This window comes from Pseudomonas sp. SLFW, from assembly GCF_009905615.1.
GTDB lineage: Bacteria > Pseudomonadota > Gammaproteobacteria > Pseudomonadales > Pseudomonadaceae > Aquipseudomonas > Aquipseudomonas bambusae.
In genome coordinates this window covers 634050-690763 of the sequence record NZ_JAAAKW010000001.1, presented here as the reverse complement: position 1 = coordinate 690763, position 56714 = coordinate 634050, and the positions used below count along the sequence as shown (strand labels likewise).

Genomic DNA, 56714 nt, shown 5'->3' with positions numbered 1-56714 from the left:
TCGACGTGGACGTAGCGGATGCGCGCGGGCGTTATCGCGAATCCGACGACTATGCTCATGGCAACAACGTCGTGGTCGCTGATACACCCGTTGGAAAACTGGGGCTGACGGTCTGTTACGACCTGCGCTTCCCCGAGCTGTACACCGCGTTGCGAGACGCGGGCGCCGAATTGATCACCGCGCCGTCGGCCTTTACCGCCGTGACCGGCGCGGCGCACTGGGAAATCCTGCTGCGCGCGCGTGCCATCGAAACCCAGTGCTACGTGCTGGCGGCCGCGCAGGGCGGGGTGCATCCGGGGCCAAGGGAAACATTTGGACACGCGGCGATCATAGATCCATGGGGCCGCGTGCTGGCTGAGCAGGCACAGGGTGAAGCCGTGCTGCTGGCCGAACGAGACAGTGAAGAACAAGCGTCCATACGGACGCGAATGCCGGTGACGAATCATCGGCGATTTTTTTCGCAGGACGCTTTGCGGCCTGCCAACACCCCGGAGTGAATATGAGCGACTTGTCCTCTGTCAGCGAACACCTTCTGGCCCCCGGCGGCCTGAGCATCGACAGCCTGCAATCGGTGCTGGGTGAGCTGGCCGGTCCCGGAATCGACGCCGCTGACCTGTATTTCCAGGGCCAGATTTCCGAGTCCTGGGCGCTGGAAGACGGCATCGTCAAGGAAGGCAGCTTCAACCTCGACCAAGGCGTCGGCGTGCGTGCGCAGTCCGGTGAAAAAACCGGTTTTGCCTACAGCAACGCGATCACCCCGGAGGCGCTGAGCCAGGCTGCCCGCGCCGCTCGCTCGATTTCCCGCGCCGGTCAGAATGGCCGCGTGCAAGCCTTCACCACCCAGGACGTCGCCCAGCTCTACGCGCCTGATAACCCCCTGGAAGTCCTGACCCGCGCCGAAAAGGTCGAGTTGCTCAAGCGCATCGACGTGGCCACCCGTGCGCTGGACCCGCGCATTCAGCAAGTCACCGTGAGCATGGCCGGGGTCTGGGAGCGCATTCTGGTGGCGTCGACCGATGGCGGTCTGGCCGCGGACGTGCGCCCTCTGGTGCGTTTCAACGTCAGCGTGATCGTCGAACAGAACGGTCGCCGCGAGCGCGGCGGCCATGGCGGTGGCGGGCGTACCGATTACCGCTATTTCCTTCAGGAAGACCGCGCCATGGGCTACGCCCGCGAGGCGTTGCGTCAGGCGCTGGTCAACCTGGAAGCGATTCCTGCGCCAGCGGGTACGCTGCCAGTCGTACTGGGTTCCGGCTGGTCCGGCGTGCTGCTGCACGAAGCAGTGGGCCACGGTCTGGAAGGCGACTTCAACCGTAAGGGCAGTTCGGCCTACAGCGGTCGCATGGGCGAAATGGTCGCTTCCAAACTTTGCACCATTGTCGATGACGGCACCCTCGCGGGGCGTCGCGGCTCGCTGAGCGTGGACGACGAAGGCACCCAGACCGAATGCACCACGCTGATCGAGAATGGCGTGCTCAAGGGCTACATGCAGGACAAGCTCAACGCACGGCTGATGGGCGTTGCCCGTACCGGTAACGGTCGTCGCGAGTCCTACGCGCACCTGCCGATGCCGCGCATGACCAACACCTACATGCTCGGCGGCCAGAGCGATCCGGCAGAAATCATCGCTTCGGTGAAGAAGGGCATCTACTGCGCCAACCTCGGCGGCGGTCAGGTCGATATCACCAGCGGCAAGTTCGTGTTCTCTACCAGCGAAGCCTATTTGATCGAAGACGGCAAAATCACTGCCCCAGTCAAAGGCGCGACGCTGATCGGTAACGGTCCGGAGTGCATGAGCCGGGTGTCGATGGTCGGCAACGACCTGTCGCTGGACAGTGGCGTGGGCACGTGCGGCAAGGATGGGCAATCGGTGCCCGTGGGCGTCGGTCAGCCAACGCTGAAGATCGATGCGATCACTGTGGGTGGCACAGGGTCGTAAGCGGGGAATGAAGCACTGTAGGAGTGAGCTTGCTCGCGATTGCGGAATGTCAGACGCTTAATTTGAAAATGACACACCGTAATCGCGAGCAAGCTCACTCCTACAGGAGCAGCGTGTAGCAGGTGAGCAGCGGATTTAACGCAATCCGCGCTTGGTTTCGTCCAGTTCGCGGATGTATTTGAAGATTTTGCGGGTCGCGGTCGGGGCTTTGTTTTGCTTGGCCTCGTGCTGAGCCTGACGGATCAGCGAACGCAGTTGCTGGCGGTCGGCTTCCGGGTACTCATTGACGAACTGTTCGAGCACGTCGTCAGTGCCGCCCACCAACCGGTCGCGCCAGCGTTCCAGATTGTGAAAGCGCTCGTTGTACTGGCGCGTGGAGGCGTCGAGCTGATCGAGCAGAACCAGGATTTCGTCCAGGTTCTGGTCGCGCATCAGCCGGCCAATGAACGAGATGTGGCGCTTACGCGCAATGTGCGCGGTGTGCTTGGGCGCATCGGCCAGTGCCCGACGCAATTCGTCGGTCAGCGGCAGCTTGGCCAGCACATCGGGCTTGAATGTCGTCAAGCGTTCGCCCAGGTCTACCAGAGCGTGAAGCTCTTTCTTGATCTGGGTTTTGCTTTTCTCTCCGTCGAAGGAGTCGTCGTAAGAATCAACCATGGGGGCAGTCCGCAAATAAACGCCGCCATGATAACCAGTCAGGGACCAAATGTCCGGCCTGGCTGCCGAAATCGGAATTTGATGGAGTAAGTCATGAGTGCATCAGAAAGCGTCGGCCCACAGGCCCTCCCGGCACTGCAACAGCAGGTCGAGCAGATCGTCGCCGAAGCCAAACGCCAAGGCGCGACCGCGTGCGAAGTGGCAGTGTCTGTGGATCAGGGGCTGTCGACGTCGGTTCGCCAGCGCGAAGTCGAAACCGTCGAGTTCAACCGCGATCAGGGCTTCGGCATCACCCTGTATGTCGGCCACCGCAAAGGCTCGGCCAGCACCTCGGCCAGCGGCCCGGACGCCATTCGCGAAACCGTCGCGGCGGCACTCGCCATCGCCAAACACACCTCGGAAGACGAAAGCTCGGGCCTCGCCGATGCCGCGCTGATGGCCCGGGAGCAGCCGGATTTCGACCTGTTCCACCCGTGGGCGATCACCCCGGAAGAGGCGATCGAGCGCGCGTTGATCTGCGAAGCGGCGGCGTTCGATGCCAACAGCCTGATCAAAAACGCCGATGGCACGACCTTGAACGTGCATCAGGGCTGCCGCGTCTATGGCAACAGTCACGGCTTCATTGGCGGCTACGCATCCACCCGCCATAGCCTCAGTTGCGTGATGATCGCCGAAAAAGACGGCCAGATGCAGCGCGATTATTGGTACGACGTCAATCGTCAGGGCGAGCTGCTGATGGACGCAAAACTCATTGGCCAGAAAGCCGCCGAACGCGCCGCGAGCCGTTTGGGCGCGCGTCCGGTGCCGACTTGCGAGGTGCCAGTGCTGTTTTCGGCGGAACTGGCGGGCGGTCTGTTCGGCAGCTTCTTGGGGGCGATTTCCGGCGGCAACTTGTACCGCAAATCGTCCTTCCTTGAAGGCGCTATTGGCCAGCGCCTGTTCCCGGAGTGGATGACCATCGACGAGCGTCCACACTTGATGCGCGCCATGGGCAGCTCGGCCTTCGACGGCGATGGCCTGGCGACCTACGCCAAGCCGTTCGTCGAGAACGGTGACTTGGTGTCCTACATCCTCAGCACGTATTCGGGCCGCAAACTGGGTCTGCCAAGCACCGCCAACGCGGGCGGCGTGCACAACCTGTTCGTTTCCCACGGCACTGAAGACCAGGCCGCACTGATCCGTCGCATGGGACGCGGCCTGTTGGTCACCGAACTGATGGGCAGCGGCCTGAACATGGTCACCGGCGATTATTCGCGCGGCGCGGCGGGTTTCTGGGTCGAGAATGGCGAAATCCAATTCCCGGTTCAGGAGGTGACCATTGCCGGCAACATGCGCGACATGTTCAAGCAGATCGTCGCCGTGGGTAGCGATCTTGAGATGCGCAGCAACATCCGCACGGGGTCGGTGTTGATCGAGAAGATGATGGTGGCGGGGAGCTGATTTCCCCAGCATTGAGCGATCACCAAGGCCTGCCACGCGCAGGCCTTTTTTTTTGGCCCGGCATTTTTGAAATCCCTCCATCCCTGTAGGAGTGAGCTTGCTCGCGATTCGGTGTGCCAATCGCTGCATGCGTGGCTGATACGCCGCTATCGCGAGCAAGCTCACTCCTACAGGGTTTGAAACCCGCAGTCTTTTGTAGGAGCGCGCTTACCCGCGAACGCATTCTGCTCGTGCCTCATAAAGTGGCTGACACACCACTATCGCGGGCAAGCGCGCTCCTACAGGGCGGCGTACTCGAATTTCATGACTGGCCCCCTCCAATGTCGGGGTTGTTTTGATTCTTAAACTCATTTAATAATGAATCTCATTCGTTAAATGGGTCTGAGGTCATGGCGACTGTTCTGCACGAGTCCCCTTATCTGGAAAACTGGCGTGCGCTGAGTCTGCGGATTCGCTGCGCCTTGCATCCCGACGAGCCGCGGGCCATTGAGCATTACCTCGCCGAGGGCCGCTACCTCGCGCGTTTCACGGCCACCCCACACGTACTGATCGCCGAAAGCACGTTTCGACTGTTGATCGACACCGCTCGCGACACCGTCCTGCCCTGGCATTGGCGCTGCCTGTGCCTTGATCAGGCCTGGCGTCCGTTGCGGGATTTGCAGGCCCTTGCGCATTCCTCCTCACAACGCCAACGCTGGCAGGCCTTCGCCCATCAACTGGCGACCTGCGTGTTGCAACCCTCGATTTCTCTCGCTGAACTGATGCAAGGAACTCTTGATGAGTAATACCCGTATTGAACGCGACAGCATGGGCGAACTGCAGGTCCCGTCCGAGGCGCTGTATGGCGCGCAGACCCAGCGTGCGATGAACAATTTCCCGATCAGTCAGTTGCGCATGCCGCGCCAGTTCGTTCGAGCGCTGCTGCTGGCCAAGGCTGCCGCCGCGCAGGCCAACCTTGAGCTGAAGCAAATCTCCGAAGGCCAGAGCAAGGCCATCGTCACCGCTTGCCAAGAACTGCTGGCGGGTGACTTCATGACGCATTTCCCGGTGGACGTGTTCCAGACCGGTTCCGGCACCAGCACCAACATGAACGCCAACGAGGTCATCGCGACCCTCGCCAGCCGTGTGCTGGGCGAACCGGTGAACGCCAACGACCACGTCAACTGCGGTCAGAGCAGCAACGACATCATTCCGACCACCATCCACGTTAGCGCCGCGTTGGCGATCCACGAACAGCTGCTGCCTGCATTGGCGCATCTGGTGCAGGTCACCGAACAGAAAGCGCTGCAGGTTCACCCGTTCGTCAAAACCGGCCGCACCCATCTGATGGACGCCATGCCCGTGCGCATGAGCCAGGTGCTGAACGGCTGGTCGCAGCAGATCAAGGCCAACGTCGAACACATCGAAAACCTGCTGCCGAGCCTGCAAGCGCTGGCCCAGGGCGGGACTGCCGTGGGAACCGGGATCAATGCGCACCCGGAGTTCGCCTCGCGTTTCGCCACGCAATTGAGCCAGCTGAGCAACGTCGGTTTCGTGCCGGGCAAGGACCTATTCGCGTTGATCGGCTCGCAGGACACCGCCGTCGCGGTCTCTGGCCAGTTGAAAGCCACCGCCGTGTCGCTGATGAAGATCGCCAATGACCTGCGTTGGATGAACTCAGGCCCCTTGGCAGGCCTGGGCGAGATCGAGCTGGAAGGCCTGCAACCGGGCTCCTCGATCATGCCGGGCAAGGTCAACCCGGTGATTCCGGAAGCCACCGCGATGGTCGCCGCGCAAGTGATCGGCAACGACGCCGCCATCACCGTCGCCGGCCAGTCGGGCAACTTCGAGCTCAACGTGATGCTGCCGATCATTGCCCACAACCTGCTCGAAAGCATTGAGCTGCTGGCCAATTCCAGCCGTCTGCTGGCCGACAAGGCCATCGCCACCTTCAAGGTCAACGAGGCCAAGCTCAAGGAAGCTCTGTCGCGCAACCCGATTCTGGTGACCGCGCTGAACCCGATCATCGGTTATCAGAAGGCCGCCGAAATCGCCAAGACCGCCTACAAGGAAGGCCGCCCGATCATCGACGTGGCGCTTGAGCACACCGATCTGGATCGCTCGCGGCTGGAAACCCTGCTGAACCCGGAAAAACTCACTGCAGGCGGCATCTGACCTGCGACCACCCACGTCAGCGATCGAGGAGACGCGCCATGGAGCATTGGAAAAGCACCATTCTGAAAGGCAATAGCTGCTTCAACCGTGGCGATCTGGTCGACGCCCGCGAACTCTATCTGCAAGCCCTGGCCTTGGCACAAGTGCTGCTGGAGCGCTGGAAAGACCCTGACGAGGCGGTTGCCGCGTTTGTGATTTCCCATCACAACCTGGCCGATCTGCACCTGAGCCTGAATCAGCCGGAAGAAAGCGCCGAATACCTGTGCTCGGCCCATCAACGCTTGCTGCACGTGATCCAGAACCCGCGCCTGACGCCTGCATTGCGCCAGGCCGCGTTCCGACACAGCAACAAGACCTACAGCGAACTGTTGGGCTTCATCAGCGAACACGGTGAATACCCACGCACCCACCGACTGCTCAACAGCAGCGGCGAACACTCACGCTCGGCGCTACAGCGCAACGCCGCTGCCGCTGGCACCTTGTCCTTTGGAGTCCATTGATATGCCGTATACCTTGCCTGCCTTGCCATACGCCTACGATGCCCTTGAGCCGCACATCGATGCGCAAACCATGGAAATCCACTACACCAAGCACCATCAGACCTACATCAACAACCTCAACGCCGCCGTCGAAGGCACCGAATACGCCGAATGGCCGATTGAGAAACTGGTCGCCAGCGTTGGCCAACTGCCGGAAAAGCTGCGCCCGGCGGTGATCAACCAGGGCGGCGGTCACGCCAACCATTCGCTGTTCTGGGAGGTCATGAGCCCTAAAGGCGGCGGTCTGCCAAGTGGCGCGCTGGCCAAAGCCATCGATGAGCAACTGGACGGCATCGACGCCTTCAAAGAGGCGTTCACCAAAGCCGCACTGACCCGATTCGGCAGCGGCTGGGCGTGGCTGAGCGTCACGCCGGAGAATAAGCTGGTCGTTGAAAGCAGCGGCAACCAGGACAGCCCACTGATGAATGGCAACACGCCGATCCTCGGTCTGGACGTCTGGGAGCACGCCTATTACCTGCGTTACCAGAACCGTCGCCCGGAATACATCGCTGCGTTCTACAACGTCGTGAACTGGGACGAAGTGGCCAAGCGGTACGCCCAGGCTCTGGCCTAACTCCCATAACGAGAAGTAGACGATCTATGCCTTCTGATTTACTCACCCTCAGCAGCGGCCGGTTGTTTCGTCTGGCCATCGGTTCGGTGTTGCTGCTGGTCGGCACAGGGTTGCTCATCGCCCAGGGACTAAGCTGGCTGAGCCTTGAACCCCGTATGTTGAGGGCGTTGGAAGGTGGAGCGTTGTGCGCACTGGGCACCGCGCTCGGTGCAGTGCCTGTGTTGGTGATCCGTGGGATGCCGGTGGCGGTGTCCGACGGATTGCTCGGTTTCGGCGCGGGCATCATGCTCGCGGCGACCGCTTTTTCGTTGATTGTGCCGGGCCTGAGCGCGGCGCAAGGTCTTGGGTTTTCGCCGTGGGGCGCGGGCGCCTTGGTCAGCGGCGGAATTCTGGCCGGAGCGGTCGGGCTTTTCATCGTCGACACGCTGGTCTCTCGCGGCCCGCAACTGTCGGAGGTCGCGGACAAACCGGCCATCCCGTCAAACATCTGGCTGTTCGTCATTGCGATCATCGCCCACAACATCCCGGAAGGTATGGCGGTGGGCGTGTCGGCGGGCGGCGGACTGGCCCATGCGGACAGCCTGGCAATGGGCATCGCCTTGCAGGACGTCCCGGAAGGGTTGGTCATCGCGCTGGTCCTGGCGGCAGCGGGCATGTCGCGGCTGAATGCCTTTCTGATCGGCGCGGCGTCGGGGTTGGTCGAGCCGGTGTTCGCCGTGCTCTGCGCGTGGCTGGTGGAAATCGCCGCGTTGCTCCTGCCCATCGGTCTGGCCTTGGCAGCCGGGGCGATGCTGCTGGTGGTGACCCACGAAATCATCCCCGAGTCCCGTCGCAACGGGCACGACAAGATCGCCAGCCTCGGGCTGCTGGTCGGCTTTTGCCTGATGATGGTGATGGACACGGCGTTGGCGTAGCGACAACTGAACATCGCGCGGCCCCCTGTGGGAGCGAATTCATTCGCGAATAGCTGTCAGGCGGTGGAGATGCTGGGGTCTGCAATGCCGCCTCGCGAATGAATTCGCTCCCACAGGGGAATGTGATTGCCGTGTTTCAATCTGAGTTGATTCGCGACACCGTCGCCGTATCCGCTTTACCCCCAAAAAACGCCTCGATCACCTCCTGAAACACCCCGTGCTCAGGCGCCACGCTGGCGAACAGCGACATGCTCGAACGCAACTTCAGGTCATCCGGCGAACCCATGATCTCCGTGGCGCTGCGGTGCTTCCACTGCAACACCGCGCGGCTGCAGCTTTCCAACCGGGCACCCAGGCACGGGTGATGGAGATACGCCAGCGCTTCTTCGCGTCCTGAGATGCCGTAGCGCTGGGCCATCTCGCTGTGACCCAACCCTTTCAACTGGGGAAAGATGAACCACATACAGTGACTGCGCTTGCGCCCGTTGCGCAGCTCCGACAGAGCGCGCTCGAAAAGGGGTTCCTGTGCATCGAGAAAACGTTGCAGATCGTATTCGTCGTTCATGTCGAAGCCTCTCGCATCAGATCCGCCGCCGTTGGCAGCGCATACCCTGTATGACTGCCGTGAGACGCAAGGTTCCGGGCCATTAAAACCCCACTGTCCGCAGGTGAATAAAAACCCTTATAATCCTGCGCCTATTTTTCCTGATGCGAGAACCGTCGTGAGCTTACCGCCGTGCCCCAAATGCAATTCCGAATACACCTACGAAGACGGCACCCAGCTCGTCTGCCCGGAATGCGCCCACGAGTGGTCCGCCGATGGCGCGGCTGAGGCGAGCGATGACGTGAAGATCATCAAAGACGCCGTCGGCAACACGCTGCAGGACGGCGACACCGTCACGGTGATCAAGGACCTGAAAGTCAAAGGCTCGTCGCTGGTGGTCAAGGTCGGCACCAAGGTCAAGAACATCCGTCTGGTGGACGGCGATCACGACATCGACTGCAAGATCGACGGCATCGGCGCGATGAAGCTGAAGTCGGAGTTCGTCAAGAAAGGCTGACCCTACGCGAATCCCCTGTAGGAGCGTGGCTTGTCCCGCGATCTGCCGGGGACCGGCAGCAAGCCCTGCCAATGCATTGTGTCTGCTACACCGCGCTTGCAGGTTTTACGACGGGTTCCCCGCCGGTCGCGGGACAAGCCACGCTCCTACGGATCGTTGCCGATTTAGCACGGCAAATTCATCCCGAACGTATTCTCCCCCCGCTCACTGCGTGCGAATACAGTGCCGCCATGCATCAACGCAATCGCTTTGACGATGGCCAGTCCTAACCCATGATTCGCCCCGCTGTTGCTACGTGAGGCATCGACCCGGTAAAAACGCTCGAACAGTTTCGGTAAATGCTCCCCCGAAATCTGTGCGCCAGGGTTAGTCACGCCGATGCTGACGTGATCGCCCTCATCCAGAATGTCCACGTAGATGACGTGCCCCGGTGAGGTGTGTTGCACGGCGTTGTGCAGCAGGTTGATCATCGCGCGGCGCAGATGGGCTTTTTCGATGGGCGCGCTGGCGTCACCACGGACCTGAACCTGCACCTGGGCGTCTTCGAGGATGAAGTCCAGGTAATCCAGCGTCGTCGCCACTTCTTCCGCCAGCGACGCTTCGGTCAGTTCGGTGGCCCTGCTGCCCTGATCGGCACTGGCGAGGAACAGCATGTCGTTGATGATCGAACGCAGCCGCTCCAGTTCTTCGAGGTTGGATTGCAGCACTTCGAAGTAATGCTCGGCGGATCGCCCACGGGTCAGCGCCACTTGGGTCTGGCCAATCAGGTTGGTCAGCGGTGAACGCAGTTCATGGGCCACGTCAGCATTGAAGGATTCCAGTCGCGAATACGCCTGCTCGACCCGTTCCAGCGTCGAGTTGAACGAGGCCACGAATTGGTCCAACTCTGGGGGAAGTGATGAGAGTTGCAGACGACCAGACAGCCGGGGCGGCGCGAGTTTTCGGGCTTCCAGCGATAGATTGAGCAAAGGTTTCAGGCCAATGCGTGCCACCCAATAACCCAGCGCCGAAGCCAGGACGATGCCGATAGCGGCAAGGCTGATCAAGGCGATCAGCAGCGAATGCTGAGTCTGCCAAAACGTCTCGGTGTCGATGGCGGTCAAAAAGCGCAGGGGAGGGCGCTGGTCTTTGGCAGGAAATTCGCTCACGAGGACTTTGAATGGGTAGTTGTGGCCGCCCAGGTTCAGGTCGCGCATGCCCAACGGCCCTTTGGCGAAGGCGCGAATCTCGGCGTCGGGGTTGCCGAACTCGTACGTCGGGTTGTCGCTGACGACCCAGAAACGCAGGCGTTTGTCTTCTTCGCTGAGCAGTTTGAGTTTGGCGTTGATCTTCACCCAGTGCTCAGGCGTGCCGTAGCGCTGAACCGCCGATTCCAGAACGCTGTAGCGCGCATCCACCTCGGCTTCCGGCAATAGGCCTAGGCCTTTGTCCACTTGCAAGTACAACGCCCAGCCGATGAGCAGAAACACCAACAGCGCCACCAGCGCGAACATGCCGCTCAGGCGCAGGGCGATGGAGTTACTCGCCACGACGGCTCTCCAAGACATAACCCATGCCACGAATGGTGTGCAGCAGTTTCTGTTCGAACGGCCCGTCGAGCTTGGCGCGCAGCCGTTTGATCGCGACTTCGACAACGTTGGCGTCGCTGTCGAAATTGATGTCCCAGACCATCTCGGCAATTGAGGTCTTGGAGAGGATTTGCCCCTGGCGGCGAGCCAGGACGCTCAGCAGCGAAAATTCCTTGGCGGTCAGGTCCAGCCGTGAGCCGGAACGTGTGGCCTTGCGGCTGATCAAGTCGATCCACAGGTCGGCGATGCTGATCTGCACCGGCTCATGGCCGCCACTGCGACGGGTCAGGGCCTGCAGGCGCGCTACCAGTTCCAGAAAGGAAAAGGGTTTGCCCAGATAGTCATCAGCGCCTTCGCGCAGGCCACGAATACGGTCATCGACGTTTTCCCTGGCCGTGAGCATGATCACCGGCGTCTGCTTGCGCGCCCGCAATGCCCGCAGCACGCCATAGCCGTCCAGCCCCGGCAACATGACGTCGAGAATGATGACCGCGTAATCGCTCTCCAGCGCCAGATGCAGACCCTCGATGCCCTCCCGGGCAACGTCGGTGGTATAGCCCTGTTCGGTCAGGCCCCGATGCAGGTAGTCGGCGGTTTTTTCTTCGTCTTCGATAATCAGGACACGCATGGTCCACTCTCACTTCTTGTGTGCTTACTTTTCAGTAGCGAGTAGGGCCGCAGTTTTCTTGTTTGTTACGGGTGCAGTCGGTGTCACGGTCGGATGCCTGCGATGAAAGATTCGTTCCAGTTGCAGGTAAATCACTGGCGTGGTGAACAGCGTCAGCGCCTGGCTCACCAGCAAACCGCCGACAACCGCGATGCCCAACGGCTGACGCAGTTCTGCACCCACACCATAGCCGAGCATCAGCGGCAGGGCACCGAGCAACGCTGCCAACGTGGTCATGATGATGGGCCGGAAACGCGTCACGCAGGCTTCATAGATTGCGTCTTCAGGCGACAGGCCACGATGACGTTGCCCCTCCAGCGCGAAGTCCACCAGCAGAATGCCGTTTTTCTTGACGATGCCGATCAGCAGGACGATGCCGATCAAGCCCATGATCGAGAAGTCCTGACCCATCAGCCACAGCAGCAACAGCGCGCCAATCCCCGCCGAAGGAAGGGTGGAAATGATCGTCAACGGGTGGACGAAGCTCTCGTACAGCACACCAAGAATGATGTACACCGCGACCAGCGCCGCCAGAATCAGCCACGGCTGGTTGGCCAGCGAACTCTGGAACGCCTGAGCCGCGCCCTGGAAATTGCCGATGATCGAAGACGGCATGCCGATCTCGTTTTTCGCCTGGTCGAGCAATTGCACCGCATCACCCAAGGCCACGCCCGCCGACAGGTTGAACGACAGGTTTGCGGCCGGAAACATGCCATCGTGGCTGATCGACAACGGCCCCATCTTCGGCGCACCCACCTTGGCCAGCGCCGACAGTGGCACCATCTCGTTGGTCAGCGGCGAGCGCAGGTAGAAGTAATTCAGGCTTTCAGCCTTGCCGCGCTGTGACGGGTCGAGTTCGAGAATGACTTTGTACTGGTTGATATCGGTCTGGTATTCGTTGATTTGTCGCTGACCGAACGCGTCGTACAGCGCCTGGTCGACGTCCGCCGTGGTCAGCCCGAAACGCGCGGCGGCGCTGCGGTCAATGTCCAGATGGGTGACGCTGCCGCCCAATTGCAAGTCGTTGGACAGGTCGCGGAAGGCCGGGATCGTTTTCAGTTTTTCAGTGAGCTTTTGCGTCCACTCGTTCAGCAGCGCGCCATTGTTGCTCTTGAGGACGTATTGGTACTGCGCACGGCTCGGACCTGAGCTGAGGTTGATGTCCTGGCCTGCGCGCAGGTAAAGCACGATCCCCGGAATCTTCGCCAGTTTCGGTCGGATGCGGTCGATGAACTCACTGGCGGACACGTCGCGGTCTTCACGGTCTTTCAACGCGATCCAGACCCGACCGTTGGCGATGGTCTGGTTGCTGCCGCTCACCCCGACCGAGTGCGAGAAGGCTTTGACCGCCGGGTCTGCGCCGATGATTTTCGCCAGCTGTTTATGTTTCTCCACCATGTCCGGGTAAGAAATGTCCGCTGCCGCCTCACTGGTACCGAGCACCATGCCGGTGTCCTGTACCGGAAAGAAGCCCTTGGGAATCAGCACATAGCCAGCGACGGCCAAGCCCAGGGTCAGGCCGAAGATGCTCAGCATCAGGCGCTGGTGGGCGAGGGCATAACGTACGCCACGCGCATAATGCGCCAGCAGGCGCTCGCCGAAACCGGGGTTGGCGTGGGCGTCGTGTTTCGGGGCGCGCATGAACAACGCGGCCAGTGTCGGCGCCAGCGTCAGCGAGACCATCACCGAAATCAGAATGGTCGACGTCGCTGTCAGTGCGAACTCCTTGAACAGCCGCCCGACCACACCGCCCATGAACAGCAGCGGGATGAACGCCGCAATCAGCGAAAAGCTGATCGACACCACGGTAAAGCCAATCTCGCCCGCGCCTTTGATCGCCGCCTCGCGCATGCTTTCGCCCGCTTCGAGGTGTCGGTGAATGTTTTCCACCACCACGATGGCGTCGTCCACCACAAACCCCACGGCCACCACTATCGCCACCAGCGTCAGGTTGTTGAGGCTGAAGCCAAGGACGTACATCAGGGCAAAACTGGCCACCAGCGACACGCCGAGCACAGCGGTGACGATCAACGTCGCCGAGAGTTGGCGCAGGAACAGCGCCATCACCGCGATCACCAACACGATGGCGATCAACAGGGTCATTTCCACTTCGTGCAGCGAGGCGCGGATGGTCTTGGTGCGGTCGCTGAGGACCGTTACATCCACCGACGCCGGGAGCATTTCCTGCAAGCGCGGCAACTCGCCCAACACCCGGTCTACGGTCTCGACGATGTTGGCGCCGGGCTGGCGGAAGACCACGATGTTCACGCCTTGCTGATCCCCGGACCACGCGTTGACGTAAGCGTTTTCCGAACCGTCGATGACTTTTGCCACGTCTCGCAGGTGAACTGGGGCGCCGTCCTTGTAGGAAACGATCAGTTGGTCGTAATCCTTGGCCCGAAACAGCTGGTCGTTGGACGCAAGGGTCGACACGTTGTCCTTGCCGTACAGCGCGCCTTTCGCCAGGTTCAGGCTGGTCTGTTGCAGCGCACCGCGCAGGTCGGCCAGGGTCAGGCCGATGGAAGCGAGCTTGTCGGACGACGCCTGAACGCGAATCGCGGGGCGACGCTGACCGGTGATCGCGACTTGGCCTACGCCGTTGATCTGACTCAACTGACGGGCGAGAAGGGATTCGGTGACGTCGCTCAGCTCAGTGGCAGGCATCAGATTCGAACTGACGCTCAGGATCAGCACCGGGCTGTCCGCCGGGTTGACCTTACGCCAGGTCGGGGCGGTGGGCAGGTCCTTGGGCAACCGGCCTGACGCGGTGTTGATCGCGGCTTGTACTTCCTGCGCGGCGGTGTCGATGCTCTTGTTCAGCACGAATTGCAGGGTCAGGTTGGTCGAGCCCAAGGCGCTGCTCGACGTCATTTGCGTCATGCCCGGAATGGCGCTGAACTGCACTTCGAGAGGCGTGGCGACTGACGACGCCATGGTTTCCGGACTGGCGCCGGGCAGCGTGGCCGACACTTGAATCGTCGGGAATTCAGCCTCCGGCAACGGCGCCACGGGCAAGCGAGGGAAGGCGATGCAGCCGAGCAGGACCAGCGCGAACGTCAGCAATACCGTGGCAATCGGGTGATTCACGCACCAGGCGGAGATCGAACCGTGGCCCTTCATTTCGCGGCTCCCGACGCACCTGTGGCGGCATCGGCGAGGGTGTCTATCGGTTGCGCTTTGACGATTTCAATGTGCGAACCGTTCTTTAGCCGTGACTGGCCGTCACTGATCAGCACGTCACCGGCGCTCACCCCGCTGATCAAGGTCAGGTCGCTGTCTTGATACAGCACTTTGACCGGGATCACTTCGACGGTATCGCCCTTGACCCGGTAGACATAATGCTGGTCGATGCCGCGCTGTACCACTTGTGGCGGGACTTTCAACGCGTCGCGATCAATCGCGGTCTGAATGCGCACAGTGACCAACTGGCCGGGCCACAGTTTTTCGGCCCTATTGTCGAAGACAGCCTTGGCGCGAATGGTGCCTGTCGTGGCAGCGACCTGGTTGTCAATCAACGTCAGCTTGCCCTCACCGAGCAATGTGCCGGTCGCGCCTTCCCCCATGTAGGCGTTGACCTTGGCCGGGTCGGCGGACGCCAGCAAGTCGTGCAGGGTCGGGAGCATTTGTTGGGGCAATGAGAACTCCACCGACACCGGATCGATCTGGGTCACCGAGAACAGACCGACGGCGTCACTGACGCGCAGGAAATTGCCTTCATCGACGTTGCGAATGCCGACGCGGCCGGTCACTGGCGAGCGAATCTGCGTGTAAGACAGTTGAACCTGCGAGGCGTTGATCGAGGCCTGATTCCCCTGAACCGTCGCTTTCAGCTGGTTGACCAACGCCTGCTGCTGATCGAATTGCTGCTTGGAAATGCTGTTATCAACGGTGAGCAGCTTGTAGCGCTTGAGGTCTACTTCAGCGACGTCCAGCTGCGCCTGGCCTTGGGCCAACTGCGCCTTGGCCTGTTCGAGGGCCGCGCGGATGGAGCGGTCGTCGATGGTCGCCAGCAAGTCGCCGGTCTTGACCTGTTGCCCTTCCTTCACGGCCAGCCGGGTCAGGATGCCGTCCACCTGAGTGCGAATCACCACGCTCTGCAGCGAGAGTACCGACCCGATGCCAGTGACGTAGCGCGGCACATCCTGCTTGACCACATTAATGACTTGAACAGGCACTGCGGCGGGCGCACTGACTTTTTTCTCTGTGGGACGCTTGACCACCCAGACGCCAGCCGCAATCACGACAGCAAGAACAGCAACGGCTAGCACAGATTTTTTGTTTTTGGGCATACAGATATAACGCCAGCGAAAAGGTGAGGGGCGGACAATTGACAGCTTCCTTATAAACCTTCGACCCGGTCAGCAAAATGACTGCTACCTGTCAATATTGTCAGCTGAATAAGGGCGGAGCATGAAGTGGCGTCAAGAAAGAGCGCAACCTGGCGATACCATGGAGAGGGATGCGAAAATTCCTACAAACAAGTGCCCTAACGTTGGTCGATTGTCTCTGACTCGACTTAACTGTGATAGGTGGGACATCACTTCGGAGTGTGGCGATGAAAGGTAAAAAGACAGTTTCGACGTTTTTTTCAATCGCATTGATCGGGGTTTCTTTGCTGACAGGGTCGGCAGCCTCGGCACAAGGAAGTGCCCTCATGTTTCACGGACAACTCGTTAACGCAGGATGTGACGCCAAAGTGTTCACCGTTTCGGGCCAACTGCATGGCCTGAAGTCCTTGAAAGTGAACGCCAGCCTGACATTGGGCCTGGCCGACCACGATGATGCCTGCGAAGGCTCTGCAGTGCCCGTGTCTCTGGCGTATGCCGAACGCACCTCGGTGTTGGTCGGCGCACACAGCGGCATCGTGACCCTGACCTACCAATAGCGCCCCGACCTCGCTCCGCGTCGAGCGCAAACGACCGTCCCAGTCAATCCGGCTCGGGGCGGTTTTTTATGTCTGTCCGTTGCCAATGACGACATTTCCTTACAACCCTCCTGCAAAGGTCGGCCCACCCTTTTTTAGCGCGACTTCGCTACAGGCCACGCCGTCCGGGGGCTGTACGTTCTATCTGTCATGTCCTACAGAAATGTCTGGCACGCTGCACTGTCATTTCTGCAAGTTCGAGGTAGATAACCTGACATCCGGCTTTGAGCGACGCCCTTATAGTTCTCGTCGTCCTCTTGGGCACACACGAATTGACACAAGGAACGTCGTTAACATGAAAAAGATCTCTCTTTCTCTGGCTATCGTGGCCGCAATGGGCTTGGGCGCTGTGGGCAGTGCAAACGCAGCGAACAATGGCAAGCTGGTGTTCAGCGGCACCCTCACCGACATCACCTGTGACGTCGGTGCTGGCACGGGCGCAAGCCCTGGCTCCAATCCGGGCGAAATCAATGTCGATATGGGCAACGTCTCGTTCTCCGAAATCGGCCGGTTCGCCGACAACAAACTGGAAACCGCGTCGCCGATTCAATTGCTGGTCAATTGCACCGGCGGCGCCGCGCAATACAACACCGTGGACATGCGCTTCGTCGCTCGGCAAGGCAGCGGCCTGGATAACCTCGATCAGAAACTGCTGCGCGCCACCGGTGCGGCCGACGGTGTGGGCATCGGTCTGCTGAATTCGTCCTATCAACTGATGGACCTGAGCGGCAACGAAACCATTGATGCACCGCTGGTGCAGGATGGTGCGGGCGGCGCTACTGCCGAACTCAACTTCGGTGCGGTGTACGTGCTGAACGGTGCGGCCACCAACCCTGGTAATGCGGACGGCTTCCTGCCTTTCGTGATGGATTATCAGTGATGCAACAGGCGGGGCGAGCTTTGCTGGCCCCGCCACCCTCCGATTGAGAGACCGCTCCCTCATGTTTTCTTATTTTTTGAGGCGTCCCACAGTGTGGCTGTGCGCGGCGTTCACCATGACGCTGGCGATTCAGGCACAGGCTGGCATCGTGTTGAACACCACGCGTGTCATCTATCCGGCGACAGACAAAGAAGTCAGCTTGCAGGTCCACAACACCGGCACGTCTGAAATTCTCGCGCAGTCATGGCTTGAGGCTGACAACGAGAGTCCGGCAGCCAGCCACCCTTTGTTCGCGATCACACCCGCCCTGGCGAGAATGGCTGGCAATGCCAAGCAACTGATCCGGATCATCTATGCCGGGGAAGGCCTGCCGACCGATCGGGAATCGGTGCTGTGGCTCAACGTTCAGGAGATTCCACAGACTGCGCGCGAAAACGAATTGCAGATCGCGATCCGCCAGAGAATCAAGCTGTTCTACCGCCCTCAGGGGCTGACCGAAGACCCGCTGCAGGCTGCGCAGACCCTGCAATGGCAGGTGCGCGATGGGCAACTCGAAGTCGTCAATCCCGGGCCTTATCACGTCTCGATGATCAAGCTTTCGGCAAGTCATCGAGGGCAAATCGTGTTTCAGGAGGACAGCCGAATGTTGGCGCCCAAGGCCCGTCTGCAGTTCCCGTTGAAAGGGATGAACCGACAGGGTCCGCTGGATCTGGCGTTTATCAGCATCAACGATTTCGGCGGTCAGGAGCCTTACCGCGCACAGGTGACGGCTGACCGGGCCGTCCAGGCGAACAGGGCCGACTCACGCCCCGACTAGCCACCGCCACGCCAGTCGGGATTTTCGTTACCCCACTTTTTAGCCGGAAACGCATCCGGCTTCAGCGTCGCACGCCTGTGAGAAAGGATTCCACAGGTGCATCGACACTCAGAGTACGAGTGAAATCAGCTAATGGAACGGCGAGACAACAACACCCAGAAACGTAGTTCGAAACCTATCCTGTCAGACAAACGAAGGCCTGTCCGCACACCGAGTTTCCCTGGGCAGCGTCAACCGCTGAGCACCGGCATCGCCGCTGCGATGGCGTGGACGATGAGCGCCAGCGCCTGGGCGATGACCGGCGGCAGCGGCGAAAACGCTGTGTCCGCAGCGGCCCCGTCTTCGGTGAAATTCAACACCGCTTTCATTCAAGGCACCGATCAGCCCGCCGACCTGGAGACCTTCCTTCAAGGCAACAGCGTGGTGCCGGGAACGTATAGGGTCGACATTTACGTCAACCGGGCCTTGAGTGGGCGGCGCGACATCCCTTTTGTGGCGAACCCGGCAACCGGCGCGATAGAGGCCTGCCTGACCTTGGAGATGCTCCAACAGTTCGGCATGGACACCTCGGGGTTGAGCAGCGCGGACAACGCGCCTGACCGCTGCTTCGATCTGGCCGCCAAGGTCCAGTTCGCCCATGTGGAATACCAGCCCACCAGCCTGCGACTGAACATCAGCATTCCCCAAGCCATGATGTTGCGCAGCGTGCGGGGCTATGTGGCTCCGGAGTTGTGGGACGAGGGCGAGACGGCAGCGTTCGTCAATTACAACTTCAGCGGCGCCCGTCGTACGCGGGGCGGTCAGACGCAGGATCAGTATTATCTCGGCCTGCGTAATGGGCTGAACCTAGGTGCCTGGCGATTGCGCAACGAATCATCGCTGGTCTACGGCGATGCTCAGCCTTATCGCTTTCGCAGCAACCGGAGCTTTCTTCAGCGAGACGTGACAGCGCTCAAGGGTCAACTGACCTTGGGTGAAACGTTCACGGATTCCCAAGTCTTCGACAGCGTACGGTTCGTGGGCGCGATGCTGGCCTCCGATGACGGCATGCTGCCCGATAGCGAGCGGGTGTACGCCCCGGTTATTCGGGGCATTGCCGAGACCAACGCGACAGTCGAAGTGCGCCAGAACGGCTTCATGCTCTACAGCGGCAACGTGTCGCCGGGGCCGTTCGAAATCTCGGATATCTACCCCAGCGGCTCAAATGGTGATCTGGAAATCACTGTGGTTGAGGCCGACGGGCGCAAGCGCGTTTTCGTACAGGCCTATGCGTCGTTGCCGATTATGGTGCCCAAGGGGGCATTGCGTTACAGCCTCGCAGCGGGGAGTTACGACAGCCACGACGAGTCAGGTGAGTCACCGACCTTCACCAGCGCGACGCTGATCTACGGTCTGACCGAGCGCATGACGGTGGCGGGAGGCACGCAGGTCGCCGAAGATTTTCGGGCAGGCAACATCGGCGCAGGGGTTAACACAGGCGTCGGTGCGGTGTCGCTGGACGTGACTCAATCCGTCAGCCAGCAGGCCCGCGAAACCCACACCGGGCAAAGCGTGCGGGTGCGTTACGCGAACACGCTGGATCTGACCAATACAACGCTGGCCGTCGCCGGTTATCGCTATTCCACCGACCGGTATCGCACGTTTGACGAGCATGTCGAGGAGCGCCAGGCCTTGAACGGTACGCGGTACGGGCGCGCCAAAGATCGTCTTGAATTCAACCTGACGCAGGCGCTGCCGGAACAGTCTGCGTCGCTGAGCTTTACGGGTTCTGAGCAACGCTACTGGGACTCGACGGGCAAGACGCGACAGTTTTACCTGACATGGAACGCAGCCTGGCGCAGCCTCAGCTACGGCATTTCTGTAGAACGCAATCAGACCTTTCTGATTGACGGCCAGCGGCAGTCGGACAACCGCATTGCCCTGACGCTCAGCTTGCCATTGGGGAACAGCTCGTCGTCTTCGCGGGCCTTTTTCAATGCCGTCCGCGACAGCGTCGGCGACCACGACATGCAGGCCGGTCTCAATGGCCAGGTCTTCGATGATCGCAGCACGTTCTATTCGGTACAGGCCGGGCAAGACAGTCGTTCAGGGGCGTCCGGGTCCGGCAAGATCAACACCACCACACCGTTCGGCCGTTTCGATGTTGGCTACGGCCAAGGGCGCGATTATCGGGCATTCAACGTCGGTGCGGCGGGGTCAGTGGTCGCCCATGCCGGTGGCGTGAACCTCGGCCAGCCGTTGGGTGAAACCTTCGCACTGGTGCAGGTGAAGGACGTCGCGGGCGCGCGGCTGAGCAATTACAGCCACATCGAAACAGCCGGCAATGGCTATGCGGTGTTGCCTTACACCCAGCCGTATCGGGCCAATTGGGTCAGTCTGGATACGCGACAGTTGGGCGCTGATGTGGAACTCGAAAATCCGGTGACGCAGGTCATTCCACGCCGGGGAGCGGTGCCAGTGGTGAAGTTCCAGGCGCAGGTCGGGCGGCGGGTGCAGTTCGAACTGGTGCGCGAAGACGGCAGCCGCGTGCCGCTCGGCGCGGTGGTTGAAGACGGCCACGGTAAGCTGCTTGCAGCGGTTGACCCAACCAGCCGCGCCTTGGTGCTGAGCGAGCAGGACAGTGGCGAGTTGATGGTCAAATGGTCCGATCAGCACTGTCGGGCGCCCTTCGATTTGCCGCCGCGAGACCCTCAGCGCACCTACGACCGGATCACGGTGACGTGCCGATGAAACGGGCGACCATGATCTGTTTCATCGCACTGCTGGTCGGCCGTGAAGCGCAGGCGGTCGTGTCATTGGGCGGGACGCGGCTGGTGTTTGATGGCCGGTTTCGGGAAGCGACGCTTGACGTCAGCAATCCCGGAAGCGGACCGGTATTGATTCAGGCCTGGATCGAAAACCCAAAAGCCGATCAGGCAACACCCGGGGATCTGCCGTTCGTACTGACCCCTCATCTGGCACAGATTATTGCGCAAGGGCGACAGACTTTGCGGGTGCTGTATGAGGGTGTCGGCATGCCGCAGGATCGCGAATCCCTGCTTCACCTGTACGTGCTGGAAGTGCCCCGTCGTAGCCATGCACCGCAGCAAATGACCATCGCCGTGCGTCAGCGCATCAACGTGTTCTATCGGCCCAAAGGCCTTGATGGCGAACCCGCCGACGTGCCGCAAAGCCTTCGCTGGCAACGGAGCATGCAAGATTCCGACGTCCTCAATGTACGCAATCCGACGGCTTTCCATGCCGCGCTGCTGAAGATCAATCTCGGCGGGGTCGAGATTCAGGAAGACCTCCTGCTCGAACCGTTTTCAGAGCGCTCACTTCGCTTACCGGAAGAGCTGACACGGGCTGTAGGAACGGGCTGCCTGCACTTCAAGGCACTCACCGATTACGGCGGACAGCGCGACTTTTCGGCTCTTTCGCAGGACTCGGAACCGTTTGTGGCTCGACTGCGTAGCACATCCGGTCGCAGCGCTGAGCCCCCTCTACTCAATGAGAAATGCTGAACATGACGACTTTTTCTTTCTCACGCTGGTGTCCGGTTTTTCTGAGTGTCCTGCTCATGCCTGCGACCGGCATGGCCATGACCTGCAAGACCCAAGGGTCGGGTGAAACGGTGATACGTGCCGATCTCAGCAGCAGCGTTGCCATTCCTGCAACGTTGCCTGATGGCAGCGTTGTCTGGCGTTCGGAGCGCTTGAACGCAGCAATCGAATGCGCCCGCGAGGCGTCCGGCCCTGCGGAAGACGTGGTGCTGTACCTGAATCCCGAGAACGTTCAGATCGGCGAAGGGATTCGTGCGGGGCTGACCCTCAACGGTATCGATTACCTGCAAAGCAACGGGCGAATTCCCACGCAGCAAGTGCTTCCGGCTTGCACCGAGGGAATGGGGAATGTCGCAGCCTGTCCAAGGGTCAGTTTCAATCTGCCGTTTTCGGTATTCATTCAGAAGTACGGGCCGACGCCGCCGTCCGGATCGGCCAGTGACTTGCTCGACTACCGCATGTTCCAGGTCGACAGCGGCAATGGCATGAGCCCGGTGCCGGACAACAACCTCAATTACGTCATCAATAATTTGATGGGCCTGCGGTTCGTCGCCTGTGATGCCGAGCTGCGAGTGCTGCCGGAAACCGTCGATTTCGGCACAGTGCCCATCAAGAACGTGCGTGTAGGGGAGGTGGCGACTTTTCAGCGGTTTGCGCTGGCGACGAGCCGCACCTGCGATTCGCCGTTCAGCCTGAATGCGCGCTTCACCCCGGTGTCCGGCACGCTGGCGGGCGACGTGCTGGTGCCAGTCAGCAACGAGAGCATTGGAATCCGTGTGACCCATGCACCAGCCCACCAACCGATTCGGTTCAACGAGCCGTTTCACATCATCGATCTGCTCGATGGTATGTATTCCGGTACCGCCGATTTCAACGCCGAACTGGTATGGCAGACCAACACCCCGACCCCAGGTCCATTCGCTGCAGAGGTGTTCGTGGACCTGTTTTACAAGTAGCCGTTGCTCGGTTGGCACGGGCGGTCGAAAGGGGATTCAGGTATGCTGCGCGGCCTGCGGGCAACGCCTGTTTGCCCATCGACCGTCCAGCGCTCACGGAGCTTCCATGACCACCCCCGAACACACGCCAGCTCCCGAAGTCGCTGACGAATCTGTCGATGTTCAAGCCGAATCCGGCGAGAAAAAGCCGGCCATTCCTGCCTTCGGCTTTCCGTTCAAACCAGCAGAGCTGTTGCAGGCGAAAAAAAACCCGTCGCACTACAAAGGCTCGGGCAAATCGAACCATGACAAACGCCCTGGTGCTGCCCCCTCAGGCACTCGTCGCTCGATGGGCAAGCGCTGATCGCTTGACGCTGGCTCAACTGTAAGAGCGAATTCATTCGCGAAAAATAGGCCAGGCAATGGAGATGCGTCGGCTGTTCCGGCTTTTCGCAAATAAATTCGCTCCTACAGGTACTCCTCACCGCCGCGGCATGCGAGGTGTGGCTCGCGCTCAACTGTAGGAGCGAATTCATTCGCGAAGAATCGTTCAGGCGCTGGAGATGCGTCGGTTGTGCTGACCCTTCGCGAATAAATTCGCTCCTACAGGGTTCTGGTCTCTGCGAAATATGAGGTCTGGCGCGCACTCTTCTGTAGGAGCGAATTCATTCGCGAAAAATCGGTCAGGCGCTGGAGAGGTGTCGGTTGTACCGGCCGTTAGCCAACGATGCCTCTAGCCTTCCTTACGAAAACTGTCTCGATACTGCGTCGGCGTCACGCCCAACCGTTGGGTGAAGATCAACCGCATGCGGGCAGCGCTGCCGAATCCGCAGTGATACGCCACCGCCTTGATCACCATTTCGCTGCCTTCCAGCAGGTGCCGGGCGGCGTCGATGCGGGCGCGTTGCACGAATTCGGCCGGGGTGACCTTCGCATCTCGGGCGAACACCCGAGCGAAGCTGCGTGGGCTCATGGACACCACCTCCGCCAAGCGCTCCACTGAAAACGGTTCGCTGATGTGTTCCATCACGTAGCGCTGAATCTTCGCCACCGGCGTGTCATCGTCCGCCGAGGCATTCAGGTAGGGGCTGAATTGCGATTGCCCTCCCTGACGCTGGGCCACGACCAGCAAGCGCTTGGCGACCGCCAGCGAAATCGCCGGGCCGTGATCTTCGGCCACCAGCGCCAACGCCATATCGATCCCCGCCGTGACCCCTGCCGACGTCATCAGCTTGCCGTCTCGCACGTAAATCCGGTCAGGCTCGACCCTGGCTTTCGGAAACAGATCGGCCAATTGCTGCGCATGGCTCCAATGGGTCGCGGCCTGTTTATCATCCAGCAACCCGGCGTGCCCGAGAATGAAAGCCCCGGTGCAGATCGAGCCATAACGACCCGCAAGCGGCGTTGCCTCATGCAGCCAGGCCGTGATGTGCGGCATTTCTGCGCTTTCGGGTAACAGCGGCCCGCCTGGTACCAACAAAATGTCGAATTGCTTCGGCGCATCGGCCAGCTCGTATTGCGCGCCGAGGGGCATGCCGTTGGAGGCGAGGATAGGGTAGGGCGCCGCGCCGATCGTCACGATCTGATAACCCTCTCCTTTGGCGACGTAGCGATTGGCTTCGGCGAACACATCCAGCGGGCCTGCGACATCCAGGGACTGAACATGGGGGAACAGCACAATCGCAACGCTTTTCATCGAAGCCTCTCAGGCGCCCGGCAAAGGGATGAACATATAGCTCATTTCTTCGGCAGTGTGGTGACGTTATCCCACTCGGTGATCAGCGCTTTCTTGTTTTTACGGTCATACAGGCACAGCTCGGTGCCGGTCTTGTTTTTCATGAACGTTTGCTTGTACTGGCCTTTGATCAGCAGCGCGCTGTATCCCACGCTGTCGTCGAACATTGCAGAGGAGCCGGCGGGTTTGGCATTTTTCAGGGAACTGGCCGCGACGCAGCTGTCGACCAGCGTTTTGTCGAAAGCTTTCCAGGCGTCCGGGCTGGAGGCGCTGGCCTGGCCTGCGACGGCAGTGAGGGCGAGCAACACCAAGGTGGTCCTTTTCATGAGAGTCTCCATCGTTGTTCTATCAGCGGAATGACAGCGGCTTTGACTGACTCAGCGGGGTTCTGGTTCGCAGCGTTGCACGTAGTACATTTCAGCGCGCTCATACAGACGCCGGGCTGTCAGGTTGTTCTCCATGACTTTCAAATCGACATGCCCCTCACGCCGTGCCGCGAATGTCTCAAATACATGGTTTAGCAAGGCGAGTCCGACGCCCTGGCCTTGCAGGCGAGGATGAACCACAAGATTGCGGATGAACGCGCTGGTCCAGCATTGCGCGACGGCGATGACACCAGATGAGTCTTCCAGGACGAAACACAACGCGGGATCGAACTCGGGATCGTTCTCGAATCCGTCGAGCCATGTCTCGAAGTCCGGCACGCGACCTCCGCCCAGCTCGGTACCGAGCCTGAGCAGTCGATGCACTGCAGCAGCGTTTCCGCGGGAGAAATCCACCCGATGCAACGAGTCAGGCCAGCCCAACGGGCGATGAATCTGGCTCAGGTCGCGACGCATCAGCCAGTAGTGGTCTGGCGAGGCGTCGTGAACGCCGGGTTTCAGATCCCTTGGGCTTCGACCGTACGGGCGGCTTCGATCAAGCATCGCGTCAGCTCGGGTGAAGAAAACTTGGTCAGCACGGAGTTGGCGCCAGCCGCTTTGGCTTTCTCGGCGTTCATCGCGCTGTCCAGCGAAGTGTGTAACAGGACGTAAAGCTCCTGGAAGTCTGGCGTCTCGCGCAGGGTGCGGGTGAACGCGTATCCGTCCATTTCCGACATCTCGATATCGGAGACCACCACGTTGATCTGATGGGCCGTACCTTGCAGGTCCAGCAGTTGATCGATCGCCTCGCGGGCACTGCGCGCTGTGTGGCATTCGATGCCGAGGTTGCGCAGCGTGATCACGGACTGTTGCAACGCGACCTGGCTGTCGTCCACCACCAAAATACGCGCCTTACTCAATACCTTGACCTCTTCAGGGCTGAGTTCGGCTTCATGGGCGACGATTTGCACCGGCGAAATCCCGTGGATGACCTTTTCGATGTCCAGCACCTGAACCAGCGTGCCGTCCACTTGCGTGACGCCCGTGATGAACGACTTGTTGCCCGAGCCGAAAGGGGGCGGACGGATATCAGTGGTCAGGCAGTGGACGATTTTGCTCACCGCTTGCACATGAAGCCCCTGCTTGGAGCGGCTGACGTCGGTGACGATCAGGCAGCCGCCGTCCGGGTCGAGCAGCGGGCGCTCGCCGATGGCACGACTCAGGTCGATCACCGAGAGCGAATTGCCCCTCAATGTCGCAACCCCTTTAACGTGGGGGTGTGATTCTGGAAGGCGTGTGAGGGGAGGGCAGGGGATGATTTCACTGACTTTGAGCAGGTTGATCGCCATCAGCTTTCCGCTGCGTAACGTGAACAGCAGCAGCGAGAGGGAATCCGCACGGACGTTTTTGGACATGTGAACCTTCTGTCATGCAGTGTCTGAGTGCGCCTTAACGCGCAAACAGCTGTCGATGTCGATGTATCGACCCTGTGCAGGCAGGCTTTAACTTTTTGCCTCTTCCTGTGGGCCGGCTTACGTCTGTTCGTGTAGTCATAATGACTTTTTATGTGTCGTAATGACTTCTTTCACTTGCGTGTCAAAAAGACACGTTCCGTATAGCCCTTTGAATTTATTAATAAAATTAACTGGCACGGTTCCTGATATGACTAAAGCATCTTCTTTTCATTGAGCCTCAGGAGTTCGTCATGTTGAATGCTTCGGATCGTGCCATCGTCAAATCCACCGTCCCGCTGCTGGAGGGCGGCGGTGAAGCCCTGACGACTCATTTTTACAAAAAGTTGCTTAATAAGTACCCACAAGTCCGCCCGCTGTTCAATCAGGCGCACCAGGCGAGTGGCGATCAGCCCCGTGCGCTGGCCAACGGCGTGTTGATGTACGCCCGGCACATCGACCAACTCGATCAATTGGGTGGGTTGGTGGCCAAGATCATCAATAAGCACGTCGCGCTGCAAATTCTGCCGGAGCATTACCCGCTGGTCGGCGAGTGTCTGTTGGAAGCGATCCGTGAAGTGCTGGGTGCAGAAATTGCGACGGACGAGGTCATCGCTGCTTGGGGACGGGCCTACGGGCAGTTGGCTGACATTCTGATTGGCGCCGAAGAAAACATCTACGAGGAAAAAGCCTTGGCCGTTGGCGGCTGGCGCGGTGCCCGTGAGTTCAAAGTCGTCAACAAAGTCGCCGAAAGTGCCGAGATTACATCGTTCTACTTCGCGCCTGCGGATGGTCAGCCGATCCTCGACTTCACCCCCGGTCAGTACATCGGTATGCAGCTGTTCCTGAACGGCGAAGAGATCCGCCGTAACTACTCATTGTCTGCGCGGGCCGGCAACAATCAGTACCGCATCAGCGTGAAGCGCGAGCCTGGCGGTCGTGCCTCCAACTACTTGCATGACGAAGTGCAGGTGGGGAACAGCATCAGCCTCTTCCCGCCTTCGGGGGAGTTCACCCTGGCGCACAGCGACAAGCCTCTGGTGCTGATCAGTGGGGGCGTGGGCATCACACCGACCCTGGCCATGCTGCAGGCGGCGCTGGAAACGCAGCGCCCAATCCATTTCATCCACTGCGCGCGCAATGGCTCGGTTCACGCGTTCCGCGACTGGATCGAGGGGCTGGCAGGCAAGCATCCTCAATTGAAACGGTTCTACCTGTACAGCGAAGATGATGGTGTCAGCGCGGCCGCGCACGCGGTGGGTTTGCTGGATCAGGCGCAACTGGAGCAGTGGTTGCCTGAGGACCGCGATCTGGATGCGTACTTCCTGGGGCCGAAAGGTTTCATGGCGGCAGTGAAGCGCCAATTGAAAGCGGCAGGTGTTCCGGATGACCAGGCGCGTTACGAGTTCTTCGGTCCGGCGTCAGCACTCGAATGACCCTTGGCTGCTGCGACAAATAGACGCAGCCTTCTATATATAAGGAAGGGTGCGGCGATCTGCCCCTGCGGCAAAGCGTCGCACGCTTCTATATATAGAAGGATCTGGAGAAGGTGACTGTTCGCTGGCCCGTGCCAGGGTTAATGTTCGGCTAATGCAGATGTGTTCACCATCTGCACCGGCGTGCGGCTGCGACGATGGTAGAATTGCCGGCTTTCCGGGCACCCGGGGCACGCAACAAGGCAGATCTTCGATCTGGATGGACACCACATTCAAAGGGTATGTGAATGACTGACGAGATGTTTTACCTGCGGCGCGAAAAGCAGTTCCTGGTTTTACTGGGCATCATTTGCCTGGCGCTGATCGGCGGGGCCCTGTATATGCAGGTGGTGCTGGGCGAAGCGCCTTGTCCGCTGTGCATCTTGCAACGTTATGCGCTGCTGTTCATCGCGATTTTTGCCTTCATCGGCGCCGCCATGCGTGGACGCGTAGGTCTGAGCATTTGTGAAGTGTTGGTCACGCTCAGTGCGATCGGCGGTGTGGTCGCTGCGGGACGTCACGTCTGGATTCAGACCCATCCGACCGAGAGCTGCGGCATCGACATACTGCAACCGATCGTGGACGGTTTGCCCCTGGCCTCACTGTTTCCGCTGGGTTTCCAAGTGGCAGGCTTCTGTGAGACGCCATATCCGCCAGTCTTGGGACTCTCCCTCGCACAGTGGGCATTGATCGCTTTCGTTCTCACCGTAATTCTGGTACCGGTCGGCATCATTCGGAACCGTATGAAAGCGCGTTAATTACAAAGTGTTGCGGAAAAGAGTGCCTCAAATGCCTTAGGAAATTTGGGGCCTTTCCGGGTTCGAAGGGTGCGACATATGCGCGCATTCTTACAGATCCGGAAATTAACTGTTGCGCAGAAACTCATAGTCAATAAAACTTTACGTATCTACAATCGCCCCCACTTAACGCCCCCCATCACGTATGGACGGCGTAAATCGAGGTCGGGAAGGGGTTTTTCCCCTTTTGTAGACGCCGTTTGGATGGCCTCTTGAGTCAAATTCTGAATGTCTGCGCCAAGGGATTTGGACCGCGTCGGCGGTTGCCACCATTCGAATAAGAAACCACAGCTAAACCTGGATTTGTTACGAGGCCAAACGCTTCCTGACAGGCCCCTGTTCAATCCAAAGAATTTGCCAGCACCTGGCAGGGTGAAGTGTTGGCGGTCGAAACCCAACTGCGATGCGAAAGCTGCTTTTAGAGGTCGTGAGATGAGTAAAAAAAGGTACCCCAGGTTTTTTGGCTTCTTGGCCCTTTTCAGCATGCTCCTGCTCAGCGGGTGCGATTACACCCTGCTGGACCCCAAGGGCCATGTCGGCGTGCAAGAGCGTGATCTGATCATCACTGCAACCTTGCTCATGCTGCTGGTGGTGGTGCCGGTCATCTTCATGACCATCATCTTCGCCTGGAAGTATCGCGCGACGAACAAGAGCGCGACGTACACGCCTGACTGGGCGCATTCGACCAAGATCGAACTGGTTGTCTGGCTGGTTCCGCTGGCCATCATCATCGTGCTGGGCTATGTGACCTACAAGTCCACTCACGCGCTGGACCCATACCGTCCACTTGAGTCCGACGTGAAGCCCCTGACCATCGAAGTGGTCGCGCTTGACTGGAAATGGCTGTTCATCTACCCGGACCAGGGTATCGCCACCGTCAACAAGATCGTCTTCCCGGCCAATACTCCGCTCAATTTCCGCATCACCTCTGATTCGGTCATGAACTCGTTCTTCATCCCTGCACTGGGCGGCCAGATCTACGCGATGGCTGGCATGCAGACCAAGCTGCACTTGATCGCCAACGAGAAAGGCGATTTCGACGGCATCTCCGCGAACTACAGCGGCGCAGGTTTCACCGGCATGAAATTCACGGCAACCGCGACCGATCAGGCTGGTTTCGACGCCTGGGTAGCCGATGTCAAGAATTCACCTAAACAGCTGGCAACGGCTGAGTACACCGCTCTGGCCAAACCTAGCGAACGTAACCCCGTTGAACTCTACTCCACGGTCACTCCTAACCTGTTTCAGATCATCATCGACAAGTATGAAGGTATGAAGCCGGGCAAGATTGTCCACGAGAAGAAAGAAGTGGCCGGTATGGAAGGGATGGACATGGGTAAGCATTCAGCTGCTGAGGCAGAGGAGTAAACGATGTTTGGTAAATTAACTCTAGACGCGGTTCCGTTTCACGAACCGATAGTCATGATCACGCTCGCGATGATCGCTATCGGCGGTGCGGCGGTTGTCGGTCTGATCTCGTATTTCAAGAAGTGGACCTACCTGTACACCGAGTGGCTGACCTCCGTCGACCACAAGAAAATCGGTGTGATGTACATCGTCATCGCCATGGTCATGCTGCTGCGTGGTTTCGCCGACGCCATCATGATGCGTTCCCAGTTGGCCCTGGCCACTGAAGGTTCGCCTGGCTACCTGCCGCCTGAACACTATGACCAGATCTTCACCGCTCACGGTGTGATCATGATCATCTTCATGGCGATGCCATTCTTCACCGGTCTGATGAACATCGTTCTGCCTCTGCAGATTGGCGCTCGTGACGTTGCGTTCCCGTTCCTGAACTCGCTGTCCCTGTACCTGCTGATCTCCGGCGTGGTTCTGGTCAACGTGTCCCTGGGTGTCGGCGAATTCGCACGCACTGGCTGGGTTGCCTATCCACCGCTGTCCGAGCTGGGCTACAGCCCTGGCGTGGGCGTGGACTACTACATCTGGGCGCTACAGCTATCTGGCTTGGGTACGACACTGACGGGCGTTAACTTCCTGGTTACCGTTCTGAAAATGCGCACCCCAGGCATGAAGCTGATGGACATGCCGATTTTCACCTGGACCTGCACCTGGGCCAACGTCCTGATCGTGGCTTCGTTCCCGATCCTGACCGGCACCCTGGCATTCCTGACCCTCGACCGTTACCTCGACTTCCACATCTTCACGAACGAATTGGGTGGTAACCCGATGATGTACGTGAACCTGTTCTGGGCGTGGGGTCACCCTGAGGTGTACATCCTGATTCTGCCGGCGTTCGGTGTCTTCTCCGAAGTCATCTCGACGTTCACCGGCAAGCGCCTGTTCGGCCACCACTCGATGATCTACGCTTCCGGCGCGATCTCGGTGCTGGGCTTCATGGTATGGCTGCACCACTTCTTCACCATGGGTTCGGGTGCGAGCGTCAACGCCTTCTTCGGTCTGGCGACGATGCTGATTTCCATCCCGACGGGTGTGAAACTGTTCAACTGGCTGTTCACGATCTACCAGGGCCGTCTGCGCTTCGACGCGCCAGTGCTCTGGACCCTGGGCTTCATGATCACCTTCTCTATCGGTGGCATGACCGGCGTACTGCTGGCCATCCCGGGTGCTGACTTCGTTCTGCACAACAGCCTGTTCGTGATCGCGCACTTCCACAACGTGATCATCGGCGGTGCGGTGTTCGGATACATCGCCGGCTTCGCGTTCTGGTTCCCTAAAGCGTTCGGCTTCAAGCTGAATGAGAAGTGGGGCAAGGCAGCGTTCTGGTTCTGGATCTCGGGCTTCTACGTGGCATTCATGCCGCTGTACGCTCTGGGCTTCATGGGCATGACCCGTCGTCTGAACACCACTGATAACCCGGACTGGACACCTTACCTGCACGTTGCCTTCTGGGGCGCTGCGCTGATCGCAGTCGGTATCGCCTGCCAGCTGATCCAGATCTACGTCAGTATCCGTGATCGCGAGCAGAACCGTGACCTGACCGGTGACCCATGGAATGGCCACACCCTGGAATGGTCCACGTCTTCGCCGCCGCCGTTCTACAACTTCGCAGAGCTGCCAAAGGCTGACGAGATCGACGCGTTCTATGCTGCCAAGCGTGATGGCGAGGCGTACAAGGTTCCGGCCAAGTACAACGACATCCACATGCCGCACAACACCGCAACTGGCATGATCATGGGTGGTCTGCTGACCGTCTTTGGTTTCGCGATGATCTGGCACATCTGGTGGCTGGCAATCGCGAGCCTGGTAGGCACCGTCGTTTACCTCGTGATCCACACTGCACGTGATGATCAGGGCTACATGGTTCCTGCTTCGGAAGTGGCACGTGTCGAAGGCGAGCAACACAAGATCCTGGCCTCGGTGCGCGCTGCCCAGGCGAACTCTCCTGTCAACAAGCTGGAGCAGGCATAAACAATGTCGAACTTAGTATTTGAAGGGGCGAAAGGTCACGATCACGATCATGACCACGCCCATGATCATCACGATGCCGGCGAGATGAAGATCTACGGCTTCTGGATCTACCTGATGACCGACTGCATTCTGTTTGCGTCGATCTTCGCAATCTATGCAGTACTGGTGAACAACGTTGCCGGCGGTCCTTCGGGCCACGACATCTTCGAACTGCCTTACGTGCTCGGCGAAACCGCCTGCCTGTTGCTCAGCTCGATCACCTACGGCTTCGCCATGCTGGCGATGCACAAAGGTAACAAGGCTGGCGTGCTGGGTTGGTTGTTCATCACCTTCCTGTTCGGTCTGGGCTTCATCGGCATGGAAGTCAATGAATTCCACATGCTGATCGAAGAAGGCTATGGCCCTAACCGCAGCGGTTTCCTGTCGGCGTTCTTCACGCTGGTCGGTACCCACGGTCTGCACGTGACCAGCGGTCTGATCTGGATGGCGATCATGATGTATCACGTCAGCAAGCACGGCCTGACGTCGACCAACCAGACTCGCCTCAGCATGCTCAGCCTGTTCTGGCACTTCCTGGACGTGGTCTGGATCTGTGTGTTCACCGTTGTCTATCTGATGGGGACCATCTAAATGGCTAATTCACATCATTCTCACGACGATGCGAGCCATGGCAGCTTCAAGTCGTACATGATCGGTTTCGTACTGTCGATCATCCTGACCGCGATTCCTTTCGGTCTGGTGATGTTCCCGACCATTTCGAAAGTCGCCACCCTGTGGGTCGTACTGATTTTCGCTGTCGTGCAGGTTCTGGTTCACCTGGTGTACTTCCTGCACCTGGACCGCTCTGCGGCGCAGCGCAACAGTGTGATCGCGTTTGCCTTCGCAACGTTGGTTATCTTGCTGTTGGTCGGTTTGAGTGTCTGGATCATGTTCAGCATTCACACCTTCATGATGGCGAAGTGAGGAAACCCTGATGTCACTGAAGCACTTTATCCAAATCACCAAACCGGGGATCATTTTCGGTAACGTGCTTTCGGTGGCTGGTGGCTTTTTCCTCGCATCCAAGGGGCATGTCGATTTCGGCTTGTTCCTTGTTGCAATGATTGGTACGTCGCTGGTCGTCGCATCCGGTTGTGTTTTCAACAACTGCATCGACCGCGACATCGACCTGAAGATGGAGCGCACCCGTAATCGTGTGCTGGTGCAGGGGCTGGTTTCGCTGAAGCTCGCCCTGGCCTATGCGACGGTGCTGGGTGTGGTGGGCGTTGGTCTGCTGTACTTCAAGGCCAACGCACTGGCCGCTCTGTTCGCCGTGATCGGTTTCGTGATTTATGTCGGCTTCTACAGCCTGTACCTGAAACGCAAATCCGTTCACGGCACGCTGGTCGGCAGCCTCTCCGGGGCAATGCCACCGGTCATTGGCTACGTCGCCGTGAGCAACAGCTTCGACCTCGCTGCGCTGACTTTGCTGGTCATGTTCAGCCTGTGGCAGATGCCTCATTCGTATGCGATCGCGATCTTCCGCTTCAACGACTACCTGGCTGCCTCGATTCCGGTTCTGCCGGTCAAGCGCGGCATCCGGGTGGCCAAGCGGCATATTCTGATCTACATCCTGGCCTTCTTGTTGGCGACCTTGATGTTGACCTTCGGCGGTTACGCCGGGCTCAATTATCTGGCCGTCGCGGCTGCGATGGGCATGTACTGGTTGTACATGGCCTGGACAGGTTACAAGGCCAAGGATGACACCGTTTGGGCACGCAAGCTGTTCGTGTTCTCCATCTTCACGATCACTGCTCTGAGCGTGGCCATGTCGCTGGATTTTCAGGTAACTAAGGAATTGCTGATTACGTACGCAGCTCCTTAGCCGCCCGACCGCAGTTATGAAAGACCCCGTGCTTCGCGAGAACCACGGGGTTTTTTATTGGGCGATCAAAGGCAGCTGTCAGGGATTCATTACCGACTAAGGTAGGATCAATCCGATTTTTTGCGTAGGCAGAGGCTATTCAGCCATGACAAAAGCCTTCGCTTTGCCGCATCATGTGTCTGTTTTGTACAAGGATCGTAGCGAAATGCCTTCGATCCAGTCGTAGAGACACAACAAACAGACTTATGACTGACCAAATCACTCCAGAAATCCGGCCCAAGAATGACTCGATGCCCCTGGTATCGATCATTGCGCCCTGCTACAACGCAGAAAAGTATCTGGACGCCGCCATCGCCAGCATCTTCGCTCAGGATTATCAGAACTTCGAAGTCATCATCGTCGATGACGGTTCGAGCGATAACAGCGTTGCCATGTTGCAGGCGCTGCAAGCCCGATATGATTTCCAGCTTTACTCTCAGGCCAATCAGGGCGTCAGCGCTGCTTTGAATCACGGCCTCAGCCACGCCCGTGGCGAATACGTGTGCACGCCGGACCTCGATGACATCATGTTGCCGTCGTCTGTGCGGTTGCGCGCCGACTACTTGAATCAGCACCCGGAAGTCGGTTGTGTGGGCGCGCTGATCATCTACATGGATTCGGACGGCAACGACACCAAGACGCAAAAGCTGTCGGGCATCAAGAAACTCAGCTTCGATGAAATCCTTGGCGACGCGGTCGTGGTGGGCGCCCCCGTGTCGCTGTACCGCATGGACGCCCTCCAGGCCGTGGATTTCTATGACCCCGAGATTCGGGTCCAGGATTTCCAGATGACCCTCAGAATCGCCAGCAAGGGCTATGAAGTTCATGTGCTGCCGGTCAGTGTCACGCGCTATCGTCGTCACCCTAATAACCTGTCGCGCCGCTACAAGGTGCTGCTTGACGCCGACATGCGCACCATTGCTCCGTATCGCACTCACCCCGCTTACAACCGGGGCCTGACCGCGATCATCAACAAGGCGTTGAAATATGCAGTGGTCAGCGACAAGAAGTACGCGTGGACCCTGTTGCGCTCAATTCCCTTCCGGCAATTCAACAAGACCACTTTTCGCCGCTTCAAGCGCCTGTTGCTGCACCGCCAGAGCAGCTGATCCCTTTCCCGCGTGCCTGCTCTCGTTCACGGACCCCGCATGAAATTCCTCGAACTGCTCAAGACCCGTAAAACCAGGAAGCACCTGCGCAGCCTGGACAAACTCGAACGTGCCGCTGAAAAAATCCGACTGCATTACCCGAAGTACGTGGTGGGCACGGGAACGTACGGTATTCCGGAAGTGTTCGAGTTCGGTGACGACACGATCCTGCGCATTGGCTCGTACAGCTCGATTGCGGCGGGGGTGAAGATTCTCCTGGGCGGCGAGCATCGCACCGATTGGCTGACCACCTATCCATTCCCGGCCATGATGAGCGGTCTGGAAGACATCAAGGATTACGCGCCCAGCAAAGGCGACGTGGTCATCGGCAGTGACTGCTGGATCTGCGCGGGGGCGACCATTCTCTCGGGCGTCACCATTGGTCACGGCGCCATCGTCGCAGCTGGCGCGGTGGTTACGCGCGACGTGCCGCCCTTCGCGGTGGTCGGGGGCAACCCATGCAAGTTCATCCGTTGGCGTTTTGAAGAAGGCGTTCGTGACCAACTTTTGCAGGCCGCGTGGTGGGATTGGCCGATGGAGGAAGTGAAGTCCGTCGCCCGGATGCTGTCCGGTTCTGACCTGGATGCGTTCCTGAATTACATCAGCACCCGCGGCGCCGCCTGATCTGCGAGCGCCGACACGTCATGCCGGTGCGGGAGGCGTGCGCTCGTCGCCATTGGCCGCTTTCGCAGGACCCAACACGATCGCAAGGTGCCGCAAGTCGTCGATCTCCACGCTGACGCTTTTGCCAGAAGGGCTGGCAGCCAGCGTGCCCAACGCGAATACCGTGAAGAATCGCACCTCCTCAGCATGGCTCAGCAACTCGCTGATGTAACGGCTGGATCGATACGCCTGCATCTGCGCAGGCGACACGTATAGCGTGACGAGCTTGCCCTGTAGCCGGTCAAAGAATTTGAACTTGAACCCTGTCCCGTAGCGCTCAACCAGGCCGCCCCCATACAACACCCGTCGCTCGTCGCCCAGTTGTGCGAACTTGATGTGACGGAAATACGAGCGCAGCGATACCTCGCCCTGACCTGGGATACGCAGGGTCAGCAAAGCGAACTCTTCTTTAGTGAGCTGCGCCTGAGCCTGGCGGAAACTGTCCACCAGACGCTCCAGATTGTTGGTGCGGGTTTCGGTCGGCGGTTTGCTTTTCGGCGTGTCAGACACTGGGGTGAGATCAGCAGGCTTTTCTTCAATAACCTTGTCAGGCTTGGCAGACACGGCCTCAGACTTTGCCCGCTCCTTGAGTGCGGGATCGAACACATCGATGTAGTCGTCCAGCTTACGCTTGACCTTGCGCAGGGCCGTTTCCGACTCCGTTTCGGAGGCCTCGGGTTTATCGTCGCCGGTATCGGCCTCGTCCACCCATTCGCAATCGACGTGATGCTCGTAGTTGGGATTGGCCCTGAAATGCGCGGCGACGAACGTAGGATTTTCTTGGGGTTTCACGTCATACCGCACCCCGGTGATCTTCACGCCCTGTGCGCGGCAGGCTTCGGACGAGCACAGGAAATTGAAGCGCGCCCGCGGCGGTTCCTGAGAAAAATACTCGCGTCGCGCCGCCACGATGGACAGCTCCTGCTGCAACTCGACGCAAAACGCGCGGGTAATGCTCTTGCTGGGCTTCATGAATGCGGCTGGGTCCTTCGCCGAAATGGGTTCCGGCATGATGCTGAATCGCTAGAGGGTGAGCAATTGGAAAGTGTGCGTCTTTGGCGCCTATGGCGCAGGCACCGCCAGCCATTGCGCCACGACGTTCTGGTAGGTGCCGGTCGCCTTGGTCAGATGCAGCCACTGATCGACGTAGGCTTTCCAACTGACGTCATCTCGTGGCAACAGATACGCTTTCTCGCCGTATTGCATATAGCGCGACGGATTGACCGTGCACAGCCCCGGCAGGCGCTTCTGCTGGTACAGCGCCTCGGACGCGTCGGTGATCATCACGTCGGCCTTGCCGTCGAGCAACTGCTGGAAGATGGTCTTGTTATCGTGGAACGCCAGCGCGGCCTTGGGCAAAAACGCGTGGGCGAACGCCTCGTTGGTCCCGCCTTGAGGCTCGATCAAACGTACGTGGGGTTGATTGATCTGATCGAGCGTCTGGTACTTCGCCTCGTCCTCGCAACGTACCAGCGGCACCTTGCCATCCACGTCCAGCGTGTCGCTGAAAAACGCCTTCTTCTGCCGCTCCAGCGTCACCGAAATGCCGCCTACTGCCACGTCGCACTTGCCTGCTGTGAAGTCCGTCATCAGCGTTTTCCAGGTCGTCGGCACCCACTGCACCTTCACGCCCAGACTTTGCGCGAGCGACTGGACCAATTCGATGTCGATGCCTTCGTATTGCCCGTCGGCGTTGAGAAACGTGTAAGGCTTGTAATCCCCAGTGGTGCAGACCGCCAGCTCGCCTTTCTGCTGAATCGCGTCCAGATGCGATGCCTGCTCGGCGGCGTGGGCCTGAGCGGCGGTGAGCAGGGTGATTAGCAGTGTGGCGGTGGTGCGTTTGTTCATTGTGATGTCCCTTGGTTATGACTGGCCTCGCTGACGTTATAGAGACCGATAGCGTTCGAGGAAAGTGGTGAGGCAATAGATATGCAGTGCTTGCGCACAGCGCGTCGCCGGCAGGATTGCGCTTTGTCTTCGTTCGGAAAGGGGCTAGAACATGAGTAATGAATTGATCCCGTTCGACGTCGCTTCGTTTCTGGACTCTGATGAGGCCATCAGCGAATACCTGACTCAGGTACTGTCGGACGGAGACTGCGATGAGTTCGTCAGAGCGGTGGGTTACGTCGCCAAGGCTCGGGGCATGTCTCATATCGCAGAGGCGTCTGGTTTGGGGCGTGCGAGCTTGTATAAAGCGCTGGCACCCGGTGCCAAGCCACGTTTCGATACTGTCGTCAGGGTCATGCATGCGCTGGGAGTTGAACTCCACGCGAAAGTCGCAGGCGCAGTTACGGCAGCCTCCCGAGTGTGATGGTCATCACTTCGGTGATGACCGCCCCACGCGAACCTTTGCCCGATGATGCCGATACCACGCCACGCCAGCCGCTAGCACGACAATGCCTGCGAAGATCGGCAGGCGATAGGGCTTCAGGTTGCCAAGCAGGTTCTCCAGCGCTTCGCCCGCCCAGTATCCGCCCATCACGAACAGTGTCGCCCAGACCGCCGCGCCGAGCAGGTTGACCAGCGAAAAGCGGATCGGTGACAGGCGGCTTGCACCAATCACCAGCGGTCCCACCAGGCGCATGCCGTAGAGAAAGCGCACCGAGAAGATCGACGCCGTGGGGTAGCGCTCGATCAGCCCTGACACACGGTCGATGGTTGCTTGCTGTCGATGCAGCTTGGGCAAAATTCGGGGCCCGAAATATCGCCCGGTCCAGAACAGAATCTGGTCGCCCAACATGCCCCCCAGCGTGGCGAAAGCGATCACATCGAGCAGTCGCAGCGACGTCTGATGCGCCGCGAGCCCGCCGAGAATCAGGATGGTTTCGCCTTCCAGCAGACAGCCGATAAACACTGCCCAATAGCCGTAGTTGACCAGCAGATAATTGATGTCGATGTGTTCGAACATAGGAAGCAGCAGCCCCAATACAAAAACTTGCCGCAGGAGCATCCGGCGGAAGGCATGCTGTTCGACCCAGGCGAGAGGCCAACAGTTCTATCATCTTTGCAGGCGAACGGTGGGGGTCATTCGCTGAACTCGGCCTCCAGTGCAGCAAGGTCTTTTTCGATGACCTTCATCAACATTTCCCATTCTGCCTGGGTGCGCTTCAACGCTTCGCCTTCACGCGAGTACAGGAAATCGATGATATTCGCGGCCTCCTTGGTGCGGGTGGTCGGGCGAAAAGCATCCATGCTCAACACCCGCGCCAGCATGTCCAGCTCCGTCGCATGATTGACCCATTGCCAGTTGTCCTTGATCACCACCTTGTCGATGAGAATGCACTGCTTCTTGAAGCTGCGCAGGCTGGCGCCGAACGGACTCGCGGCTAACAGCGACGTGATCCGCGAGCCTTCGCTGTTGGCCTTGTCCACCGCATTTGGTCCGAAGAACCACTCGTTGAAACTCAGCTCAATCTCACGAAACGCCACGTTCGCGTCCCAGATGATCCCCAGGGCCTTATTGTGGATGATCTCGTTTTTCCACGCCCGATAGGCCTTGAACGCCAGGCCCACCAGGCCGATGGCGGCCAGCGCTTGCACCAGCGCGGAACAGGAGTTGATGACGTCATAGGCGCGGGCCGATCCGGACACACCGGCCCCGGTATAGGACTCGTAGAAGACAGCGCCGGTCATCGCTGCCAGCGCAAACAACGCGCAGTAAAACCCGAATGCATAGGGATCTTTCATTGTTATTTTTATCCGATCAGCGAGGGTTGAGCGTACGGCCAATTCGCTTTGGATCAGTCACTGGTAAGGCTAGTTGAGAACTGGGGATTTGTGGAGAAATGGCGCAGGGAACGGACCGGTCGAAGGGCCATCGCAGCTAAGTGTTCTGATGGCCTACGGATCAGCGTTGTCGCCCGCCCAGCTTCATCCTTGGGGAAACATTGCGGGATCGGAAAGGCATTTCATCAGATGGTCGTAAACCCATCTGACACGCGGAGGAACGGGCCCTGACTGAGTCCGGTAAATCATCAGATCAATCGGCGGCGGCGCAATTTCACTCAGCACTTCTACCAGCCGTCCCTCAGCCAGCCATGGCTCGGCGAGGTAATGCGGCATCTGCGCATACGCCAGGCCTGCGAGAACAAATTCCAACTCAGTTTCCGGATCGTCGCAGCTGAACGCGGGAGAGGGCGCCAGATAGGTTTGCCCGGAGGCAAAAAACCACGGCCAGGGCCTGCCGTTCTTACGATCAATCAACATGGACAGCGGCATGGATTTCAGTGCTTCGAGGCTGGAAGGCGCGCCGGTTTCGGCGATCAGCGTCGGTGCAGCCACGACCTTCAACGGTACTTCGCCTACTGAGCGGGCAATGTAGCGTCGGTCTTTGACGGTCCCCACTCGAATGCCAATATCGATCTGCGCGGCCACCGCATCGGTCAACTCGTCGTCCAGGCTCAGGTCGATCTGCAATCCCGGATTTTCCTGCATCAACGGTTTGAGAAAGCCCGGCAGGTACAGCTTGCCGACGGCATGGGGCGCGGTAATGCCGACCCTCCCGGTGACGGTGGTTTGCTCTGCTTTCGAGTGAGAGACGAACAGGTTGTCGAACTGAGTCAGTGTCTCCCGCGCTTGCTGCGCGATCTGGGCGCCGAATGCCGTGACATGGGCTTGCCGCGTGCTGCGGTGAAACAGGGGCTCGGCGAACATCCGCTCCAACTCTTTCACCGCCCGAGTGACCTTCTGCGGCGACGTGCCCAGCCGCTGCGCCGCTTCCCGAAAAGTCGGCGATTCAACGGCCACCAGAAAGACGCGAAGCATTTCCATGCGATTGAGCATTGGTCGACCCTTTCAAAAGAGCGTTCCAGATAGTGGAATTCTCAAAGCCAAACTCTTCCATTTTATGAATTGGAAAGCCACTGCAAACTTGCCCTCAATCACTACCAACCCACAGCAAGTGCAGGAGAAACGTTATGAGCAATGGCATCCAAGGCAAAGTCGTCGTCATCACCGGCGCAAGCAGCGGGCTGGGCGAATCCACCGCCCGCCACCTGGCCAAACTCGGCGCCAAAGTCGTTCTGGGCGCGCGTCGCCAGGAACGGATGGACGTCATCGTCCAAGAGATCAAAGCCGCAGGCGGCGAGGCATCGGCCTACACCGTCGACGTCACCCGTCGCCAAGACCTCGAAGCCCTCGTCGCCCACGCGGTTCAGGATTTCGGCAAAATCGACGTCATCGTCAACAACGCAGGCTTCATGGCCATCGCTCCCATCTCGGAACTGCGCGTTGACGAATGGGACCGCATGATCGACATCAACGTCAAAGGCGTCCTCTACGGCATCGCCGCGGCGCTGCCCAAGTTCGAAGCTCAAGGCTTTGGCCACTTCATCAACATCTCGTCTGTCGCGGGTATCAAAGTGTTCAGCCCGGGCGGCTCGGTCTACAGCGGCACCAAATACGCTGTCCGCGCCATCTCCGATGGCCTGCGCCACGAAGTCGGCGGCAAGATCCGCACCACCACCATCGAACCGGGTGCCGTGGATTCCGAGTTGAAACTGGGCAGCGGCCACCAGCCAAGCGCTGACGTCGTGAACGAGTTCTACAAAATGGCGATTCCCGCTGAATCCGTGGCGCGGGCGATTGCCTTCGCGATTGAACAGCCGGGGGATGTGGACATTAACGAAATTGTGCTGCGGCCGACTGCGCAGGATTTCTAAGTTGATGAAGAGGGTTGCGACGGAGTGCTTGCCGCCGCGCTTCCTCAATTATCTGCGACTCCCGAAATAGTCAGACGTGTGAATAACCCCTGTGGGAGCGAATTCATTCGCGAAAGGTTCGTACAGCCGACATATCTTGTTCGTCTGTTCAGTCTTTTCGCGAATGAATTCGCTCCCACAGTTCGTTCAAAGCAACGGATGCCAGGGCTTTATGTAGGAGTAATCGCGAAGGTAGGTAGGAATTGGATGAAAAGCTGACCTGCAATACGTTCTCGCTTGTTATGAAAGATGCGCCTCGCTAGCTTCCCGTGGGTTCAACCGCTCGCGACTCTGCTTATTCACTCAGAGGCGCGTTAATTAAAGGGAAGCGTTATGCCTGATCAGGAAGAATTCCGCGTTGTTCTGAGTTATGCCCAAATGGCGGCCATTCTGGAACATGAGTCTCTCTCCGAAACCGAAATCAGGTCCAATCGAATAATTGGAAGCCTGCGACTGGTTGGTGGCATCGTCGAGCTGGCGGGAGCGGGAGTGCTCTGCAAAGCGCCGGAGCCGTTTTTTACCAAAATAGGCTGTGTCGCTGTAGGCCTGCACGGTTCAGATCAGGCATCGGCGGGTATGCATCAATTCGTCACGGGAAGGGCCACCGATTCCTATGCTTTCAAGATCGGTGCATCTGCGGCCGGGGGGATGGGCGCGTCACCGACCACTGCCCGACTCGTTGGTTTGGCGACGGAGTTTGCTGTGCCCCTCTCCACGGCTTCGCTCTATAACGCGTTCAGGGTGTCCTCTGTGCGGGCGGGGAAAATGACGATTGTCTTGAGCGAGAGGTTTCCAAATGCGCCAATCAAGGGCCCAGGTGGTCACACGAAGCAGCTTCACGTTGCGCAGGATATAAATGCGCTGCAGAAAAGGCTAAAAAGAAAGAGAACAGCGGAGGTGATGTCCACGTTCAGTAATCTGGAGAAGGCTGAGTGGGCCGTGAGTAAGGTCCTCCAGGCGCACAGGTATAAGATTTCTGCGTATTCCAAAGCCAAGTTACTGCTTAAAAATAATCGACTGACACTGAAACTCGCGTTCGTTGACGATGTGGGCTGGGGAATAACACGCACAGCTCCAGATACGCCTGTAGGAATGAAGAATGTGGTCGTTGTGGTGAAATTTACCGAATATAACTACATGCCTGCGTACATTGTCACAGCTTATCCGGTCCCTTGAGGTGGTAATGCGAGGCTACACGATGCTTATCGATTTCATGGGTGCCATGAGTGAGGGGATTCAAGACCACCTACCAGAAGGTCAGCGCAATGCTCAACTCACTGTGGACGAGGTGGTTGCTCGCTGGGTGGATGCAAAATCTTATTGGGCAATAAGGTCGCTTGAACTGGATTTCAGGTCGTACATCAAAAAGCATGAAGTTGGTGATTATTCTGTTGATCAAATCCTTTCTGATTTTGACCTGCTGTTTATATGGGATAGGTTCGAAGTTGAAGAGGTTGAATGGCTAGCAGAGACTTTGGCGAAGGTCAGGAATCGTGTCGCAAAGACGAAGCGCTCGTACTTCAATGATGTTTGGATGTGGATCAGGCGGCACTGCTCATAGATGCATTTGGAAGATACTTAAAAGCGACGATCCTCTCAGTGGATCGATTTTTTGCTCTGGCGGTGCAAGCCCCCTGTCGCATCGTGAATCTCCTCCTGAATCGGCACCTGTAAAATCAGGGCATGTTGATATGCGCAATGTATTGGTCGAGGTCACCAAGCAGATTCACATAGAGCTTCGCATTCTATACCACGCAAGGTACAACGCCGCTTCTCTGGCTCCTTGCAGCAGTTTTGCACGCCATACCTCCTAGGGTTAGTTATATATCGGATTTGATCGAGCAGTCGGTCCGACAGTTTCTTTAGTGGGCGACCCGCGTTGCAGCTGCCGCTCGAACTTTTCAACGAGTACTAGGGCAACCAGAGCGCGGCCGTCGTCGCGCTGCCTAGCCTTCGCCCTGGTGCAGCGATCAACAACGGCGAGCGTGTCACCAGTGTGGGTCTTGCCGGCACGCAAATGAGCATCCGATGGACGAAGCAAACAAACGCAGCGTAGTGCGCCATTCCCTGAACAGAGCAGTCAACATCACCTGCCGCGATTCGCGTAAGTGGCGTCGATAGCCGATGCGCCAGCAGACGCTGGAGTGTACGACAACTATCGCCCGCGCTACGCGGTCGACGTCCAGGTACTGACGCCGGACGGCCTGCCTGACCCGGCGTTGCCGATCCTGCACGGCGTGTCGCTGCCGGTGCCGACGGGTGGCGATGAAATGGGGATGTACGCATTCCCGCACGAAGGCACGCGGGTGGTGGTGTGCTTCGCCTACGGCCAGCCGCATTGCCCGTATATCCAGACCATCCTGCCGCACGGCCTGAGCCTGCCGAAGGTGCCGAAGGGCGACCATGTGTGGCAGCACAGCGATCTGGCGCAGCAGCGCGTCGACGCGGACGGCAACTGGACTCGGACCACCGATGGCAAGATCACCGACCACTTTTTGGACCGCCAGGTGAGGAGCGGCGCGAATCAGGAGCAGTACCAGAGTCACGCCCAGTACGTGGCGAACCATTCGACTGAGCAGGTGGGCGGAATAAAGCGCATCGACGCTTTGGGCGCGCTCAAGCTGAACTCCGCCGGCACGGCCACGCTAGCCGCGCTGCAGGATATGCACCAGGCAACTGGGCGAGACTTGAACCTGGTGGTTGGTAAGAAGCACAACGCCGCCGTAGGTGGCGACATGCAGGAAAGGATTCAAGGGTTGCGCGAGAGTGTGAGCCAGGTCAGCCAGCGCCTGGTCGCGCCGAAAAATCACGTTGGTTCAGAATCGGTCAACATCTTCCAAGTGCTATGCGACACCCTCGACCTAATTCAGCAGTTGGCCACAGAGGTAGCGTCACACACTCATGGGCCATCGCCAGCGCCTACCCAGGATCCTGCATTCACCGCAGATGCTGTTAGGGCGGGGACATTGTCTGCACCTTTGAAATTGATCACAATGTGAAGCGGTGTTTAATTCACCTTCTAAGCCACCGGCAAATCAGGGACGAAGCAGTCAAATGATTTTATACAAACACTATGGATTTCAAGCTGGTTTAAGCGCACTCAGATCCTCTAGATTAGGGTTTCGAGAACCCAGACATTTCAATGATCCATTCGAGTTATCGAATTTGGATAATGCGTCAGGCCCAGTCTCGAAGCTAACAGACTGGCAAAGCACTTTATATAGTCTAAAAAACGGTGTGGGAATACTTTCCCTGACGAGGGAGCCTCTGAATCCTCTAATGTGGGCTCATTACAGTCAAGAGCATACAGGCTTTGTGATCGGATACGAGGTAGATATCCCTTTTTTGAATAGCGTTAATTACAACCTCATCCCAGTGGATCGGGGAGATGTGGTCTATACAAACTCAAAAATACCTCACGTCGTAACTTCTGAAACTCGTAGACTGCTCAGCAAACTATTTGTAGCTTCGATGGGTTTCGCCTTTGATGACGCAGACCGGTCTGGGTTAGAAACGCTCATGCGGAAAGCGTTCTTGATCAAACATGCTGCTTGGGTATACGAAGAAGAAGTTAGAGTCGTCAAACCACTCGTCAATCACGCTATGACTATAGAAGAGGAGTATGAGAACATCTACTTTGGTAGCGATACTCTATCTTATGAAGTGGCACCAGGGCATGCCGTATCATCAGTAGAAGGCCTGTATCTGTACAAGCATCCGATTGAGATCAAAGAGGTTTACCTGGGGCTTCGCAATCCGCTGATCGCAGACGGCATTGTAGTTAGTAGGGGGGATAGTGTCGACCTAGATCACTCTCTTCGGATAAAAGCCGAGGGCGAGAGCTGGAAAATCTTCGCGCTTGAAATGACTGCAGGGACTTGGCAACTTGAAAAAAAACGTTTGGACCCTTTCAGCCTAATTCTAGTGGATCGAGCGTTAGAAGGGGCTCAAAGCCATCTAACGGGTATTCAGGCGAAGATGTTAAAAGAAAAGCTGCAGACAATTGATTTTGATGCTGAGGATAATTTTACTATTTCAAATTGGCGCCAACGCACTTATATTAAAAAGAATAACGACTGGTTAGATTAACGGGTTCATTATCTAAACGATGGCAGTCGCCATCCCAGCCTTAAGCACGCAATTATAGCAATAGCCTTCTATGCTGATATTAGAAGGCTGCGGTGCTTTACGGTTATAATAGCTGTCAATGCGGAGGTTCCATTGGCTTTGGTTGCCTTATGGGCTCACTTAGCGCCGTCACTGGATGGTCGAAATTGTAATAGTCTATGTATGTGTGTGCTCCTTGCATAAGCCTTAACATAATTCTATTGAGCATTACCTTTAGAATTTTTGTTTCCCTAATCAACTCAATCTCTCCTCCCTTAACAATTTTATTTCCATGCGCGGCGTCGTTTCGTCTTTTCCACGCGTTAAGTTCCAAGTCCCCGAGCTTTAAGTCCAAGCTTTCATAAAAACGTTGAGCTACAATTTTCTGAGGTGCAACGTTTCCAGCTTCAATCTTTTGCAAAAAAGTGTTACGCTGCTGCTCGTCTATTTCCATTTTCGCAAGATATCTCGTCATAACCGCTTTCAGATTTTTGTAATCAGATTTATTGACTATTAAGCTGCTGACTTTATTCGCAGGGTTTTCTGTATATTTTTTCTGAAGCGTTTCTATCAATGCTCCGTAATATGCGGGGGCCATGTAATATGGAGCGATTGAAGCGTACCATTTACGCCACAAGATGTTTTGAAAGTCATAATCCCGGTGGCGCGCTAGATAAGCGGAAGCTACTTGCTCCAATGCTTTGGGATCGAGCATGTGCTCTCCAATAGGGGTGGGCGGAAGACTCCTCATGTCCCAAGCCCTACCTCCCATCGATTGAGGCGTTATCGCCTCAATCCCCAATGGGGAATAGTCTTCTGCAAACGTGGATGAACTGACGTGAACGAGCGGAGCGCCTAGTGCAAACGAGAGGCTATCACGTATCTCCCGACGCTCGTCTTTGTTCGGCGCTCCAATATAAAGGATGAAACCTGGTCTAATCGCCTCTAAAGACGTTTTTCGGGGTAAAACCCCGAACTCGATATCGTATCCAGCGAGTCTTATTCTTGTCGAGTAGTTTCCTAGGCCAAAACTGCCGCCCCGCGCTTTTAGAACAATCTCGGGTTCACTTAAATAAGTTCGTGTAGTGATGTCTGAGGTTTCATCTCGGTGCCCACCCGAAAACATGTATTCGTTGGGCGCGTTGCCAATCCAGTCAAATGTATAACGGGGAAGTTTGATGTTATGAAATTGTAGATCTAGTTCGCGCACGCTGTATGTGGTAGTGGTTATCGCTTTGCTTGTTACCATCTGTTTAAGTGCAACACCGGTAAGCGTTGCATTAGCAGAAGTCGAGCTGATCTGAATCATATTATCATTTTTGTATACCTCCCCCAGTTGCCTCTCCGGCTCTCGAGGTTCGTAAGATTGTTGCGGTGCGGTCACTGTAAGAATTAAGTCTTGATCAAGGCTCCGTATGATATTGAAGTGCATGATATCTTTATGTAAAAGCAAGTCATCGCATAGCTGGCCCCGAATGCCGTTAACCACTTGTTCTACATTTTCCCATTCCCAAAATACCGCCATGTCTCTCTCCAACTTGTTAGTGCCGTGGCATAGGTGCTAGCCCACCTTTTAGCGTATTTAGCCTTGCAGATCACCTCTAGCGTAGACATATCAAAATTTCCTGTTAAATGGGTGCGAGGCCACAATGATTGCGCAAGCGCGTGCGCCATAGCGCCTTCTGACGTGAGTGTTATTGCGTACAGACGGTCGATGATGTGCACGGCCGGTCGACGTACTGCGCAGACGCGAGATAAATCCAGCGCCCGAAAAAATAATTCCAAGAAAAATCACTTATCCCCCTCCCGCCGACGGGCCTTGCGTCCTTTTTTTGTGCAAATCCGGAGCGAGTGCAAACGACCCTGCAAGCCACGCCGGCTGCGGGGCTCCGCAGGCAATCGAGCATTGCACGGTTTGCAAACTTTGGAAGAGAAATGCAATGGGGTTGCACAGCGCGGCTTCATGCAACGCAGACGGCCCCAGCCCCGACACCCCAGTAATGCCTGGGTGAAAAATAGAAAAACGGCTGATGACCCAGTTTTTCAAAATCGCGGTTGGTGGTTTTCGAATAGCCGCCGTCCGGTTTGGCATCTCGCCTAGATGCTTTGTACGCCCCTCATGGCGCGGGTTTCAGCGAGTTTTAGCAGCTTCGTGGGCTTGCACAGCGTTGCAGACGATTTGCTGCGTTTCAAGGCCGATCAGTCGAGGCCGAAAAACACTAGAAAAATGCTAGCCGGTTGCCATTTCCAGTTGAGGGCTGGGAAAAAGGTAATTTCGGGAATAAAGGTGCGGGAGAGGGCTGTAAGCCTTACAGGCCGTGGCTTTGAGCAATTACCAGAGAAGGTAATTTAGGGTAATTGAAAAGGTAATTTTTTTGTAACTGACTGATTTACAACGTTTTTAAAAGGTAAGAATCTAACCACCTCAAAAGGTAAGTTGATTACTAAGAAATCACCCTATTATTACCTTTAGCTATTCATCTCAACCCATTGATTTTAAAGGCTTTCCGGATGATTGCAGGACAAGATTACCAAAATTACCTTTTTCCCATGGGTCAACATAAAACGAAGAATTGCCATGGCTGCGCTCTGAATGGCGCCGTGTGCGTGCTGGCCAACACTTGCCGTTGCTATCTCACTGACGTCCGCAGGCTTGCGAGAACGCACACCAACGACATGCCGTTACGCCATTTTTACGCCATCCATAAAAAAAGGCCTTGATAATCAAGGCCTTTTCTCATTGTGCTGGTGCCCCGAGGGAGACTCGAACTCCCACTCCTTTCGAAAACGGATTTTGAATCCGCCGCGTCTACCAATTCCGCCATCAGGGCTTGTGGCGGCGCAGTATAGAGAGGTGCCTACCGTTGGTCAATCATGTTTCATGGTCAATTTTCAGGTTTTCGGCTAAACTTCCCGGCCCTGCTAGACGAACCCCATCATGCGTGTCGCCGACTTTACCTTCGAACTCCCGGATTCATTGATCGCCCGCCATCCGCTGGCCGAGCGTCGTGGCAGCCGTTTGCTGACCCTCGACGGCTCCAGTGGTGCGCTGGCTCACCGCCAATTCGCTGATTTGCTGGAGCATTTGCGTCCTGGCGATCTGATGGTTTTCAACAACACCCGGGTCATTCCCGCGCGTTTGTTCGGGCAGAAGGCGTCGGGCGGCAAGCTCGAAATTCTGGTCGAGCGGGTGCTGGATCAGCATCGCGTGCTGGCCCATGTGCGGTCGAGCAAGTCGCCGAAGGCGGGTTCGTCGATCCTGATCGATGGGGGTGGCGAGGCCGAGATGGTGGCGCGTCATGATGCGTTGTTCGAGCTGCGGTTTGCCGAACCCGTGCTGCCGCTGCTGGAGCGCGTCGGGCACATGCCGTTGCCTCCTTATATAGACCGGCCGGACGAAGACGCTGACCGCGAGCGATATCAGACCGTGTACGCGCAGCGTGCCGGTGCTGTGGCGGCGCCGACGGCGGGGCTGCATTTCGATCAGACGATGATGGACGCGATTGCCGAGAAGGGCGTTGAGACGGCGTTCGTCACGTTGCACGTGGGGGCGGGGACCTTTCAGCCGGTGCGCGTGGAGCGGATCGAAGATCACCACATGCACAACGAATGGCTGGAGGTTACGCAGGACGTGGTCGACGCCGTTGCGGCGTGCCGAGCACGGGGCGGCCGGGTGATCGCCGTCGGTACGACCAGCGTGCGTTCGCTGGAAAGCGCGGCCCGGGACGGCGTGCTCAAGCCGTTCAGCGGCGACACCGACATCTTCATTTATCCAGGCCGACCGTTTCACGTGGTCGATGCACTGGTCACCAATTTCCATTTGCCTGAATCCACGCTGCTGATGCTGGTTTCGGCCTTCGCCGGTTACCCGGAAACCATGGCGGCCTACGCGGCGGCTGTGGAAAACGGTTACCGCTTCTTCAGTTACGGGGATGCCATGTTCATCACCCGCAATCCCGCGCCGACGGCTCCCAAGGAATCGGCCCCAGAGGATCAAGCATGAGTCGCACCTGTCGTATGTCTTTCGAGCTGTTGGCCACCGATGGCAAGGCTCGTCGTGGTCGCCTGACCTTTCCCCGTGGCGTGGTCGAGACCCCGGCGTTCATGCCGGTGGGCACCTATGGCACGGTCAAGGGCATGCTGCCGCGTGATATCGAGGCCACGGGTGCGCAGATCATCCTTGGCAACACCTTCCACCTGTGGCTGCGTCCCGGCACTGAAGTGATCAAGGGCCACGGCGACCTGCACGACTTCATGCAATGGAAAGGCCCGATTCTGACCGACTCCGGTGGTTTTCAGGTGTTCAGCCTCGGCGCCATGCGCAAGATCAAGGAAGAGGGCGTGACCTTCGCCTCTCCTGTGGATGGCGCAAAAGTGTTCATGGGTCCGGAAGAGTCGATGCAGGTCCAGCGCGATCTGGGCTCTGACATCGTGATGATTTTCGACGAGTGCACCCCGTACCCGGCGGATGAAGACGTCGCGCGTACCTCGATGGAACTGTCCCTGCGTTGGGCCAAGCGGTCCAAGATCGCTCATGGCGAAAACACCGCAGCGCTGTTCGGCATCGTTCAGGGCGGCATGCATGAAAACCTGCGCATGCGCTCCCTTGAAGGTCTGAACGAGCTCGATTTCGACGGCCTGGCCATCGGCGGTCTGTCGGTGGGTGAGCCCAAGCACGAGATGATCAAGGTGCTGGACTATCTCCCAGGCCGCATGCCGGCTGAAAAACCCCGTTACCTTATGGGTGTAGGCAAGCCGGAAGACCTGGTTGAAGGTGTGCGGCGCGGAGTCGACATGTTCGACTGCGTCATGCCGACGCGCAATGCTCGCAACGGTCATCTGTTCATCGACACCGGTGTGCTGAAGATTCGTAACGCGTTTCATCGCCATGATGATTCGCCGCTGGACCCGACCTGTGATTGCTACACCTGCAAGAACTTCTCTCGCGCTTATCTGCATCACCTGGACAAGTGCGGCGAAATGCTGGGGAGCATGCTCAATACGATCCACAATTTGCGGCATTACCAGCTGCTGATGGCTGGTTTGCGCGAGGCTATTCAACAAGGTACATTGGCCGCCTTTGTCGACACGTTCTATGCCAAACGCGGGCTTGCGACGCCGCCGCTGGATTGAAATGACAGCCGGTCTTACCGCTTCCTATTATTAAAAATATGCAACTGGAGTGTTTAATGAGCTTTTTCATTTCCAACGCCATGGCTGACGCGGGCGCACCTGCTGCCGCCGGTCCTGCGGGTTCGGGCTTTGAGTGGATCTTCCTGGTCGGCTTTCTGGTCATCTTCTACCTGATGATCTGGCGTCCACAGGCTAAGCGCGCAAAAGAACAGAAGAATCTGCTGGGCAACTTGCAGAAGGGCGATGAAGTCGTCACTTCCGGTGGTATCGCGGGCAAGATCAACAAAGTGACCGATGACTTCGTTGTCCTTGAAGTGTCCGACACCGTAGAACTGAAGTTCCAGAAGGGCGCCATCGCTGCCACCCTGCCTAAGGGCACCTTGAAAGCCCTCTGATTCCAGTCTTTTACCAATCGACGGGGCGCGCAAGGCGCCCCGCGTTATAAGCAGGCGGCGTGATGTTGAACAAATACCCTCTGTGGAAATACATCCTGATCCTGGCAGTGCTCACGATCGGCTTTATTTATTCCGCACCCAATCTCTACCCTGATGACCCGGCTATCCAGGTCAGCGGCGCAAGCACTGCGTTGCAAGTCAATCAGGCTGATCTGGATCGCGTAAGCAAGGCGCTTACCGATGCTGGCATCGCGGTCAAGGGCGCGTCTCTTGCCGAGAATGGCAAGGGCGGTTTGTTGCGTCTGACCAAGCAGGAAGACCAGCTGCCCGCCAAGGATGTCGCGCGCAAGGCGTTGGGTGACGACTACGTCGTTGCGTTGAACCTGGCTCAGACCACGCCGAAGTGGCTGCGCAACATTGGCGCCACCCCGATGAAACTGGGTCTCGACCTGTCCGGCGGCGTGCACTTCCTGCTCGAAGTCGACATGGACAAGGCCCTGAGCGCCCGTCTGAACGTCTACGAAGGCGAAGTGAAGAGCCTGCTGCGCAAGGAAAAACTGCGTTATCGCAGCCTGCCGCAGGATGGCAACGCCATTCAACTTGGCTTCAGTGACACCGATTCCCGCGAACAGGCCCGTGCCCTGATCCGCAAGGATTACAGCGATTTCGACATCACCACGACTGATCGTGGCGAAATGCCGATCCTGCGTCTGGCCATGACCCAGGCCAAGGTCGCCGAGATCCGCGAATACTCCATCAAGCAGAACTTGACCACGGTACGTAACCGCGTCAACGAGCTGGGTGTGGCCGAGCCACTGGTTCAGCGTCAGGGTGCCAACCGCATCGTGGTCGAGCTGCCAGGCGTGCAGGACACCGCCGAAGCCAAACGTATTCTCGGCAAGACCGCCAACCTTGAGTTCCGTCTGGGCGCAGGCCCGGATGACACCAAGGCCACCACCGAAATGTTCGAATTCCGCGAGGGCGGTCGTCCGGCTGCTCCGGTTGAGCGTGGCCTGATCATCACCGGTGACCAGGTGACCGACGCCAAGGCGGGCTTCGATGAACACGGTCGTCCGCAAGTGAATATCAAGCTGGACGGTCACGGTGGCGATCTGATGAGCCGCGCGACCCGCGCCAACGTCGGTCGCAGCATGGCGGTGATCTTCATCGAACAGCGTCCGCAGACCACCTACACCAAACAGGTTGTGGACGGCGTCGAGAAAGACGTGCCGGTTCAGACCTTCAAGGAAGACAAGAAGATCATCAGCCTGGCGACCATCCAGTCGCCGTTGGGCAGCCAGTTCCGCATCACCGGCCTGAACGGCCAGGGTGAGTCGTCCGAACTCGCGCTGCTGCTGCGTGCCGGTGGTCTGGCTGCACCGATGTACTTCGCTGAAGAGCGCACAATCGGTCCGAGCCTGGGTGCTGACAACATCACCAAAGGTATCGACGCTTCCCTGTGGGGCATGCTATTCGTTTCGCTGTTCATCATCGCCATCTACCGTTTCTTCGGCCTGATCGCGACCGTTGCACTGGCCTTCAACATGGTCATGCTGCTGGCATTGATGTCGCTGCTGGGTGCAACGCTGACCCTGCCAGGCATCGCCGGTATCGTGTTGACCATGGGTATGGCGGTGGACGCCAACGTGCTGATCTTTTCGCGGATTCGCGAGGAACTGGCCAACGGCATGAGCGTGCAGCGTGCGATCAACGAAGGTTTCGACCGCGCCTACACCGCGATTCTTGACGCCAACCTGACATCGCTCCTCGTCGGCGGCATCCTGTATGCCATGGGCACAGGGCCGGTCAAAGGTTTCGCCGTGACCATGTCCCTCGGGATCTTTACCTCGATGTTCACTGCCATCATGGTGACCCGCGCAATGGTCAACCTGATTTATGGCGGCCGTGACGTCAAGAAGCTGTGGATTTAAGGGGCTGACATGAAACGTACGATCAACTTCATGGGCGTTCGCAACATTGCGTTCGGCATCACCATGCTCCTGACGATTCTGGCGTTGTTCAGCTGGTTTCATAAAGGGCTCAACTTCGGCCTGGACTTCACCGGCGGTACGCTGATCGAGCTGACTTACGAGCACCCGGCCGATCTCGGCAAGGTGCGCGAAGAGCTGGCTTCTTCGGGGTATCACGAAGCTATCGTTCAGAGCTTCGGTGCCACCACCGACCTGCTGGTGCGCATGCCGGGTGAAGACCCGCAACTGGGTGCGCAAGTAGCCCAGGCGCTGCGCAAGACCGGCGCGGACAATCCGGTCACGGTCAAGCGCGTTGAGTTCGTCGGTCCGCAAGTGGGTGAGGAGCTGCGCGACCAGGGCGGCATCGGCATGTTGCTGGCATTGGGCGGCGTTCTGATTTACCTGGCCTTCCGCTTCCAGTGGAAATTCGCGGTCGGTGCCATCGTTTCGCTGATCCATGACGTGGTGGTGACGATGGGTATCCTGTCGTTCTTCCAGGTGACGTTCGACCTGACCGTGCTGGCCGCCGTTTTGGCGATCATCGGTTACTCGCTTAACGACACCATCGTGGTATTCGACCGGGTTCGCGAGAACTTCCGACTGCTGCGCAAGGCTTCGCTGATCGAGAACATCAACATCTCGACCACCCAAACCCTGCTGCGGACCATGGCGACGTCGATTTCCACGCTGCTGGCAATCGTTGCGTTGTGGATCTTCGGTGGCGACAGCCTGCACGGTTTCTCCGTGGCGCTGTTTATCGGTGTCCTGGCGGGTACGTACTCGTCGATCTACATCGCCAACGTGGTGCTGATCTGGCTGAACCTGCGTTCCGAAGACCTGCTGCCACCCGTGACTACAGAGAAGGTCGACGATCGTCCCTGACGATTTTTCCTGACCGGTCATCACGTTAAAAGGCGCGAGTGTGAACTCGCGCCTTTTTTCATGCTCCAAGGCTGGGAGTGGCGCGAGCAATTGCGCTGAATATGGTCAGGAGGTTCACGTGAACAAATCGTTGCTTGTTGGTGCGGTATTGGGTGCTGTCGGTGTGACCGCCGGTGGTGCTTTGGCCACCTACAGCCTCGTTAAAAACAACGGCCCTGAGTACGCCGATGTACTCGCCGTCGAGCCTGTCAAAGAACAGATCAAGACCCCTCGTGAAGTATGCAAGGACGTCGCGGTCACCCACCGCGCGCCGGTCAAGGACCAGCATCAGATCGTCGGTACGGTTGTCGGTGCCCTGGCAGGTGGCCTGCTCGGTAACCAGATCGGTGGCGGGACCGGCAAGAAAGTCGCCACTGTCGCAGGTGCCGTCGGTGGTGGCTACGCGGGTAACAAGGTTCAGGAGGGCATGCAGAACCGCGACACGTACACCACCACTCAAACTCGTTGCAATACGGTCAACGACATCAGCGACAAGGTCGTAGGCTACAACGTGAAGTACAAGCTGAACGACAAGGTCGGTCAGGTGCGTATGGACCGCGATCCGGGCAGTCAGATTCCAGTGAACAAAGACGGTCAGTTGGAGTTGAGTCAGGCGGGTCAGCAGTAAGCCTTGATGAACTTCACGAAAAACGCCCCTCTCGCAGGGGCGTTTTTTTTGCATATTTTTTCGCGTCCCGCAGGGATTGTAGGAGTGAGCTTGCTCGCGATAAGGGGTTAGGCCGTGATCTGCTTCGACTGAAATGCTGATCGCGAGCAAGCTCACTCCTACAGGTTCGTATTGATGGCAACTTGCGTGTTGCTACAGGTAAGTTCATATCTACAAAGTCTTGAGTAGGTAGTAACTATATATTTTTAATCGGTACACCCGCCGCGTAAGCTTTTCTGCGTGACCGGGCGACCTGATTCCCTCGGCACATCTGAACAACTCTAATAAAAACCAGCTACGCCATGCGGGAATAAAAATGCAAAGAAGTCCTGTATCTATCGGCCTCACGTCGGCTGCCGCCCTTGGATTGAGCCTGGCCTTCCCAGGTTTCGCTGAAGCTGATTTCTTCGAAGACAGCAAAGCCGATCTTGAATTTCGCAACTTCTATTTCAACAGCGATTTCCGTCAGGAAGGCGCGAACCAATCCAAGCGCGACGAATGGGCCCAAGGCCTGATTCTCAACTTTGAATCTGGATTCACCGAGGGCCCGGTCGGTTTTGGCGTCGATGCCATAGGGCTGTTTGGCTTGAAACTCGACTCTGGCCCTGACCGCCGCAACACCGGTTTACTGCCGGTGGGAGATGAAAAAGCGCCCGATGACTACGGCCGTTCCGGTGTGACGGCCAAGGCGCGAATCTCCAAGAGCGTGCTGCGCGTTGGCACCCTGGTTCCCAAACTGCCAACGGTCGTTCCTAACGATGGACGTCTGCTGCCGCAAACCTTCCGTGGCGCACAGGTCACCTCCAAAGACATCACCGACATGACCCTGAACGTCGGGCGCCTGACCAGTAACACCGAGCGCAATGACAGTGGTCACGAGGACATCGTCGCTGAAGCGAAGGGCATCAAGGGCGGCCGTCCAAGCGATAAGTTCGACTTTGCCAGCGCCAGCTACAACTGGACCAAGGGGCTGAACACGTCCTACAACTACGGCGGCCTTGAGAACAATTACAAGCAGCACATCGTCACGCTGCTGCACAGTTTTCCGCTGAGTGATTCGCAGTCGATCAAGAGCGACCTGCGTTACGCGCGCTCGCTGAAGGACGGTAATACCAACGTCGATAACACGGCCATTGGCGCAAGGTTCACCTACAACGTCGGCGGCCATGGTTTTGGCCTCGCCTATCAAAAGATGAGCGGCGACACCGGCTTCCCTCACTTGGCAGGCACTGATTCGTTCCTCGTCAACTACGTGATGATTTCCCCGGATTTCGCCAATCCCGAAGAGCGCTCCTGGCAAGCCCGATACGACTACAACTTCGCCACCGTCGGCCTGCCGGGCCTGACCTTCATGACCCGCTATCTGCAGGGCGACAACTTCGCGCGTGGCAACAAGGAAGGCACCGAATGGGAGCGCAATACCGACATCGCCTACGTATTCCAGAGCGGCGCATTAAAGAATCTCGAATTGAAGTGGCGCAACGGCAGCTACCGCAGCAACGGCGGCAACAACATCGATCAGAACCGAGTGATCGTCAGCTACACGCTGCCGCTGCTCTGAGCCTCAACGCTTTCAGCAACATCCCGACAACGTTCACCCCCGGCCCTCGCCACACTGGAGCCTGAAATGCCCACAAGAAAGACGCTTATCCACCTGGCTGTCGCGTTTGCCCTGTTCAACAGTTATGGCGCGTACGCCGCCAACACGGCTGACTTGCCCTGCAAAACCACTGAAGAATGCGCCGCTCAGGCCGCGAAAATCGGCGCGACGGTCGACAAGTCGAAGACAAAAGGCAGCAAGACCGAAAGCCAGTTTTCCTGGCTGAACCGGATCAACAAGGCCTCTATTGTCATGCTGACCGAAGAGGGCATCGTGAAGCCGGAAATGGGCCAGAAGATCGCCACGGGGGTGCGTTATGCCATCGACCAAGCCGATCAGCCCAACGGCAAACGGCCCAGCGATGTGCTTCAGCTTGAAGAAATCATGACCGACAAGATTGGGCCGGAAGCCTCGCTGATCCACTCCGGCCGCAGCCGTCAGGACATGCTCGCCACGTATCGCCTGGCGAAACTGCGCTCCGACGTCCTTGCTTACAGCGAAGCCCTGAACGCTACCCGCAAGCGTCTGCTGGATCTGGCGGACAAGAACATCGACACCCTGATTCCGGCCTACACCAACGGTGTGCAGGCGATGCCGATCACCTACGCGCATTACCTGTTGGCGTACGAAGCGGCGTTCGACCGTGACGGCCAGCGGATTCGTGAGCTGTACCAGCGCCTGAACCAG

54 protein-coding genes, 1 tRNA gene and 1 pseudogene (2 of these 56 cut by a window edge) are annotated in these 56714 nt (G+C 58.1%); 39 read left to right on the top strand and 17 right to left on the bottom strand.

Going from position 1 to position 56714, the window contains the following annotated elements; genetic code table 11:
• Both GVN17_RS02940 and tldD read left to right on the top strand, forming a co-directional pair.
• Positions 1–497 carry the 3' portion of a carbon-nitrogen hydrolase family protein gene (locus tag GVN17_RS02940; RefSeq protein ID WP_166593716.1) on the top strand. It extends 355 nt beyond the left edge of the window, so 497 of the gene's 852 nt are visible here — the last part of the coding sequence; its start codon lies off the left edge, out of view; its stop codon occupies positions 495–497.
• A 2-nt stretch (positions 498–499) separates the two neighbouring features.
• The gene (tldD, locus tag GVN17_RS02935; protein ID WP_166593715.1) at positions 500–1939 is read left to right on the top strand and encodes a metalloprotease TldD; all 1440 of its coding nucleotides are present in this window, start codon (positions 500–502) and stop codon (positions 1937–1939) included.
• Positions 1940–2074: 135 nt separating this feature from the next.
• On the opposite strand, the gene yjgA is transcribed toward tldD, so the two are convergent.
• Positions 2075–2596 (bottom strand): ribosome biogenesis factor YjgA, encoded by a 522-nt coding sequence (gene yjgA, locus GVN17_RS02930; RefSeq protein WP_166593714.1) that lies wholly within the window; start codon positions 2594–2596, stop codon positions 2075–2077.
• 93 nt (positions 2597–2689) lie between these two features.
• Between yjgA and pmbA the strand changes: the two genes are divergently transcribed.
• From pmbA to GVN17_RS02900, 6 genes are all read left to right on the top strand, one after another.
• Positions 2690–4036: a metalloprotease PmbA gene (pmbA, locus tag GVN17_RS02925; RefSeq protein WP_166593713.1), complete on the top strand. Its 1347-nt coding sequence runs from the start codon at positions 2690–2692 to the stop codon at positions 4034–4036.
• Between the two features lie 389 nt (positions 4037–4425).
• Complete coding sequence (locus GVN17_RS02920; RefSeq protein WP_166593712.1) at positions 4426–4821, top strand: FagA protein; 396 nt, start codon at positions 4426–4428, stop codon at positions 4819–4821.
• Complete coding sequence (locus tag GVN17_RS02915) at positions 4814–6190, top strand: lyase family protein (protein ID WP_166593711.1); 1377 nt, start codon at positions 4814–4816, stop codon at positions 6188–6190. The genes GVN17_RS02920 and GVN17_RS02915 overlap by 8 nt, the downstream gene beginning before the upstream one ends.
• Before the next feature lie 38 nt (positions 6191–6228).
• Entirely contained in the window at positions 6229–6690 is a 462-nt protein-coding gene (locus tag GVN17_RS02910) for a hypothetical protein (protein WP_166593710.1), read from the top strand.
• A gap of 1 nt (position 6691) precedes the next feature.
• A complete protein-coding gene (locus GVN17_RS02905) occupies positions 6692–7303 on the top strand; it encodes a superoxide dismutase (RefSeq protein ID WP_166593709.1) in 612 nt (203 codons plus the stop codon).
• 26 nt (positions 7304–7329) lie between these two features.
• Positions 7330–8217: a ZIP family metal transporter gene (locus tag GVN17_RS02900; protein WP_166593708.1), complete on the top strand. Its 888-nt coding sequence runs from the start codon at positions 7330–7332 to the stop codon at positions 8215–8217.
• A 136-nt stretch (positions 8218–8353) separates the two neighbouring features.
• Here GVN17_RS02900 and GVN17_RS02895 read toward each other — a convergent pair whose 3' ends face one another.
• A complete protein-coding gene (locus tag GVN17_RS02895) occupies positions 8354–8782 on the bottom strand; it encodes a DUF1810 domain-containing protein (protein ID WP_166593707.1) in 429 nt (142 codons plus the stop codon).
• Between the two features lie 157 nt (positions 8783–8939).
• On the opposite strand from GVN17_RS02895, the gene GVN17_RS02890 reads away from it, so the two are divergent.
• The gene (locus GVN17_RS02890; protein ID WP_199884985.1) at positions 8940–9278 is read left to right on the top strand and encodes a zinc ribbon domain-containing protein YjdM; all 339 of its coding nucleotides are present in this window, start codon (positions 8940–8942) and stop codon (positions 9276–9278) included.
• A gap of 164 nt (positions 9279–9442) precedes the next feature.
• Here the strand turns inward: GVN17_RS02890 and GVN17_RS02885 are convergent, their stop codons facing one another.
• From GVN17_RS02885 to GVN17_RS02870, 4 genes are read right to left on the bottom strand one after another with little or no spacing between them, the layout of a single operon-like run.
• On the bottom strand, positions 9443–10807 hold the full coding sequence (locus GVN17_RS02885; protein WP_166593706.1) for a heavy metal sensor histidine kinase: 1365 nt from the start codon (positions 10805–10807) through the stop codon (positions 9443–9445).
• A complete protein-coding gene (locus GVN17_RS02880; RefSeq protein WP_166593705.1) occupies positions 10797–11474 on the bottom strand; it encodes a heavy metal response regulator transcription factor in 678 nt (225 codons plus the stop codon). The genes GVN17_RS02885 and GVN17_RS02880 overlap by 11 nt, the downstream gene beginning before the upstream one ends.
• 24 nt (positions 11475–11498) lie before the next feature.
• Positions 11499–14633 carry a multidrug efflux RND transporter permease subunit gene (locus tag GVN17_RS02875; protein WP_166593704.1) on the bottom strand — a complete coding sequence of 1045 codons (3135 nt, stop codon included), beginning with the start codon at positions 14631–14633 and terminating at the stop codon, positions 11499–11501.
• Positions 14630–15802: an efflux RND transporter periplasmic adaptor subunit gene (locus GVN17_RS02870; RefSeq protein WP_166593703.1), complete on the bottom strand. Its 1173-nt coding sequence runs from the start codon at positions 15800–15802 to the stop codon at positions 14630–14632. Before GVN17_RS02870 ends, GVN17_RS02875 begins: the two co-directional genes overlap by 4 nt.
• 365 nt (positions 15803–16167) lie before the next feature.
• On the opposite strand from GVN17_RS02870, the gene GVN17_RS02865 reads away from it, so the two are divergent.
• From GVN17_RS02865 to GVN17_RS02835, 7 genes are all read left to right on the top strand, one after another.
• Positions 16168–16398: a hypothetical protein gene (locus tag GVN17_RS02865; RefSeq protein ID WP_166593702.1), complete on the top strand. Its 231-nt coding sequence runs from the start codon at positions 16168–16170 to the stop codon at positions 16396–16398.
• A 334-nt stretch (positions 16399–16732) separates the two neighbouring features.
• Positions 16733–17317, top strand: coding sequence for a fimbrial protein (locus GVN17_RS02860; RefSeq protein ID WP_166593701.1), 585 nt, complete (start codon positions 16733–16735; stop codon positions 17315–17317).
• Positions 17318–17378: 61 nt separating this feature from the next.
• On the top strand, positions 17379–18134 hold the full coding sequence (locus tag GVN17_RS02855; protein WP_166593700.1) for a molecular chaperone: 756 nt from the start codon (positions 17379–17381) through the stop codon (positions 18132–18134).
• A gap of 273 nt (positions 18135–18407) precedes the next feature.
• The gene (locus GVN17_RS02850; RefSeq protein ID WP_371928469.1) at positions 18408–20864 is read left to right on the top strand and encodes a fimbria/pilus outer membrane usher protein; all 2457 of its coding nucleotides are present in this window, start codon (positions 18408–18410) and stop codon (positions 20862–20864) included.
• On the top strand, positions 20861–21637 hold the full coding sequence (locus tag GVN17_RS02845) for a molecular chaperone (RefSeq protein WP_166593699.1): 777 nt from the start codon (positions 20861–20863) through the stop codon (positions 21635–21637). Before GVN17_RS02850 ends, GVN17_RS02845 begins: the two co-directional genes overlap by 4 nt.
• A 2-nt stretch (positions 21638–21639) precedes the next feature.
• Positions 21640–22632 carry a fimbrial protein gene (locus tag GVN17_RS02840; protein ID WP_371928468.1) on the top strand — a complete coding sequence of 331 codons (993 nt, stop codon included), beginning with the start codon at positions 21640–21642 and terminating at the stop codon, positions 22630–22632.
• 106 nt (positions 22633–22738) lie between these two features.
• Positions 22739–22975, top strand: coding sequence for a hypothetical protein (locus tag GVN17_RS02835; RefSeq protein ID WP_166593697.1), 237 nt, complete (start codon positions 22739–22741; stop codon positions 22973–22975).
• A 369-nt stretch (positions 22976–23344) separates the two neighbouring features.
• Here the strand turns inward: GVN17_RS02835 and GVN17_RS02830 are convergent, their stop codons facing one another.
• Genes GVN17_RS02830 through GVN17_RS02815 form a run of 4 tightly spaced genes read right to left on the bottom strand, consistent with a single transcriptional unit; the run spans position 23345 to position 26123 of the window.
• Positions 23345–24307 (bottom strand): GlxA family transcriptional regulator, encoded by a 963-nt coding sequence (locus GVN17_RS02830; protein WP_166593696.1) that lies wholly within the window; start codon positions 24305–24307, stop codon positions 23345–23347.
• Positions 24308–24348: 41 nt separating this feature from the next.
• Complete coding sequence (locus GVN17_RS02825; RefSeq protein WP_166593695.1) at positions 24349–24672, bottom strand: hypothetical protein; 324 nt, start codon at positions 24670–24672, stop codon at positions 24349–24351.
• 51 nt (positions 24673–24723) lie between these two features.
• Positions 24724–25185 carry a GNAT family N-acetyltransferase gene (locus GVN17_RS02820; protein WP_166593816.1) on the bottom strand — a complete coding sequence of 154 codons (462 nt, stop codon included), beginning with the start codon at positions 25183–25185 and terminating at the stop codon, positions 24724–24726.
• A 41-nt stretch (positions 25186–25226) separates the two neighbouring features.
• Positions 25227–26123, bottom strand: a complete 897-nt coding sequence (locus GVN17_RS02815; RefSeq protein ID WP_166593694.1) for a chemotaxis protein CheV — start codon at positions 26121–26123, stop codon at positions 25227–25229.
• 290 nt (positions 26124–26413) lie between these two features.
• Here GVN17_RS02815 and hmpA point away from each other — a divergent pair, with 290 nt between their 5' ends.
• The 9 genes from hmpA (at position 26414) to GVN17_RS02770 (ending at position 35496) form a co-directional block, all read left to right on the top strand.
• On the top strand, positions 26414–27595 hold the full coding sequence (gene hmpA, locus GVN17_RS02810) for an NO-inducible flavohemoprotein (protein ID WP_166593693.1): 1182 nt from the start codon (positions 26414–26416) through the stop codon (positions 27593–27595).
• A 287-nt stretch (positions 27596–27882) separates the two neighbouring features.
• Positions 27883–28392 (top strand): disulfide bond formation protein B, encoded by a 510-nt coding sequence (locus GVN17_RS02805; protein WP_166593692.1) that lies wholly within the window; start codon positions 27883–27885, stop codon positions 28390–28392.
• Positions 28393–28863: 471 nt separating this feature from the next.
• Entirely contained in the window at positions 28864–29799 is a 936-nt protein-coding gene (gene cyoA, locus GVN17_RS02800; RefSeq protein ID WP_166593691.1) for a ubiquinol oxidase subunit II, read from the top strand.
• A 3-nt stretch (positions 29800–29802) separates the two neighbouring features.
• Positions 29803–31821, top strand: a complete 2019-nt coding sequence (gene cyoB / locus GVN17_RS02795; protein WP_166593690.1) for a cytochrome o ubiquinol oxidase subunit I — start codon at positions 29803–29805, stop codon at positions 31819–31821.
• Between the two features lie 3 nt (positions 31822–31824).
• Positions 31825–32451, top strand: a complete 627-nt coding sequence (locus GVN17_RS02790) for a cytochrome o ubiquinol oxidase subunit III (protein WP_166593689.1) — start codon at positions 31825–31827, stop codon at positions 32449–32451.
• A complete protein-coding gene (cyoD, locus tag GVN17_RS02785) occupies positions 32452–32784 on the top strand; it encodes a cytochrome o ubiquinol oxidase subunit IV (protein WP_166593688.1) in 333 nt (110 codons plus the stop codon).
• Positions 32785–32794: 10 nt separating this feature from the next.
• Complete coding sequence (gene cyoE / locus GVN17_RS02780; RefSeq protein WP_166593687.1) at positions 32795–33685, top strand: heme o synthase; 891 nt, start codon at positions 32795–32797, stop codon at positions 33683–33685.
• Positions 33686–33975: 290 nt separating this feature from the next.
• Entirely contained in the window at positions 33976–34833 is an 858-nt protein-coding gene (locus GVN17_RS02775) for a glycosyltransferase family 2 protein (RefSeq protein WP_306167748.1), read from the top strand.
• Positions 34834–34872: 39 nt separating this feature from the next.
• On the top strand, positions 34873–35496 hold the full coding sequence (locus tag GVN17_RS02770) for a CatB-related O-acetyltransferase (protein ID WP_166593685.1): 624 nt from the start codon (positions 34873–34875) through the stop codon (positions 35494–35496).
• Between the two features lie 18 nt (positions 35497–35514).
• Here the strand turns inward: GVN17_RS02770 and GVN17_RS02765 are convergent, their stop codons facing one another.
• Positions 35515–36507 carry an ATPase gene (locus GVN17_RS02765; RefSeq protein WP_166593684.1) on the bottom strand — a complete coding sequence of 331 codons (993 nt, stop codon included), beginning with the start codon at positions 36505–36507 and terminating at the stop codon, positions 35515–35517.
• Between the two features lie 90 nt (positions 36508–36597).
• Positions 36598–37383, bottom strand: a complete 786-nt coding sequence (locus GVN17_RS02760) for a transporter substrate-binding domain-containing protein (RefSeq protein ID WP_166593683.1) — start codon at positions 37381–37383, stop codon at positions 36598–36600.
• Between the two features lie 151 nt (positions 37384–37534).
• On the opposite strand from GVN17_RS02760, the gene GVN17_RS02755 reads away from it, so the two are divergent.
• The gene (locus GVN17_RS02755) at positions 37535–37846 is read left to right on the top strand and encodes an addiction module antidote protein (protein ID WP_166593682.1); all 312 of its coding nucleotides are present in this window, start codon (positions 37535–37537) and stop codon (positions 37844–37846) included.
• Between the two features lie 6 nt (positions 37847–37852).
• On the opposite strand, the gene GVN17_RS02750 is transcribed toward GVN17_RS02755, so the two are convergent.
• From GVN17_RS02750 to GVN17_RS02740, 3 genes are all read right to left on the bottom strand, one after another.
• Positions 37853–38443: a DedA family protein gene (locus GVN17_RS02750; protein ID WP_166593681.1), complete on the bottom strand. Its 591-nt coding sequence runs from the start codon at positions 38441–38443 to the stop codon at positions 37853–37855.
• Between the two features lie 116 nt (positions 38444–38559).
• Complete coding sequence (locus tag GVN17_RS02745; protein ID WP_166593680.1) at positions 38560–39222, bottom strand: hypothetical protein; 663 nt, start codon at positions 39220–39222, stop codon at positions 38560–38562.
• A gap of 183 nt (positions 39223–39405) precedes the next feature.
• A complete protein-coding gene (locus tag GVN17_RS02740; RefSeq protein ID WP_166593679.1) occupies positions 39406–40317 on the bottom strand; it encodes a LysR family transcriptional regulator in 912 nt (303 codons plus the stop codon).
• 134 nt (positions 40318–40451) lie between these two features.
• Between GVN17_RS02740 and GVN17_RS02735 the strand changes: the two genes are divergently transcribed.
• From GVN17_RS02735 to GVN17_RS02715, 5 genes and pseudogenes are all read left to right on the top strand, one after another.
• Entirely contained in the window at positions 40452–41195 is a 744-nt protein-coding gene (locus tag GVN17_RS02735; protein ID WP_166593678.1) for an SDR family oxidoreductase, read from the top strand.
• A 372-nt stretch (positions 41196–41567) separates the two neighbouring features.
• A complete protein-coding gene (locus GVN17_RS02730) occupies positions 41568–42410 on the top strand; it encodes an RNase A-like domain-containing protein (RefSeq protein WP_166593677.1) in 843 nt (280 codons plus the stop codon).
• Positions 42411–42432: 22 nt separating this feature from the next.
• Positions 42433–42795: a hypothetical protein gene (locus tag GVN17_RS02725; protein WP_166593676.1), complete on the top strand. Its 363-nt coding sequence runs from the start codon at positions 42433–42435 to the stop codon at positions 42793–42795.
• A 467-nt stretch (positions 42796–43262) separates the two neighbouring features.
• Positions 43263–44233: pseudogene (locus GVN17_RS02720) on the top strand (hypothetical protein).
• A gap of 280 nt (positions 44234–44513) precedes the next feature.
• Entirely contained in the window at positions 44514–45323 is an 810-nt protein-coding gene (locus tag GVN17_RS02715) for a DUF2971 domain-containing protein (protein WP_166593675.1), read from the top strand.
• A 115-nt stretch (positions 45324–45438) separates the two neighbouring features.
• On the opposite strand, the gene GVN17_RS02710 is transcribed toward GVN17_RS02715, so the two are convergent.
• A complete protein-coding gene (locus GVN17_RS02710) occupies positions 45439–46866 on the bottom strand; it encodes a hypothetical protein (protein WP_166593674.1) in 1428 nt (475 codons plus the stop codon).
• A 1221-nt stretch (positions 46867–48087) separates the two neighbouring features.
• A tRNA-Leu gene (locus tag GVN17_RS02705) sits at positions 48088–48172 on the bottom strand.
• Between the two features lie 107 nt (positions 48173–48279).
• On the opposite strand from GVN17_RS02705, the gene queA reads away from it, so the two are divergent.
• From queA to GVN17_RS02665, 8 genes are all read left to right on the top strand, one after another.
• The gene (gene queA, locus GVN17_RS02700) at positions 48280–49344 is read left to right on the top strand and encodes a tRNA preQ1(34) S-adenosylmethionine ribosyltransferase-isomerase QueA (RefSeq protein ID WP_166593673.1); all 1065 of its coding nucleotides are present in this window, start codon (positions 48280–48282) and stop codon (positions 49342–49344) included.
• A 14-nt stretch (positions 49345–49358) separates the two neighbouring features.
• Positions 49359–50474, top strand: coding sequence for a tRNA guanosine(34) transglycosylase Tgt (tgt, locus tag GVN17_RS02695; protein ID WP_166593815.1), 1116 nt, complete (start codon positions 49359–49361; stop codon positions 50472–50474).
• A 56-nt stretch (positions 50475–50530) separates the two neighbouring features.
• Positions 50531–50869 carry a preprotein translocase subunit YajC gene (gene yajC / locus GVN17_RS02690; RefSeq protein WP_166593672.1) on the top strand — a complete coding sequence of 113 codons (339 nt, stop codon included), beginning with the start codon at positions 50531–50533 and terminating at the stop codon, positions 50867–50869.
• Between the two features lie 62 nt (positions 50870–50931).
• A complete protein-coding gene (secD, locus tag GVN17_RS02685; RefSeq protein WP_166593671.1) occupies positions 50932–52800 on the top strand; it encodes a protein translocase subunit SecD in 1869 nt (622 codons plus the stop codon).
• Positions 52801–52809: 9 nt separating this feature from the next.
• A complete protein-coding gene (secF, locus tag GVN17_RS02680; RefSeq protein ID WP_166593670.1) occupies positions 52810–53721 on the top strand; it encodes a protein translocase subunit SecF in 912 nt (303 codons plus the stop codon).
• A 118-nt stretch (positions 53722–53839) separates the two neighbouring features.
• Positions 53840–54388, top strand: a complete 549-nt coding sequence (locus GVN17_RS02675) for a glycine zipper 2TM domain-containing protein (RefSeq protein WP_166593669.1) — start codon at positions 53840–53842, stop codon at positions 54386–54388.
• Between the two features lie 355 nt (positions 54389–54743).
• On the top strand, positions 54744–55988 hold the full coding sequence (locus GVN17_RS02670) for an OprD family porin (protein ID WP_166593668.1): 1245 nt from the start codon (positions 54744–54746) through the stop codon (positions 55986–55988).
• Positions 55989–56054: 66 nt separating this feature from the next.
• Positions 56055–56714, top strand: the start of a protein-coding gene (locus GVN17_RS02665) for an argininosuccinate lyase (protein WP_166593667.1). 939 nt of this gene lie beyond the right edge of the window; the window shows 660 of its 1599 coding nt (coding positions 1–660); its start codon is at positions 56055–56057; the stop codon falls past the right edge of the window.

Excerpts from the sequence above, each read along its gene's own strand:
- GVN17_RS02895 (WP_166593707.1), bottom strand. The coding sequence starts at position 8,782 with ATGAACGACGAATACGATCTGCAACGTTTTCTCGATGCACAGGAACCC.
- pmbA (WP_166593713.1), top strand. The coding sequence starts at position 2,690 with ATGAGTGCATCAGAAAGCGTCGGCCCACAGGCCCTCCCGGCACTGCAA.
- GVN17_RS02870 (WP_166593703.1), bottom strand. The coding sequence starts at position 15,802 with ATGCCCAAAAACAAAAAATCTGTGCTAGCCGTTGCTGTTCTTGCTGTC.
- GVN17_RS02750 (WP_166593681.1), bottom strand. The coding sequence starts at position 38,443 with ATGTTCGAACACATCGACATCAATTATCTGCTGGTCAACTACGGCTAT.
- GVN17_RS02865 (WP_166593702.1), top strand. The coding sequence starts at position 16,168 with ATGTTTCACGGACAACTCGTTAACGCAGGATGTGACGCCAAAGTGTTC.
- GVN17_RS02805 (WP_166593692.1), top strand. The coding sequence starts at position 27,883 with ATGACTGACGAGATGTTTTACCTGCGGCGCGAAAAGCAGTTCCTGGTT.
- GVN17_RS02910 (WP_166593710.1), top strand. The coding sequence starts at position 6,229 with ATGGAGCATTGGAAAAGCACCATTCTGAAAGGCAATAGCTGCTTCAAC.
- secD (WP_166593671.1), top strand. The coding sequence starts at position 50,932 with ATGTTGAACAAATACCCTCTGTGGAAATACATCCTGATCCTGGCAGTG.
- GVN17_RS02840 (WP_371928468.1), top strand. The coding sequence starts at position 21,640 with ATGACGACTTTTTCTTTCTCACGCTGGTGTCCGGTTTTTCTGAGTGTC.
- tgt (WP_166593815.1), top strand. The coding sequence starts at position 49,359 with ATGTCTTTCGAGCTGTTGGCCACCGATGGCAAGGCTCGTCGTGGTCGC.
- GVN17_RS02835 (WP_166593697.1), top strand. The coding sequence starts at position 22,739 with ATGACCACCCCCGAACACACGCCAGCTCCCGAAGTCGCTGACGAATCT.
- queA (WP_166593673.1), top strand. The coding sequence starts at position 48,280 with ATGCGTGTCGCCGACTTTACCTTCGAACTCCCGGATTCATTGATCGCC.
- GVN17_RS02920 (WP_166593712.1), top strand. The coding sequence starts at position 4,426 with ATGGCGACTGTTCTGCACGAGTCCCCTTATCTGGAAAACTGGCGTGCG.
- GVN17_RS02825 (WP_166593695.1), bottom strand. The coding sequence starts at position 24,672 with ATGAAAAGGACCACCTTGGTGTTGCTCGCCCTCACTGCCGTCGCAGGC.
- secF (WP_166593670.1), top strand. The coding sequence starts at position 52,810 with ATGAAACGTACGATCAACTTCATGGGCGTTCGCAACATTGCGTTCGGC.
- GVN17_RS02855 (WP_166593700.1), top strand. The coding sequence starts at position 17,379 with ATGTTTTCTTATTTTTTGAGGCGTCCCACAGTGTGGCTGTGCGCGGCG.
- GVN17_RS02745 (WP_166593680.1), bottom strand. The coding sequence starts at position 39,222 with ATGAAAGATCCCTATGCATTCGGGTTTTACTGCGCGTTGTTTGCGCTG.
- GVN17_RS02760 (WP_166593683.1), bottom strand. The coding sequence starts at position 37,383 with ATGAACAAACGCACCACCGCCACACTGCTAATCACCCTGCTCACCGCC.
- yjgA (WP_166593714.1), bottom strand. The coding sequence starts at position 2,596 with ATGGTTGATTCTTACGACGACTCCTTCGACGGAGAGAAAAGCAAAACC.
- GVN17_RS02730 (WP_166593677.1), top strand. The coding sequence starts at position 41,568 with ATGCCTGATCAGGAAGAATTCCGCGTTGTTCTGAGTTATGCCCAAATG.
- GVN17_RS02915 (WP_166593711.1), top strand. The coding sequence starts at position 4,814 with ATGAGTAATACCCGTATTGAACGCGACAGCATGGGCGAACTGCAGGTC.
- GVN17_RS02710 (WP_166593674.1), bottom strand. The coding sequence starts at position 46,866 with ATGGCGGTATTTTGGGAATGGGAAAATGTAGAACAAGTGGTTAACGGC.
- GVN17_RS02715 (WP_166593675.1), top strand. The coding sequence starts at position 44,514 with ATGTGGGCTCATTACAGTCAAGAGCATACAGGCTTTGTGATCGGATAC.
- GVN17_RS02820 (WP_166593816.1), bottom strand. The coding sequence starts at position 25,185 with ATGCGTCGCGACCTGAGCCAGATTCATCGCCCGTTGGGCTGGCCTGAC.
- cyoD (WP_166593688.1), top strand. The coding sequence starts at position 32,452 with ATGGCTAATTCACATCATTCTCACGACGATGCGAGCCATGGCAGCTTC.
- GVN17_RS02725 (WP_166593676.1), top strand. The coding sequence starts at position 42,433 with ATGCTTATCGATTTCATGGGTGCCATGAGTGAGGGGATTCAAGACCAC.
- GVN17_RS02765 (WP_166593684.1), bottom strand. The coding sequence starts at position 36,507 with ATGAAGCCCAGCAAGAGCATTACCCGCGCGTTTTGCGTCGAGTTGCAG.
- cyoA (WP_166593691.1), top strand. The coding sequence starts at position 28,864 with ATGAGTAAAAAAAGGTACCCCAGGTTTTTTGGCTTCTTGGCCCTTTTC.
- GVN17_RS02735 (WP_166593678.1), top strand. The coding sequence starts at position 40,452 with ATGAGCAATGGCATCCAAGGCAAAGTCGTCGTCATCACCGGCGCAAGC.
- yajC (WP_166593672.1), top strand. The coding sequence starts at position 50,531 with ATGAGCTTTTTCATTTCCAACGCCATGGCTGACGCGGGCGCACCTGCT.
- GVN17_RS02830 (WP_166593696.1), bottom strand. The coding sequence starts at position 24,307 with ATGAAAAGCGTTGCGATTGTGCTGTTCCCCCATGTTCAGTCCCTGGAT.
- GVN17_RS02845 (WP_166593699.1), top strand. The coding sequence starts at position 20,861 with ATGAAACGGGCGACCATGATCTGTTTCATCGCACTGCTGGTCGGCCGT.
- cyoB (WP_166593690.1), top strand. The coding sequence starts at position 29,803 with ATGTTTGGTAAATTAACTCTAGACGCGGTTCCGTTTCACGAACCGATA.
- GVN17_RS02850 (WP_371928469.1), top strand. The coding sequence starts at position 18,408 with ATGAGCGCCAGCGCCTGGGCGATGACCGGCGGCAGCGGCGAAAACGCT.
- GVN17_RS02900 (WP_166593708.1), top strand. The coding sequence starts at position 7,330 with ATGCCTTCTGATTTACTCACCCTCAGCAGCGGCCGGTTGTTTCGTCTG.
- GVN17_RS02740 (WP_166593679.1), bottom strand. The coding sequence starts at position 40,317 with ATGCTCAATCGCATGGAAATGCTTCGCGTCTTTCTGGTGGCCGTTGAA.
- tldD (WP_166593715.1), top strand. The coding sequence starts at position 500 with ATGAGCGACTTGTCCTCTGTCAGCGAACACCTTCTGGCCCCCGGCGGC.
- GVN17_RS02775 (WP_306167748.1), top strand. The coding sequence starts at position 33,976 with ATGCCCCTGGTATCGATCATTGCGCCCTGCTACAACGCAGAAAAGTAT.
- GVN17_RS02770 (WP_166593685.1), top strand. The coding sequence starts at position 34,873 with ATGAAATTCCTCGAACTGCTCAAGACCCGTAAAACCAGGAAGCACCTG.
- GVN17_RS02755 (WP_166593682.1), top strand. The coding sequence starts at position 37,535 with ATGAGTAATGAATTGATCCCGTTCGACGTCGCTTCGTTTCTGGACTCT.
- GVN17_RS02670 (WP_166593668.1), top strand. The coding sequence starts at position 54,744 with ATGCAAAGAAGTCCTGTATCTATCGGCCTCACGTCGGCTGCCGCCCTT.
- GVN17_RS02815 (WP_166593694.1), bottom strand. The coding sequence starts at position 26,123 with ATGTCCAAAAACGTCCGTGCGGATTCCCTCTCGCTGCTGCTGTTCACG.
- GVN17_RS02880 (WP_166593705.1), bottom strand. The coding sequence starts at position 11,474 with ATGCGTGTCCTGATTATCGAAGACGAAGAAAAAACCGCCGACTACCTG.
- GVN17_RS02860 (WP_166593701.1), top strand. The coding sequence starts at position 16,733 with ATGAAAAAGATCTCTCTTTCTCTGGCTATCGTGGCCGCAATGGGCTTG.
- GVN17_RS02875 (WP_166593704.1), bottom strand. The coding sequence starts at position 14,633 with ATGAAGGGCCACGGTTCGATCTCCGCCTGGTGCGTGAATCACCCGATT.
- GVN17_RS02905 (WP_166593709.1), top strand. The coding sequence starts at position 6,692 with ATGCCGTATACCTTGCCTGCCTTGCCATACGCCTACGATGCCCTTGAG.
- GVN17_RS02790 (WP_166593689.1), top strand. The coding sequence starts at position 31,825 with ATGTCGAACTTAGTATTTGAAGGGGCGAAAGGTCACGATCACGATCAT.
- hmpA (WP_166593693.1), top strand. The coding sequence starts at position 26,414 with ATGTTGAATGCTTCGGATCGTGCCATCGTCAAATCCACCGTCCCGCTG.
- cyoE (WP_166593687.1), top strand. The coding sequence starts at position 32,795 with ATGTCACTGAAGCACTTTATCCAAATCACCAAACCGGGGATCATTTTC.